Annotated in this window: 61 protein-coding genes (1 of these 61 running past the window's edge); 21 read left to right on the top strand and 40 right to left on the bottom strand. The window is 36.3% G+C overall.

All coding sequences use genetic code 11. The annotated features are described in order from the left end of the window. A protein-coding gene (locus Q0W25_RS03150; RefSeq protein ID WP_298518798.1) for an AarF/ABC1/UbiB kinase family protein crosses the window boundary here: on the top strand, positions 1-44 show its end. The gene continues 1549 nt to the left of window position 1, outside the view; 44 of the gene's 1593 nt are visible here — the last part of the coding sequence; its start codon lies beyond the left edge, outside the window; it ends in the stop codon at positions 42-44. An 81-nt stretch (positions 45-125) separates the two neighbouring features. Here the strand turns inward: Q0W25_RS03150 and Q0W25_RS03145 are convergent, their stop codons facing one another. The 4 genes from Q0W25_RS03145 to Q0W25_RS03130 all read right to left on the bottom strand — a co-directional run bounded on the left by Q0W25_RS03145 (position 126) and on the right by Q0W25_RS03130 (position 3945). Then, positions 126-1616: a glutamate synthase-related protein gene (locus Q0W25_RS03145; protein ID WP_298518795.1), complete on the bottom strand. Its 1491-nt coding sequence runs from the start codon at positions 1614-1616 to the stop codon at positions 126-128. A 12-nt stretch (positions 1617-1628) separates the two neighbouring features. After that, positions 1629-2297 (bottom strand): tributyrin esterase, encoded by a 669-nt coding sequence (locus tag Q0W25_RS03140; protein ID WP_298518791.1) that lies wholly within the window; start codon positions 2295-2297, stop codon positions 1629-1631. A gap of 8 nt (positions 2298-2305) precedes the next feature. Further along, a complete protein-coding gene (locus Q0W25_RS03135; protein ID WP_298518788.1) occupies positions 2306-3223 on the bottom strand; it encodes a glutamine amidotransferase family protein in 918 nt (305 codons plus the stop codon). Positions 3224-3480: 257 nt separating this feature from the next. Next, positions 3481-3945 (bottom strand): HEAT repeat domain-containing protein, encoded by a 465-nt coding sequence (locus Q0W25_RS03130; protein ID WP_298518785.1) that lies wholly within the window; start codon positions 3943-3945, stop codon positions 3481-3483. A 184-nt stretch (positions 3946-4129) separates the two neighbouring features. On the opposite strand from Q0W25_RS03130, the gene aksF reads away from it, so the two are divergent. Both aksF and Q0W25_RS03120 read left to right on the top strand, forming a co-directional pair. Continuing rightward, positions 4130-5119: a homoisocitrate dehydrogenase gene (aksF, locus tag Q0W25_RS03125; RefSeq protein ID WP_297826091.1), complete on the top strand. Its 990-nt coding sequence runs from the start codon at positions 4130-4132 to the stop codon at positions 5117-5119. Beyond that, positions 5120-6589, top strand: coding sequence for a class I adenylate-forming enzyme family protein (locus Q0W25_RS03120; protein ID WP_298518781.1), 1470 nt, complete (start codon positions 5120-5122; stop codon positions 6587-6589). It abuts the gene before it with no gap. A 56-nt stretch (positions 6590-6645) separates the two neighbouring features. Here the strand turns inward: Q0W25_RS03120 and argB are convergent, their stop codons facing one another. The 3 genes from argB to Q0W25_RS03105 all read right to left on the bottom strand — a co-directional run bounded on the left by argB (position 6646) and on the right by Q0W25_RS03105 (position 9306). Continuing rightward, on the bottom strand, positions 6646-7509 hold the full coding sequence (argB, locus tag Q0W25_RS03115; RefSeq protein ID WP_298518778.1) for an acetylglutamate kinase: 864 nt from the start codon (positions 7507-7509) through the stop codon (positions 6646-6648). Positions 7510-7584: 75 nt separating this feature from the next. Continuing rightward, the gene (locus Q0W25_RS03110; protein ID WP_297826100.1) at positions 7585-8679 is read right to left on the bottom strand and encodes a radical SAM/SPASM domain-containing protein; all 1095 of its coding nucleotides are present in this window, start codon (positions 8677-8679) and stop codon (positions 7585-7587) included. Next, entirely contained in the window at positions 8680-9306 is a 627-nt protein-coding gene (locus tag Q0W25_RS03105) for a TetR/AcrR family transcriptional regulator (protein WP_297826102.1), read from the bottom strand. Between the two features lie 99 nt (positions 9307-9405). On the opposite strand from Q0W25_RS03105, the gene Q0W25_RS03100 reads away from it, so the two are divergent. Further along, positions 9406-10083, top strand: a complete 678-nt coding sequence (locus Q0W25_RS03100) for a reductive dehalogenase domain-containing protein (protein ID WP_298518774.1) — start codon at positions 9406-9408, stop codon at positions 10081-10083. A gap of 9 nt (positions 10084-10092) precedes the next feature. Here Q0W25_RS03100 and Q0W25_RS03095 read toward each other — a convergent pair whose 3' ends face one another. The 4 genes from Q0W25_RS03095 to Q0W25_RS03080 form a co-directional block, all read right to left on the bottom strand. Then, positions 10093-10341, bottom strand: coding sequence for a hypothetical protein (locus tag Q0W25_RS03095; RefSeq protein WP_297826108.1), 249 nt, complete (start codon positions 10339-10341; stop codon positions 10093-10095). A 151-nt stretch (positions 10342-10492) separates the two neighbouring features. Next, complete coding sequence (locus tag Q0W25_RS03090) at positions 10493-11080, bottom strand: DUF998 domain-containing protein (RefSeq protein ID WP_298518771.1); 588 nt, start codon at positions 11078-11080, stop codon at positions 10493-10495. A gap of 3 nt (positions 11081-11083) precedes the next feature. Further along, positions 11084-12019, bottom strand: coding sequence for an SAP domain-containing protein (locus Q0W25_RS03085; protein ID WP_297826113.1), 936 nt, complete (start codon positions 12017-12019; stop codon positions 11084-11086). Between the two features lie 165 nt (positions 12020-12184). Then, positions 12185-12442 carry a hypothetical protein gene (locus Q0W25_RS03080; protein WP_297826115.1) on the bottom strand — a complete coding sequence of 86 codons (258 nt, stop codon included), beginning with the start codon at positions 12440-12442 and terminating at the stop codon, positions 12185-12187. Between the two features lie 51 nt (positions 12443-12493). Here Q0W25_RS03080 and Q0W25_RS03075 point away from each other — a divergent pair, with 51 nt between their 5' ends. Then, positions 12494-12664: a hypothetical protein gene (locus Q0W25_RS03075; RefSeq protein ID WP_298518768.1), complete on the top strand. Its 171-nt coding sequence runs from the start codon at positions 12494-12496 to the stop codon at positions 12662-12664. A 127-nt stretch (positions 12665-12791) separates the two neighbouring features. Here Q0W25_RS03075 and Q0W25_RS03070 read toward each other — a convergent pair whose 3' ends face one another. Next, positions 12792-13523: a hypothetical protein gene (locus Q0W25_RS03070; RefSeq protein WP_298518765.1), complete on the bottom strand. Its 732-nt coding sequence runs from the start codon at positions 13521-13523 to the stop codon at positions 12792-12794. Between the two features lie 513 nt (positions 13524-14036). Further along, positions 14037-14363, bottom strand: coding sequence for a hypothetical protein (locus tag Q0W25_RS03065; protein ID WP_298518762.1), 327 nt, complete (start codon positions 14361-14363; stop codon positions 14037-14039). Between the two features lie 136 nt (positions 14364-14499). Between Q0W25_RS03065 and Q0W25_RS03060 the strand changes: the two genes are divergently transcribed. From Q0W25_RS03060 to Q0W25_RS03050, 3 genes are all read left to right on the top strand, one after another. After that, positions 14500-14952, top strand: a complete 453-nt coding sequence (locus Q0W25_RS03060) for a MarR family winged helix-turn-helix transcriptional regulator (RefSeq protein WP_298518759.1) — start codon at positions 14500-14502, stop codon at positions 14950-14952. Between the two features lie 2 nt (positions 14953-14954). After that, entirely contained in the window at positions 14955-16319 is a 1365-nt protein-coding gene (locus tag Q0W25_RS03055) for an MATE family efflux transporter (protein ID WP_298518757.1), read from the top strand. Between the two features lie 147 nt (positions 16320-16466). After that, positions 16467-16988: a hypothetical protein gene (locus Q0W25_RS03050; protein WP_298518754.1), complete on the top strand. Its 522-nt coding sequence runs from the start codon at positions 16467-16469 to the stop codon at positions 16986-16988. Positions 16989-16991: 3 nt separating this feature from the next. Here the strand turns inward: Q0W25_RS03050 and Q0W25_RS03045 are convergent, their stop codons facing one another. From Q0W25_RS03045 to Q0W25_RS02995, 11 genes are all read right to left on the bottom strand, one after another. After that, on the bottom strand, positions 16992-18011 hold the full coding sequence (locus Q0W25_RS03045) for an alcohol dehydrogenase catalytic domain-containing protein (protein ID WP_367270519.1): 1020 nt from the start codon (positions 18009-18011) through the stop codon (positions 16992-16994). Then, on the bottom strand, positions 17998-18708 hold the full coding sequence (locus Q0W25_RS03040; RefSeq protein ID WP_367269921.1) for a 2-C-methyl-D-erythritol 4-phosphate cytidylyltransferase: 711 nt from the start codon (positions 18706-18708) through the stop codon (positions 17998-18000). The genes Q0W25_RS03045 and Q0W25_RS03040 overlap by 14 nt, the downstream gene beginning before the upstream one ends. 4 nt (positions 18709-18712) lie before the next feature. Next, the gene (locus Q0W25_RS03035) at positions 18713-19300 is read right to left on the bottom strand and encodes a class I SAM-dependent methyltransferase (RefSeq protein WP_298518747.1); all 588 of its coding nucleotides are present in this window, start codon (positions 19298-19300) and stop codon (positions 18713-18715) included. 98 nt (positions 19301-19398) lie between these two features. Further along, entirely contained in the window at positions 19399-19989 is a 591-nt protein-coding gene (locus Q0W25_RS03030; protein ID WP_298518744.1) for a class I SAM-dependent methyltransferase, read from the bottom strand. 307 nt (positions 19990-20296) lie between these two features. After that, positions 20297-21520, bottom strand: coding sequence for a bifunctional ornithine acetyltransferase/N-acetylglutamate synthase (gene argJ / locus Q0W25_RS03025; RefSeq protein ID WP_298518741.1), 1224 nt, complete (start codon positions 21518-21520; stop codon positions 20297-20299). Between the two features lie 18 nt (positions 21521-21538). After that, complete coding sequence (locus tag Q0W25_RS03020) at positions 21539-21991, bottom strand: hypothetical protein (RefSeq protein ID WP_298518738.1); 453 nt, start codon at positions 21989-21991, stop codon at positions 21539-21541. Between the two features lie 17 nt (positions 21992-22008). Further along, a complete protein-coding gene (locus Q0W25_RS03015) occupies positions 22009-23211 on the bottom strand; it encodes a hypothetical protein (RefSeq protein WP_297826148.1) in 1203 nt (400 codons plus the stop codon). After that, complete coding sequence (locus Q0W25_RS03010) at positions 23204-24229, bottom strand: Zc3h12a-like ribonuclease (protein ID WP_297826151.1); 1026 nt, start codon at positions 24227-24229, stop codon at positions 23204-23206. Before Q0W25_RS03010 ends, Q0W25_RS03015 begins: the two co-directional genes overlap by 8 nt. Positions 24230-24322: 93 nt before the next feature. Further along, positions 24323-25066 carry a metallophosphoesterase gene (locus Q0W25_RS03005; protein WP_298518800.1) on the bottom strand — a complete coding sequence of 248 codons (744 nt, stop codon included), beginning with the start codon at positions 25064-25066 and terminating at the stop codon, positions 24323-24325. Between the two features lie 5 nt (positions 25067-25071). Beyond that, positions 25072-25422 (bottom strand): nascent polypeptide-associated complex protein, encoded by a 351-nt coding sequence (locus Q0W25_RS03000; protein ID WP_298518735.1) that lies wholly within the window; start codon positions 25420-25422, stop codon positions 25072-25074. Between the two features lie 86 nt (positions 25423-25508). Beyond that, complete coding sequence (locus tag Q0W25_RS02995) at positions 25509-26648, bottom strand: aldo/keto reductase (protein ID WP_298518733.1); 1140 nt, start codon at positions 26646-26648, stop codon at positions 25509-25511. A gap of 228 nt (positions 26649-26876) precedes the next feature. Here Q0W25_RS02995 and Q0W25_RS02990 point away from each other — a divergent pair, with 228 nt between their 5' ends. Continuing rightward, positions 26877-27413, top strand: a complete 537-nt coding sequence (locus Q0W25_RS02990) for a DNA-3-methyladenine glycosylase I (protein ID WP_297826162.1) — start codon at positions 26877-26879, stop codon at positions 27411-27413. A 29-nt stretch (positions 27414-27442) separates the two neighbouring features. Here Q0W25_RS02990 and Q0W25_RS02985 read toward each other — a convergent pair whose 3' ends face one another. From Q0W25_RS02985 to modA, 4 genes are all read right to left on the bottom strand, one after another. Next, positions 27443-28018 carry a TMEM175 family protein gene (locus Q0W25_RS02985; RefSeq protein ID WP_298518728.1) on the bottom strand — a complete coding sequence of 192 codons (576 nt, stop codon included), beginning with the start codon at positions 28016-28018 and terminating at the stop codon, positions 27443-27445. Positions 28019-28274: 256 nt separating this feature from the next. Next, a complete protein-coding gene (locus Q0W25_RS02980; RefSeq protein WP_298518725.1) occupies positions 28275-29312 on the bottom strand; it encodes a sulfate/molybdate ABC transporter ATP-binding protein in 1038 nt (345 codons plus the stop codon). Between the two features lie 51 nt (positions 29313-29363). Next, positions 29364-30041, bottom strand: coding sequence for a molybdate ABC transporter permease subunit (modB, locus tag Q0W25_RS02975; protein ID WP_298518721.1), 678 nt, complete (start codon positions 30039-30041; stop codon positions 29364-29366). A 51-nt stretch (positions 30042-30092) separates the two neighbouring features. Then, positions 30093-30920, bottom strand: a complete 828-nt coding sequence (modA, locus tag Q0W25_RS02970; RefSeq protein WP_298518718.1) for a molybdate ABC transporter substrate-binding protein — start codon at positions 30918-30920, stop codon at positions 30093-30095. A gap of 293 nt (positions 30921-31213) precedes the next feature. Between modA and Q0W25_RS02965 the strand changes: the two genes are divergently transcribed. Further along, positions 31214-31621 (top strand): pyridoxamine 5'-phosphate oxidase family protein, encoded by a 408-nt coding sequence (locus tag Q0W25_RS02965; protein ID WP_297828330.1) that lies wholly within the window; start codon positions 31214-31216, stop codon positions 31619-31621. A gap of 28 nt (positions 31622-31649) precedes the next feature. Here the strand turns inward: Q0W25_RS02965 and Q0W25_RS02960 are convergent, their stop codons facing one another. The 3 genes from Q0W25_RS02960 to Q0W25_RS02955 all read right to left on the bottom strand — a co-directional run bounded on the left by Q0W25_RS02960 (position 31650) and on the right by Q0W25_RS02955 (position 34157). After that, complete coding sequence (locus Q0W25_RS02960) at positions 31650-32369, bottom strand: carboxymuconolactone decarboxylase family protein (protein WP_298518713.1); 720 nt, start codon at positions 32367-32369, stop codon at positions 31650-31652. A gap of 64 nt (positions 32370-32433) precedes the next feature. Beyond that, positions 32434-32547 (bottom strand): symporter small accessory protein, encoded by a 114-nt coding sequence (locus Q0W25_RS09010; protein ID WP_367269939.1) that lies wholly within the window; start codon positions 32545-32547, stop codon positions 32434-32436. Beyond that, positions 32547-34157 carry a sodium:solute symporter gene (locus tag Q0W25_RS02955; protein ID WP_298518710.1) on the bottom strand — a complete coding sequence of 537 codons (1611 nt, stop codon included), beginning with the start codon at positions 34155-34157 and terminating at the stop codon, positions 32547-32549. The genes Q0W25_RS09010 and Q0W25_RS02955 overlap by 1 nt, the downstream gene beginning before the upstream one ends. A gap of 252 nt (positions 34158-34409) precedes the next feature. Between Q0W25_RS02955 and Q0W25_RS02950 the strand changes: the two genes are divergently transcribed. Next, on the top strand, positions 34410-35708 hold the full coding sequence (locus Q0W25_RS02950; protein ID WP_298518707.1) for a phenylacetate--CoA ligase family protein: 1299 nt from the start codon (positions 34410-34412) through the stop codon (positions 35706-35708). Between the two features lie 12 nt (positions 35709-35720). Continuing rightward, a complete protein-coding gene (locus tag Q0W25_RS02945; protein WP_298518704.1) occupies positions 35721-36152 on the top strand; it encodes an amino acid-binding protein in 432 nt (143 codons plus the stop codon). 96 nt (positions 36153-36248) lie between these two features. On the opposite strand, the gene Q0W25_RS02940 is transcribed toward Q0W25_RS02945, so the two are convergent. The 3 genes from Q0W25_RS02940 to iorA are packed head-to-tail and all read right to left on the bottom strand — an operon-like array spanning position 36249 to position 39069. Beyond that, positions 36249-36527: a hypothetical protein gene (locus Q0W25_RS02940; protein ID WP_297827508.1), complete on the bottom strand. Its 279-nt coding sequence runs from the start codon at positions 36525-36527 to the stop codon at positions 36249-36251. A 57-nt stretch (positions 36528-36584) separates the two neighbouring features. Next, positions 36585-37169 (bottom strand): indolepyruvate oxidoreductase subunit beta, encoded by a 585-nt coding sequence (locus Q0W25_RS02935; RefSeq protein WP_298518701.1) that lies wholly within the window; start codon positions 37167-37169, stop codon positions 36585-36587. 4 nt (positions 37170-37173) lie between these two features. Next, positions 37174-39069 (bottom strand): indolepyruvate ferredoxin oxidoreductase subunit alpha, encoded by a 1896-nt coding sequence (gene iorA / locus Q0W25_RS02930; RefSeq protein WP_297827512.1) that lies wholly within the window; start codon positions 39067-39069, stop codon positions 37174-37176. A 109-nt stretch (positions 39070-39178) separates the two neighbouring features. Between iorA and tfrB the strand changes: the two genes are divergently transcribed. Genes tfrB through glyS form a run of 5 tightly spaced genes read left to right on the top strand, consistent with a single transcriptional unit; the run spans position 39179 to position 44713 of the window. Continuing rightward, positions 39179-40651: a fumarate reductase (CoM/CoB) subunit TfrB gene (gene tfrB, locus Q0W25_RS02925; protein ID WP_298518698.1), complete on the top strand. Its 1473-nt coding sequence runs from the start codon at positions 39179-39181 to the stop codon at positions 40649-40651. Between the two features lie 13 nt (positions 40652-40664). After that, positions 40665-41573 (top strand): TrmJ/YjtD family RNA methyltransferase, encoded by a 909-nt coding sequence (locus tag Q0W25_RS02920; protein ID WP_298518696.1) that lies wholly within the window; start codon positions 40665-40667, stop codon positions 41571-41573. Then, positions 41570-42400 (top strand): DUF362 domain-containing protein, encoded by an 831-nt coding sequence (locus Q0W25_RS02915; protein ID WP_298518693.1) that lies wholly within the window; start codon positions 41570-41572, stop codon positions 42398-42400. The genes Q0W25_RS02920 and Q0W25_RS02915 overlap by 4 nt, the downstream gene beginning before the upstream one ends. A gap of 18 nt (positions 42401-42418) precedes the next feature. After that, positions 42419-43006, top strand: coding sequence for a dCTP deaminase (dcd, locus tag Q0W25_RS02910; protein ID WP_297827518.1), 588 nt, complete (start codon positions 42419-42421; stop codon positions 43004-43006). A 12-nt stretch (positions 43007-43018) separates the two neighbouring features. Next, positions 43019-44713 carry a glycine--tRNA ligase gene (gene glyS, locus Q0W25_RS02905; RefSeq protein ID WP_298518690.1) on the top strand — a complete coding sequence of 565 codons (1695 nt, stop codon included), beginning with the start codon at positions 43019-43021 and terminating at the stop codon, positions 44711-44713. A gap of 39 nt (positions 44714-44752) precedes the next feature. On the opposite strand, the gene Q0W25_RS02900 is transcribed toward glyS, so the two are convergent. Next, entirely contained in the window at positions 44753-45508 is a 756-nt protein-coding gene (locus Q0W25_RS02900) for a winged helix-turn-helix domain-containing protein (protein ID WP_298518688.1), read from the bottom strand. 172 nt (positions 45509-45680) lie between these two features. Here Q0W25_RS02900 and Q0W25_RS02895 point away from each other — a divergent pair, with 172 nt between their 5' ends. Together Q0W25_RS02895 and Q0W25_RS02890 are read left to right on the top strand one after the other, a co-directional pair. Further along, entirely contained in the window at positions 45681-46436 is a 756-nt protein-coding gene (locus Q0W25_RS02895) for a TatD family hydrolase (RefSeq protein ID WP_298518685.1), read from the top strand. 12 nt (positions 46437-46448) lie between these two features. Next, on the top strand, positions 46449-47348 hold the full coding sequence (locus Q0W25_RS02890; protein ID WP_298518683.1) for a TDT family transporter: 900 nt from the start codon (positions 46449-46451) through the stop codon (positions 47346-47348). A gap of 9 nt (positions 47349-47357) precedes the next feature. Here the strand turns inward: Q0W25_RS02890 and Q0W25_RS02885 are convergent, their stop codons facing one another. Further along, complete coding sequence (locus Q0W25_RS02885; RefSeq protein ID WP_298518681.1) at positions 47358-47900, bottom strand: cell division protein SepF; 543 nt, start codon at positions 47898-47900, stop codon at positions 47358-47360. Between the two features lie 5 nt (positions 47901-47905). Then, positions 47906-48958, bottom strand: a complete 1053-nt coding sequence (locus Q0W25_RS02880; RefSeq protein WP_297827536.1) for a DUF1611 domain-containing protein — start codon at positions 48956-48958, stop codon at positions 47906-47908. A 190-nt stretch (positions 48959-49148) separates the two neighbouring features. Here Q0W25_RS02880 and Q0W25_RS02875 point away from each other — a divergent pair, with 190 nt between their 5' ends. Beyond that, positions 49149-50093 carry a 3H domain-containing protein gene (locus Q0W25_RS02875; protein WP_298518679.1) on the top strand — a complete coding sequence of 315 codons (945 nt, stop codon included), beginning with the start codon at positions 49149-49151 and terminating at the stop codon, positions 50091-50093. Beyond that, the gene (locus Q0W25_RS02870; protein WP_297827541.1) at positions 50086-50667 is read left to right on the top strand and encodes a ZPR1 zinc finger domain-containing protein; all 582 of its coding nucleotides are present in this window, start codon (positions 50086-50088) and stop codon (positions 50665-50667) included. Before Q0W25_RS02875 ends, Q0W25_RS02870 begins: the two co-directional genes overlap by 8 nt. Before the next feature lie 8 nt (positions 50668-50675). Here Q0W25_RS02870 and Q0W25_RS02865 read toward each other — a convergent pair whose 3' ends face one another. The 3 genes from Q0W25_RS02865 to Q0W25_RS02855 all read right to left on the bottom strand — a co-directional run. Next, positions 50676-51104 (bottom strand): hypothetical protein, encoded by a 429-nt coding sequence (locus Q0W25_RS02865; RefSeq protein WP_298518677.1) that lies wholly within the window; start codon positions 51102-51104, stop codon positions 50676-50678. Positions 51105-51372: 268 nt separating this feature from the next. Next, complete coding sequence (locus Q0W25_RS02860; RefSeq protein WP_298518675.1) at positions 51373-55632, bottom strand: hypothetical protein; 4260 nt, start codon at positions 55630-55632, stop codon at positions 51373-51375. Positions 55633-56191: 559 nt separating this feature from the next. Then, positions 56192-57671, bottom strand: a 1480-nt coding sequence (locus Q0W25_RS02855; RefSeq protein WP_298518673.1) for a hypothetical protein, incomplete at its 5' end; no start/stop codon positions are given.

Raw genomic sequence — 57671 nt, 5'->3', positions numbered from 1 at the left:
CAATTCTCGGAGCATATTTAATTATAAAATACATTAGAAATTAAATATTTAAGTTAATATTGTCACCTAGACAATATTTCCTAACTTTTTTTTAAAAAAATAGAATAATTTAGAGAACTCAATCCCTAAATTCTACCTACACCAGCCATAGGAACGCCAGTCAATGCTGATGCCTCCAGGCTAAGTGACCTTAAATTCTCTTTTTCCAATTTGGTTATGTGTGTGTTTCCAGCTTGCTGAACCAGCATGCATGCCTCATCAGTCATTGTATTGATGTAATTGGCTACGTTTTTGCCCATTTCCTTATAGTCAAGCCTGTGTCTTAGGGACAAGTCCTGTGTAGCTATTCCTTTTCTGCATGTTCCGGTATAACACATTTGACAAACCCTGCAGCCGATTGAAATCAATGCTGCAGTTGCAATATAAACCGCATCCGCTCCAAGTGCAATGGCTTTTGCCAGGTCGGCACCTGAACGAACACCCCCAGCTGCAACCAGACTCACTTGGTCCCTCAAGCCGATTTCCTTAAGTGCCATATCAGCTTCCACGATTGATGCGATGGATGGGACTCCTGAATGTTCCATAATAACTTCAGGTCCTGCACCGGTACCGCCCTGCATACCGTCGACAACGATTATGTCAGCGCCACCTTTCGCTGCAATTTTTACATCTGATGCAACTTTTCCTGATGCGAATTTGACCATGATAGGAACTTTCCAATCAGTTATTTCACGTAATTGTGATATTTTCATGCTTAAATCTTCAGGCCCTACTATATCCATGTGCCTTGCAGGTGAAAGAGCATCTGAACCTTCAGGAATGTTTCTGATTCTTGACACTTCTGCTGTTACTTTCTCACCTAGGAGGTGTCCTCCCATTCCGGATTTTGCCCCTTGACCTATCTTGATTTCAATTGCATCCCCTTTTTTGAGATAGTCTGCAGAAACACCGAATCTTCCTGATGCGTATTGGGCGATCAACTTATCTGCCAATTCCCTCTCTTCAGGAAGCATTCCGCCTTCACCAGTGTTTGTGACTGTTCCTGCCAGAGATGACCCAATAGCCAGAGCCATTTTTGCCTCTTTTGAAAGAGCCCCGAATGACATTGCCCCAATCATGATTGGAGTATCGATTTTTATAGGATTTTCCGCAAATCTGTCCCCCAAAACAACATCTGTTCCGCAAGGTTCCCGATATTTGTCAATAGGAGGTCTTGAAACCTGAGCCGGAATGACCACCAAATCATCGAAGTCAGGTATTTTCCTTAAGGCACCGGTACTTCTGAGCTTATATGAAGCTGTCTGTGCCTGCCTTACAATTTCAACAATGTCCGGGAATCCCCATCCTTGTCTTGCATCTTCCGGAATCGCGTTCACTTCAATTGCACGGTTCGGACACATTTCAAGGCAGATTCTGCACCCTACACATTTTTCCTGATTCAATGGATACGGATCACCCTGAATGATTTCATAAACTCCATGAGGGCAATTGTTAAAGCATGAAAAACATCTTCCACATATTTTTTCATCCCTGTCATCACATAAATACCAGCAACATCCTGGACGGCCAAAATTTTTTTTGCATAATTCAGGATTTCTTTCTACTCTATATGGCATATCTAAACACTCCTAATGACCGTAAAATGGCCTTGTACTTTCTGGAACAATTTTCTTAAACTCTGAATAATCATCAACATCCATGCCATATTTGGTTAAAGTCTCTTCCAGCTCCAATGTATCTTCAAATGTTAGTTCCTCTAGCTTTGCATTGTAACCTAAACTTTTGATTTCTCCTTTGACATAGATTACACCACGTATGATGGATTCTGCGACATCATCGCCGACATCACCCAATATTATGATGCGCCCACCCATCATGAAAATTCCTGTCATGAATCCGGAGTTTCCTCCAATGATTATTGTACCGTTTTTCATGATTTCTCCGGTTCTTGAACCGACTGACTCTTTTACAATGACTGTGCCGCCGTATATTCCCTGACCTGCACCGTCACCACCTGAGCCTTCGACTATTATTTCTCCATCGGTGATATTGTCTCCGACAAACCAACCTGCATTTCCGTTGATTTTGATTTTCGGCTTGTCGCACATGCTTCCTGCAAAATATCCTACTGAGCCGTCAAGCTCAATTTCAACATCTTCTGTAACTCCGGCAATGAGGTAATGTTTAGCGTTAGGATTTTTAATGATAATCTTGTCATATTCGCAGGCAGCAGCTTTTACCTGTGAGTTTATTTCACGAGGGCTTAACAATTCTGCATCTATTTCCATTACATTCATCCAATCACCTACATCTCATATACCATTACTTCACCAGGAGAGATTTGCTCAACATGGTGTGTGTCTACTACTTCCCTTAGGGATACCTCTTCTGATGCGATTGCAAATATATCATCAGTTTCGGCCATTACTCCCGGCCTTAAGCCTAACTTGTCTTTAGCTATCCCTATTCCGTTTGGGGTTCCAATAATGTATGAAAAAGGCCCGTCCATGTCCTCTACAGACTGTTCCAGTGCTTCTTCCAGGCTGTATCCTGTATCAAGCTTGTCGGCAATGTAGTGAACAAGGCATTCAGTATCGTTGAATGTTTCAAATACATGGCCTTTCCTTTCTAAAGGATCTCTGATTTTCCAATAGTTTGTGATTTGACCGTTATGAACTACAGATATGTCACGGACAATATAAGTCTGGAAAGGGTGTGCATGGTATCTGTCAACACCACTTTCGGTTGAAAAACGGGTGTGGCCTATCGCATGTGTTCCTTTTACAGTTCTTACATCATACCTGTCTGCAATTTCAAGTACGGAACCTACGTCCTTTATCATTTCAAAATCATGACTTCCATTAATGACTATCACATCGTCAATCAAGTCGACTTTTGTAATTAACGGTTTCAGCTCGGAAAAGTCATTTAAAGATATTTTACATTTGTAAATGAATGAATCTCCAACAGAAGGCAAAATGGCATCGTTTTTGATTGGAGTTAAAAAATTAATTGTGTCTTTAACTTTTTTGAGTAGCTTTTCATTTTCTTTTACTTGAATTTTTAGGATATACTCGTTTTCTTCAAGTCCTGTTCCACCATAAATAGAGTATCCTGCTGAATCAGGGCCTCTATGCTGCAGTTGGTGGAGCATGTTGGTCATATCATTTCCAATGTCGTGTAATTTCTTATCTTTATAAACTATTCCTGCGATTCCGCACAAATCAAACCCTCCTTGAAATAAAAATTTTAGTCGGAATATGGTTTCCGTATTATAGTATAATTATAGTAGTATATAAAGTTGTTGGAAAATACCTTCCGACTCAAAAAAATTCTGAAAAAATCCATTAATATTTTAAATATAATATACAATGTTCAGAAAAAATAATAAAATAAGTAAAAAAATTGAGTGATTATTCAAAAAGCTTTCATAATGTCAATTTAAATGAGAATAAAAGAAAGAAATGTAAGAAATAATATTTATTTCTTAATTGAATCTATAGCGCTTTGTGCACCCTGCCTTACATAACCTGATTCGTCATCAAGCAATTTTTCAAGAGCTGGAATAGCGCTTTCATCATTCAAGTTACCTAAAGACCAGGCTGCAGCACCTCTTACTCTCCAGTCTTCATCCTCCAAAGTAGCGATTAAAGGTTCAACTGCAGGTTCGCCCATACGGCTTAATGAGGTAGAAGCTTCCCTTCTAACTAATTTGTTGTTGTCTTTAAGAGTTTCAATTAATGGATTAATAGCTTTCTCATCACCGATTGCTCCTAAAAGGGTAGCTGCATGCATTCTGATATTTTTCTTTCTGCTTGATAATGCATCAATTAAAGGGTCAAGTGCTTCAGCACCTTTCAATTCCAATTGTCCCATTGCATCTTCAACAACAAAGTCATCTTTATCGTTTAATAATTCAATTAATTCATTGATAGTCTCTTCCATTTTAATCCCTCACAAATTCAATAAGGAAATCTGCACTTATTTATGTACTTAATATATTATTATAACTTTAGTAATATAAAAGTATTTCGATAGTATACGAACAAATTTTTTGGACAGTAAACCTAACATTAAATACAATAAAATAAATATTATTAATATACGAAAAAATTGTTAAGTGAATAGAATGTATGATATTGCGATAATTAGTGGAGACGGAATAGGCCTTGAAGTAATGGATGCCTGTGAGTTTTTACTCGATAAACTGGATTTGGAATTCTCTTTTAAATATGGTGAAGCAGGTTTTGACTGCTTCAACAAAAATGGAACAACATTGCCTCAAGAAACAATAGACATGGCCAACAAAAGTGATGCAGTGCTGTTTGGAGCATCCACATCAACCCCCGGCCAGCCTAGCCCAATTATCAACTTAAGAAAGGCATTGAACGTTTATGCCAACATCAGACCGATCAAATCATACAGGGGAGTCAACTGCATTCGTGACGACATTGATTTTGTAATCGTTCGTGAAAACACAGAAGGCCTTTATTCTCAGGTGGAATACGGTGATGAGAATAAAATGATTGCCGAAAGGCACATCACAAGAAAGGCATCAGAAAGGATTTCAAAGGCCGCATTCAATCTTTGCATCAAAAGGGAACAGAGCAAGGTGACTTGCGTTCACAAAAGCAATGTATTGAAAAAGACCGACGGCGTCTTTAAGGAAAGTTTCTATAAAATCGCCAGCCAATATCCTCAAATAAAATCTGAAGATTATTACGTTGATGCAATGGCAATGTATCTGCTTACACAACCCCAAAATTTTGATGTAATCGTTTCAAGCAACCTGTTCGGAGACATACTTTCAGATGAAAGTGCCGGGCTTGTGGGCGGACTTGGACTTGCACCATCCGGAAACATCGGAGACCATAACGGATTATTTGAACCCGTGCATGGTTCAGCACCGGACATTGCGGGAAAACACATTGCAAACCCATGTTCAATGATACTGTCCGCTTCAATGATGCTTGACTATCTGGGAGAATGGGAAATATCAAACGACATCAAAAATGCAGTTGAAAAGGTAATGGCAGACTGCAAGATAAGGACTCCTGATTTGGGAGGGGACGCTTGTACAATGGATGTAACAAAAGCTATTGTTAAGGAGTTAATTTAAATGTTAAATATCACTACTTTTTTAGATGCAAATTCAAAACGTTTGGATAAGGACGTTTTATACAACCCAACAACAGGCAACAAATATAATTCAGGAGAAATATTATCAATAGTTTCAGAAATCGGGCGTGACTTAAAAGAATTGGGAATCGAAAAAAGTGACAGAGTTCTGATTTATCTGAAAAACTCAGAGGAATACCTGTTTTCACTTTTTGCCATATGGAGAATAGGCGCAATAGCCATCCCAACAAATAGGGTCTTTACTGCATCAGAACTTGAATACATAGTTGACGATTCACAAGCAAAATTAATGATTACAGATATAGAAGCGAAGAATATAATCGATATCCCCACTTACATCCCTGAAAATATTTCCAGTCTTAAAGATTGTGAAGTCCTGGAAGCTGAAAACACAGATTGGGATGATTTATGTCAATTGCAGTACACTTCAGGAACAACAGGCAAACCTAAAGGAGCAATGCTTACTCATGGAAATTACTTTACTGCAATCCACAATGAATGCGACGTTTTGACACTAAAGCAAGATGACGTGTTTTTAGGAATTTACCCTATGGCCCATGTTGGCCTTTCTTGGGCAATTTCAGCCCTAAGGGCAGCCGCTTATTACATCTTAATCGAACAGTTCAATATTGATGAATATCTCGAGCTGTGCGAGACCGAAAAGGTTACAGTCCTAAGCGGAATGCCTCCTGTAATCCATTCCCTAACTACAATGGATGCAAGAAAACACCTGAAAACCGTTCGTGAAATCATTTCCGGAGGAGGTCCGTTGCACAAAAAGATATGGAAAGACTTCCACCAGACTTACCAGATACCAATCATAAATGCTTATGGTCTTTCAGAAACAATCGTTATAGGAACCGGAACAGTTATCAGACCGGAAGACTACTGGGAAGCCGACAGATTTGAAAGTGTAGGCCATCCAGTTTGTTTTTCAGAAGTCAAAATTGTTGATGAACATGACCCTACAAAGACAATACCTCACTATGAGCAGGGCGAAATTGCACTTAGGGGTCCTGCAGTTGCTAAAGGCTACTGGGGAAATGAAGAAAAAACAAAAGCATCATTTTTAGATGACGGATGGTTCTTGACCGGAGATGTAGGCTACCTTGATGAGGACAATCGTTTGTTCATTACCGACAGGAAAAAGGATATGATTGTAATGAGCGGATGGAAAATCTATCCAACAGAAGTGGAGGAAGTGCTAATAAAATATCCTGCTGTTAAGGAAATAGCTATTTTTAGTATAAATGATTGTCATAGGGGAGAAATACCTGTTGCAGCCGTTGTTTGGGAAAATGAAGCTGATGAAGAAGGACTAATCGAATACGCACGTGAAAACCTGTCAAGATACAAAGTTCCAAAGAAGATATTTACTTTAGATGAACTTCCAAGAGTAAACGGATGGAAACTTCTCAGAAGAGAACTTCGTGAAATGTATAAATCTTAAAAAAAAAGTATATTGATTAAACCGATAGAAAAATAAAAAGAAAAAAAAGACTATGATTATTTTACAATCATAGTTCCGATACCGTCAGTGGTAAATACTTCTAAAAGCAAGGAGTGCTTTTTACGTCCGTCAATGATATGGCAGGATATGACTCCATTTTCAATTGCTTTAACGCAGGTTTCTATTTTTGGAATCATTCCACCAGATATGATGCCATCTTCAATTAAAGCAGGAACTTCGTCCACTTTTATTTTTTGAATCAAAGAACTTGGGTCTTTAGGATCTCTTAAAACACCAGGAACATCAGTCAGGATAATCAATTTTTCAGCACCGACTGCACTTGCAACTTCACCTGCTGCAGTATCTGCATTCAAGTTTAAACTGGTTCCATCTTCTGCGATACCTACTGGAGATATGACTGGAATATAATCATTTTCCAAGAACATGTCAAGCAAATCTGTATTAACGCAGTCCACTTCACCAACAAGCCCTAAATCAACGATTTCCTCATCGATTTTGCTTGCTCCCTTTTTGTGGGCAAATATTAAGCTTGAATCTTTACCGGACAAGCTGATTGCCTGACCTTCATGCTTGATGAGTTCTGATACAATGTCTGTTGAGATTTTACCGACAAGAACCATTTCGATAATTTCCATAGTTTCTTCATCGGTTACCCTTAAACCTTTAATGAATTTAGGTTCCTTTCCAAGCTTATCCATTGATCTGGAAATGTCAGGACCTCCACCATGAACGATAAGTGGTTTCATTCCTACATATTTGAGTAAAACAGTATCGCGAGCTGTAGATGATTTTGCTTCATCATCCACCATTGCATGTCCACCATACTTTATTAAAATTTTTTCGCCATGAAACTTTTTGATATATGGTAAAGCTTCAATTAAAACATCAATATCTTTCATCTAATCACTACATTTAATATTTTATTTTCTCCTTTATAAAACCTATAGTTAAAATCAAAATAATAAACTCATCAATTAACCGTCATTCAATAATTTCTCAACTTTTTCCTTATTTTCAAATAGAACACAACCGCTTTCATGCTCATCCATAAGAATGCCCTCATCTCTAAGAGATTTAAATAATTTTGACTCCAAGACTTCAAGAAGTGATGCATTCCTTACATTCATATCAGAATAAGGCGAAGCCGGGCAAGGTTCCGCACCTCCATGGGAATTGATGTGGAAAAATCCTCTTCCGGCAGCCAGGCACCCGCCAGATGTCTTTTCATCTCCAGGAAATGACAAAAACAGCATGTCCGAATACTCTCGGCGCAGTTTGGTGATTTCGTTTAATAACAAATCCCTTTCATCATCTCCGGGTGCCAACCCCACAGTTTCCTCTTTAACAGGAACATATTCAATGAAAAATACCACCTTGCATCCGAAATCATGCAACTTATCAATGAACTCCCTTGAAACGAGAGAAGATATGTTTCCCTTTGTAAATGTAAGCGAAGCACCAAAAATGACATTGTTCATTCTCATCAATTCCATTGAATCAACCAATTGCTTGTAAACACCTGCCCCCCTTCTTGAATCGGTTATTCTTTCATCCCCTTCAATGGACAATATCGGGACAAGATTTCTATTATCATCAAACAGTTTCAGATACTCATCGTTCAGCATTGTTCCATTTGTAAATATGGGGAACAGTATTTCAGGAAATTCGCTTGCCTTAACTATGACGTCCTCCCTAATCATCGGTTCTCCACCGGCAAGAACAATGAAGCTTACTCCAATTTCCTTCGCCTGCCTGAAGATATTTCCCCATTCATCACCGCTAAGCTGATTTGAAGGAACATCATCACTGCATGCATTATTGGCCCTTGAGTAACAGCCTGTGCAATGGAGGTTGCAGCTGCTTGTGATGCTTGCTATTAGGAAAACCGGAATATTTTTACCATTTTCACTGTACTTTTGCCGGATTTTAGTGGCCTTTTTTGCATATTTAGAAAATTTGACTAGAAATAGGCTTTCCTTTGGATTTTTCAGTGAAGCGCGAAAGGCGTCCTTTAAAATCAATTCGACACCTCCGGCCAGATAATCTTGAATATTGAAATTGTCTTCCATCTATTTCACCTTTATGGAGTCAAGTAGGAATTGGGCATGTTCTTCTGATTGCCTAAAGAAGTCATCCAATGAGCTTTTGGGAATGTCATCATATTTGGCGAAAAGCTCAATGAGCAGATATATCGGGAAACTGTAGTATTCCTTAGCCAATAATTCTGGATTGCACCCGGATTTGACAATTCCGTTTTCTTTTAGAATGGTGAAAAATTCTCTCCAGAACATCAGCGGCTTTTCAAGCATTTCTTCCTGAAAGAACAGCCGTATATTTTCGTTGTAATGAATCTGAATAAATATCAATTTGAAAATCTTGAGGTTTCTTTCCTGCAGTAACATTCCCCTTATGGCTTCAGATCCGTTATGATAAAATCGTTCAGGGTTTTCAAGAAGCAGCTTATTTTTGGAGGACAGTGAAAAATCATTACTGTTTAAAAGTTCATCATATTTGAAAAAGTCTGTAAAATATTCGAATATATCCATCAATATCGATTCTTTGGATGGATAGTGGCTATAAATTGAACTTTTTTTAATTCCCACTTCATCTGCAATTTCTCTAAGTGAAACGGAATCGTAACCTTTTTTTGAAAACAAATCCAAAGCCGCATCAAAAATCTTTTCCTTAGTGCCCATTTTACCTACCTACCGTTCGTTAGTATATTGTTTGATTTACCAGTATATAAAATTAACCCTGAATAAATCATTTATAAAACTTAAATCATATTAAATATCATGCCTGAGATGAACAACGTTAAAGATTATCTTCTAAATTTAGGCGCTAGCAAAGTTGGCTATGCAAATGTTGAAGGAATGGCCAGCGAATTTATTGATTTGCCCAATGGAATTAGTCTAGTTTTGAAACTGCCTAAAAAGGCAATGCATTACATCGAAGAGGAAGATTATCAGTCTTACTGGAAATGTTTCCACTCGAAGATAGCTGAATTGACTGAAATTTCCCTCAAAGGAGAAGAGTACATTAAAAATCTTGGATATGATGCCTTTGCCCTGACAATGCAGAGAAACGAATGTGACATGAAAAAGCTTTTGAGCATCCTGCCTTACAAGACAATAGCTACCAAATCAGGACTCGGATGGATTGGACGTTCAGCATTGTTTGTAACACCCGAATACGGATCAATGGTGGCATTGGGCGGAATATTGACCAACATGCCCCTTGATTTTGGAACACCAATTACAGATTCACAGTGCGACGACTGTACAAACTGCCAGGATGCATGTCCCGTAAACGCAATCAACCCACAAAAGTGGAACGACAGATTGAATAGGGAGGACATCATCGACATTGAAGCATGCAAGGAATATGTCATAGACCAATATATGAATGGATTGGGCTGTACAAAATGCATGTGCGAATGCAAGCTCACACAAAAATATCTAAAAAAAGAATAAAATGAGTGTTTAACAACCCATTTTAAATTTGAATCTGTATTCCTGATTTACGATTTCCATCCCTACAAAGGATCCGTCAAGAATATCTGCGACTTTAGCCAAGTCACTGGCAGTTATTTCGCTGCCGTTACCGATTGGTGAGAAAAATGTAATCTCATCATCAGTAATGAGATAGTTCAGAAGTTTTGTGTTCTCTTTTTGGTATTTTTCTACAATAGCCAAGATTTTTTCTTCGGTTTCTTTATCAAGGTTTGTCATAATATCACCTTTAAATATACTTAAATTAAGTAATACTTATAGCTATTGGTTAGAAAAAATTTAGTAGTATGTAATTCAATTAAAAATATTGAAGAATCAGTACATTAAATTGGGAAAAAACTGTTAAAAATTGAAATAAACCATCACAAAATTAATTATTCAATAGGAAAACTCCGTTTGAAAAACTCCATAGGATTAAAGTGTAAACTGAAAGCCTCTCAAAAACAGGCATGTAAACACTTCCCATATTGAAGAACATTACCCAAAATGAAATAAATCCGATGATTCCCAAAATCAGCGTGATTTTTTGATATCCGCCAAAATCACCCATCGATCTTGAAATGACCAGCAAAAGGACATTACCTCCCAAAATTGCCATCACAGCACCCAATGCATGATAACTTAAGGTCAGAGGATTTCCGCCATGAATCAAACCGACGATAATGACTCCAAGTCCAGTCACCATTGTTAAAATGTAAAAAATAATCCTATTCTTAATGATGAAATCCCTGAACTTATAGCAATTTCCGAAAATAAGGCTTAAACCAATAAGGATAAAAGCGGAATTCATCAGCCAGAAAAGTGGGGAATTTCCATTTGGAATTCCCAACTCTGAAATGGTATGAAAAATGTAAGTGTTAAAAATGGAAGCATTGAAAAAAGTTGCAGAAATAGCTTCCGCTATCAAATAGTACAAACTACCAACAATAAAGACAATTCCGGCAACTTTACTTCTCATAATCTAAATTCCAAATTTTTTATCAAAGTATTTCTGTCTTACGTCAAAGTTAAGCTCTTCAATGTCGGCGCCGTTAAGACCCTTTTGTAAAATCTTATAGCAAGTCTTTTTAGGCACGGTAATGTTGTGAATGTTGGAAATGTTCCATATTCTGTCAAACCTTTTCTTTAAGCTGCCCATATCCAATCTTTCAAGAACATTTCTTAAATTAAGGATATTTGCTTCGCTAATCACCTGATAGGTTGCATAGGTCTGCTTGTCCATTACAATAGGATTCAATCCTAAAATGTATCTTTGCAAATCATAATCCAGGAATGAATCGTAATCCTTATCATATGCATATACGTGAGCCTTTGCAGTCAATGCGTCAATAAATACCAAAAATTGGTTAGCGACGATTGACCTTGAAATGATTTCGTCACAGAATTTGAGTCCGGTTTCGATTTTGCCTAAAGAAGATCCGTTAACGTAAGTTTCATAATCTTCAAACCTGAATGCGACAAGTGCAAACATGTAGAGATCAATCCAATCGTTTTCCTTTAGGAACTCATGTGCCTTGTCAGTTAATTTCAAATCGGAATAGTCGTTTTCTTTTTTGACATCCACATTTAAACTGCGTGCATCCCTGGCCTCTTTCAATACAGGCAAAACCCTTTCTACCAATTCATGTTTTTTTCCAGAAACTTTCAAGCCGTTTTCTTTTAGGATTTCCTTTAATTCGGAAACTATGTATTTTTTAGATATTGCTTCAGCAGTTATTTCCACATCTGCAGTGACAGAAACATCCCCCTCAAGATATCCTTCATCGATTAGATGGTTGATGCATTCTTCAGCTGAAGCGAAAGTTCCGAATTGACCTTCCTTTAAAATATCTTCTATTTCATAACCATTGTCTAAAAAATTTAAAACATTGAAAACTTCTAATTTTTGTTCACTCACATAAACACCTTTATTATATTACAATCGAACTTCCTCTTTAAGAAAGTAAATAAATTTGATATTAGTATTTTATCTTTTTGTTAATTTAATGTTTTGCCTACAACAGGCAATTGATTTAGAAAAAATAAAAATAGTTTCAATAATTAATGAAAATATGAAAAAAAACTAAGGATTGCATGCCTCATCGGCAGCACCCATGACCACCTTGATTTCATCACCAATATTGATTTCGGAAATCTTTTTAGGAGACTGATATTTGGCATTGTAATATGCTTGAGCAAAATTCATAGTGATGAAGTAAACATCCTTAAAATCCAAAATGAAGTCATCACCATCAATCCTATTCAATATATCAATCAATTCAACAGCAATTTCACTAGTTTCCAAATCTTCACCAAACTCGGCGCCAACATTAATAAGCATCTTTACACCTACAATAATATTTAAAATTCATAGTTAATATAATTAGACAATATGAAGACATGTCCGAAATGTAGGAAAAAACTGATTAAAGTTTTCCATGGCGAGCCTGGTGATGAACTGGCTGTGGAATCTTTAAATAATGAAATTATTATCGGCAATTGCTGTGATTCTGAATACAGCTACTATTGCGAATATTGTGACGAATTCTTTAAAGATTGGTGAAAAAACTTAGCGCATAAGCTTTAAAAAAAAAATAAAAGATAGAATGTTATATTACAGTAACATTCTCAGTATATTTATTAATATTTGAATCCCCATCAGGTGCGAATTCAATTGAAATCACATGTTGTCAGACCAAATCATCAGTAATTCCCAATATAGGGGTTGATAAATCATCTGAAGTAATTTCATTAAATACTAATTTGCCGTCAACATAAACCAACAGGTGGCCTTTTGTGAAATCAGAGTCATATAACTTGTTAATACCGTCAAGCCTTAGAGTGTCTCCGTCGCTTACTATTTTATTATCCCTTGTCCTTTTTATAATATGTTGACTAATTTTTTCAACATTTGATGATGAGACAGGTTGATAATTAGCAGATGATACAACTGCAGGAACATCAGTTACTTTAGATTCAGGAGTGCTGTTGGTAGCGTTGGTACTATTGGAATCTCCACCACCTAACAATTTTGCAAGGATATCAGATATGTTAAAGTTGAAAGTGCTTCGGGATCTGTTACCTCCAGTCAGGTTACCGAAGTCAAAACTGCTTCCTCCGGATCTGTTACCTCCAGTCATGTTACCAAAATCGAAAGTTGTTTTACAGCTTGAACCGTTTCCATCAGCATTCTGGTTGTCACCGGTCTGAGTATCACCTTGATCATCACCAGTACCGTCACCGGTACCATCAGCAGCAGGAGTATCATCAGAAGGAGTATCATCTTCGCCTTCACCTTGACTATAATCAGCTTGAGTATCTATTTGAATCATATACTCCCCATTATCATTACCTACCATCCATACTGTATCCCCAGGCTGTAGTTGAATATCATCGAAGTCTATCGCACTAAAAGTATTCATGGATAGAGACAGGATGATAAACAATGTTAAAATATACATTATTTTCTTGTTTAATATTAAATTCCTCCGTTTTAATTAAAAATTTTATAACCCTAAAAAAATTGGATTTTTAGGTTATCACTTATATTTATTAAATAAAATAGGAATATTGAAAAAAAAAATAATTTTTTTTATATATTTTATAAAAAATCTATTTTATTTGAAAAATAATAATTTTTATTAATAATATACAAAAAATTCCTTTATTTATTTAAAAAAATATAATTGTCCAATAAAAAAATATTAATAATATACATTTATACAATATTTTTATAAAAAATAAACAAATTAATAATATTATATAAAAATTCTTTAAAATATTAAAATTCAAAAGAGAAATAAGATTAAGAAATCACAAATATCGATGAGATTATACTCCCAATTTACAAAAAAATATATGAACAAAAATTATAAAATTTATATTTTAACTAAACAAAATGGCAAAATGAATATAACAATATAACAAGTATCCATTTACAATCCCAAAACGTCCCTATCAGGATTGGAATTTTTAAACAGATTGATTTTTGTATCGCTTTTCCAGGTGAACTTTAAAAGGCCCGCATGAATTACCTTCATTTCCTCATCTGAAAATCCATCGAGATAATAGATTTTTCCTCTTTGACCTACATTCATCAGGAACCTGATCATATGCCTGTAGCACATCACATTATGAGGTTTATAAACGACAATGTCATCGGTGATGTACTCCACCAGCTTTTCCAGTTCAAAGACATCGGGAGTTATCACTTCAACTTCACACTTGGGAAATTTTTCGCGAATGATTGCTTCATAATCCACAATATCACCAATTAATATTATAAATCATAAACTATTTTAAGATAATTGTTTATCGATAAACAGTTTCCTAGGAAACATTTATATACTTTCCAGAAAAAATATACCTTTAAAGCAAAACTCAATTTAGATGAAACTTATGAAAAATGAAAAAGGAAATTCGGATAAATTTGATTCAATGCCCTTTTTTGCATTGATTCACCACATATCCAAAAACAGATTAAGATACACCATGAAAAATCCTAACCACATTGACATGGTGCATGAAGGTCGCTATTTGATGGAAATACATAAAAAGAAAAATTTATCCCAGGATGATTTAGCAGGCATATTCGGCCAAAGCAAAGGTACAATAGCTAAAGCGCTAAGGAAGTTAGAGGACAATGATTACGTTGAAAGAATAATCGATGAAAACAACAGAAGAAAGTACATGCTGAAAACAACAAAAAAAGGAGAAAAACTGGCTGTTTTATTAATTGAAGATTTAAATGAATGGGAAAGAAGTGTCGGAATTGATGAATTGGACGACAACACAAAAAACCAATTGAAGAAAATAGCTAGAAGAAGCGAAGAACTACTTAAAGAGGATTGAATATGGCAAACAAAAATGTGGCATTAATGAGAGGAGAACCTGAAAAGGCAGTAAAGAAATTGGCTATTCCAATTATGATTTCAATGATTCTAACGGCGCTGTACAATATTGTAGACGGCATTTGGGTAGCAGGACTTGGACCAACGGCAATTGCCGGAATAGGATTTGTAACACCTATCTTCATGATACTGAACGGAGCAAGTGTGGGGCTTGGAAACGGCGCTACAAGCAGCATTTCCAGATTCATTGGTGCAAAAAATCGCGAAATGGCCACCAAATCCGCAACACAAGCATTGTTCATCTTCTTGATAGCTTCAATCGTATTGACAATCATATTCCTCATAATACAGGAACCGTTGCTTAGAAGCTACGGTGCAACAGGACCGACATTGAAGGAAGCTGTTGCCTATGCGACACCTTTGTTTTTAGGTATGGTTGCTTTGATGTTTGGAAATGGATGCAGTGGAATCCTCCGTGGTGAAGGGGATATGAAACGTGCAATGTATGTTGTGGTTGCTTCAGTGATTCTGAATGCATCACTGGATCCGATATTCATTTACACAATGGGTTTCGGTTCAGCAGGCGCATCCCTTGCAACAGTCGTCAGTTCAGCCATATCCGCTACAATAATCCTGTACTGGATTTTGATTAAAAAAGACACATATATTGACGTCAGTCTTAAAAACTTCAAATTTGACTCCAAATTAACAAAGGACATTCTCAAAGTTGGAATTCCATCTGCACTGGACATGCTGATTATGGCAATCGCAATGTCAATTTATCTTATTGTGATTTCAATCGTCGGAGGAGATTATGGAATCGCAACATTCACTTCAGGCCAAAGGCTGTACCTCTTTGCCATAATGCCCCTTACATCCATCGGGTCTGCGGTGATTGCAGTATCTGGAAGTGCATTCGGTGCTAGAAATGGAGATTATCTTTCAAGAACCCACATATATGGTGTCAAATTAGGTTTAGGCTTAGGAACCGTAATCACACTGATTTTGATTATCTTTGCAACACCGCTAGCAACATTATTCGCATACACACCCGAAACAGCAAACCTTGTTCCGGGAATCGCAGAATATCTGCAACTGGTCTGCCCATGCCTGATTTTGACAGGTATCGGAATACCATCCAGCTTCCTGTATCAGGGAATCGGTAAAGGAATATACAGCCTGATGTTTACAATTTTAAGGGAAATAATATTTGTAGTTCCTTTAATCTATGCGCTCGTATTCATTTTCAATTTAGGCCTTGTAGGAATCTGGATTGGATTATGTGTCGGAAGGTCAATAGCTAGCGTTATCAACTTCCTATTCGCAAGATACGAAATCAGAAGAACCAGAGCAAAATTCGGAAATTAAGGGCAATATTGCTCTTAATCTTTTTTATTTTTATTACATGACTTTAAAATTGTTTAAAACTTGTTAAATTGCTTTAAAAAACAACTTACAAATTTATAAACTTGCAATTCATATATTAGTGTACAATAAAATGTACAGGCTAAAAATATGAATGAAAAAGATTTTAAAACAAGAATTGGAGTCATTAAAAATACTTTCAATGACAAAAGAAAAATACAATGCGAAGTAAAAAATGACATCGAAATTGACGAAGGCATCCACCAGGGAGGAGACCTCTTTAAAACAGAAGACGGAGACTTTATCGATTTGGAATTCCAGATGACCGATTTTGATGAAGATGAACTCATAAAATATGTTGAATTTGCAGAGCATCTCTACTGCAAATATGAAAAAGAGGTTTCGGTATACATCATCTGTCCTGATGACATCAAAGTGCTTGTAAAGGAATGTGAAATAAAATCAGAAGCTAATTTTACAATCAAATTAGCTAAAATAGGAGAAGATCCCTGCCATATAATCCTTGATGGAATAAAACAAAAGGTTTCATCTGGTGAAATGCTTGACGGCGATGATTTGCATGCGCTGTCCCTGCTTCCGGTAATGTGTAAAAAAGAAGAAAGGAATTACTTCAGAAAGGAATATTTCAAGATAATCAATCAGATAGGATAATGATTACTTGTTCCATTTCAGGATTGTCTTGCCGAATTTGGAAATGTAATCCCTGTCAAATGCTTCCTTTAAATCATCCAAAGAGGTTATTTCACAAATATTGGTAATCAGCTTTTCCAAATATTCGAATAGCTGAGGATTTCCTTTGAGAGTTTCAACAACTCCAATGAAATCTTCCCTTTCAGATCTGCTATTTCCCTGAATGGTCAATCCTTTTTCCAAAACCATACGGGTATTAATAGGTATTGGATATTCACTTACTCCAAACAGATTTATTGTGCCTTGAGGGTTTATCAAATCAATTATCTGGTCAATGGCAGTTTGGGATGCGCTTGAGCCAACGCATTCAAATGCATGGTCAATTGCAATGCCCTTAACATCATGAATCCTGTAGGTTTCATCAGCAAAGGAAAACAACTCCAGATTGTCCTGATGTTTTCCAAATACAATTACCTTTGAATCAGGAAACAGCTCTTTCAATAATAAAGCTGTGATGAATCCCAGATTACCGTCACCCCATATGCCTAAACAGTCTTTTGGAGTTATTGCAATCTCGCTGAACTTTGAAATTCCTTGATAAGCTACTGAAATCAATTCTATGAATGCTGATACGTTCAAATTGAATTCATCCGGAATTTTAACAACCCGGTCCTGCGGCAAGCAAATCAAATCAGAGGTGAACCCGTCAAATCCGCTTCCCCTGAATTTGGAATTATAAGAATAATTTGCTCTGCATACATCATCTCCACATGGAGTGTTTGGAATCATAACTACCTTGTCGCCGGCCTTGAACTCACCGGAATCATCAAACACGACTTCACCTATTCCTTCATGAATCAGTGCCATCGGCAGTTTCTTATCCAAAATCTCTGCTGGCCTAGAGCCCTGATAGTATCTTTGGTCCGCTTGACAAATTGAAAGATGGGTCGGCCTTACAACCACTCCTTCCAACTCAATTTCATCAATCGCTTCTTCAAAAAATTTAGGCCTCTGAAGCCTGTAAACAATGTTAATCATTTCCATCCTCAAGTATTGTATTGGCTAATTTCAAATCATACGGGTATGTAATCTTGATATTTGACACTTCACCATCGACTAGATATACATCTTCATCTTTAAGGGTGAATATTTTGCATGCATCTGTAAGTATGTTGGATTCCTCTTCAGTCAAACTGTTGATTAGGTTAAAAAGTTTCTTTATATTGAAGCTCTGTGGAGTTTGGCCTTGGTAATAATAATCCCTCACAGGGATGCTTTCAATGGTTGTCCCATTGATGCTTTCAACGATGGTGTCAGTAGCCGGAATGACTGTATCGCATGCGCCATATCTTTTTGCAGCTTCAATGTTGTCTTCAATGATTCTGTGGGTTACAAACGGCCTGACTGAATCATGGGTGAGAATTATTGAATCGTCATCTATTCCAAAATTCTCTTCAATATAAATTATACTGTTCATCAGAGTATCGTTTCTGGTTTCTCCACCCTCTATAACTATGATATTGTCGTTTTTTGGAATATGTTTCTCAATCAAATGAATTGTATGAGTTATATAGTTTTCAGGAGTTAAAACGATTATCTTGTCAATATTTGAATTTATTACAAACTTTTCAATTGTGTGGATTATGACAGGTTTGTCTCCAAGGGTCAGGAACTGCTTTGGAGTGTCTGTTCCACCCATTCTTGATCCAATTCCTCCTGCCAGTATCGCTGCAAAAATCATCATATTACCTCTTTTCAAAAATTATCACATAATGGGACTTGCCATTGGGGCCATCCTGGCCAATATTGTCATTCAAATAAACTTTATCGAAATCGAACCTATTGAAGATTCCTTCCAATTCATCTGGAGCATATTTTATTTCTATTGGCGGTCCGATTGGCCAATCAACAGGATTGAACTCGACAATGGCGATTTTGCCTCCCTTCTTAATAATCCTCATCAGACTTTCTATTACTTCTTCCATTTTGTCTGATGACTTGAATCCGTGGACAACATTGAACATGAACACCATATCTATTGAATCGTCCCCTATTTGAACAATGTCTGCGGTAATGTCCGCTTTAATGACTTCGAAATTTTCAAGCCCATTTTCCTTTTTATATGCCTGAAGTTCCTCAATTGAAGGATCATAATTGTCCACTGCATAAACAAAACCGTCAGGAAGATATTCCTCGATTGCTTTAATTGCAATGTGGCCGTCACCGCATCCGGCATCCATAAAAGCCTCATCGCCCTTAAGATTCAGTTCATCAAGAATTTCTTCAGAACCCATAAACATTAGACTTGATTTTGCATGATGCTTATGCTCCATAATATCACCAAATTTTCATTAATAATAATCTTTAAAAAATAGTATATAATAATTTTTAAAAAAAAGTTTAGGAAGCGTTGCAACTTCCACAATTGAAATTATTCTTTTTGAAATACTATGAAATAGTGAGATTTGCCTTGAGGAATATCTTCACCAATTTCTTCATTCAAATATGTCATTCTAAGGCTATGATTTGCAAAAATCTCCTCTAATTCCTGAGGAGTGCTTCTGAAAGCTGTTGGCGGTCCCTTTGGAACTTCCCATGCCTTGTAATCCATGATGGCTATTTTACCATCGGATTTGATAATTCTTGCAAATTCATCAATAGCTTCATCCATTGTTCTTGATGCCTTGAATCCGTGAAATACGTTTACCATCAAAACAACATCGATGGATTCGTCCTCAACGCCAGGAATGCCTTTTGTAATGTCCGCTTCAATATTGAACAGGTTTTCAATATTGTTTTCTTTTTTATATGTTTCCATATCTTCAATGGAAGCATCATAAGCATCTACAGCATAGACAGCACCATTCGGAAGGTATTCTTCTACGACCTTGATTGCAATGTGACCGTCACCGCATCCGGCATCCATAAAAACTTCATTGCCCTTAAGGTTTAGCTCGGATATGATTTCATCGGAATCCAAAAAATGCACGCTAGAAAAACCGTGAGCCCTGTGCCCGTTCATAATTATCACCTAGATAATTATCTTTAAAAAATAGTATATAATGATTTTCAATATGATGCCTAATTCACAACATCAAAAAAACAGCTAAAATAAATAAAAAAAAGTTATAAGAGGATTATTTTTTCCAGGTTTGTTTTACTCCCCTTCCTCTTTTACTACCAGGTTTGGTATAACTTCTTTTTTGTCTGGTTCTTTTGTTAGTTCCTTTAACTTTTGCCATAATCTACCCTCCTAAAAATCAATCATCATAAAATCAGAATTATATATAACATAAAAATATTTGTTTTCAATATATTTAAAGGTTTCTTTAAGTAGTGTATTCAGCATTGATTTTAACATAATCGTAAGTCAAATCACAACCCCACGCAGTGGCTTCGCCATCGCCCAGACCCATGTCAATATTTACTGTGACATTTTTGGACTGCATGATCTTTTCAGCCCTTTCAAGATATGGAGTATTTTCAAATGCCAATATCTCTCCTTTTCTTACGAGGTCCACATCATCCTGGTCATCTGCAATAGCAATTGTGACTATATCCGGATTCAAATCACAGCCGGAATATCCGATAGCTGAGACTATTCTTCCCCAATTAGGGTCTCCTCCAAATACCGCTGACTTGAATAAGCTTGATGAAATGATGGATTTTGCTGCGAGTTTTGCATCCTCAAAACTGGAAGCGCCACATACATTTGCTTCAATGAACTTTGTTGCGCCTTCACCATCACGAGCCATCTTTTTAGCCAAATCAATACATAGGTAATTCAATGCTTCCTGGAAGTTTGGGTCGATATTTCCATCCTTCACGACTTCAACGCCTGATGCGCCGTTGGCCATCATAAGACAGGTATCGTTTGTACTTTCATCGCCGTCAACGACAATCATGTTGAAACTGATGTCAGCAGCCTTCTTCAAAGCCTTATTGATGTCTTCTGAAGGAATAACAGCATCACTAACTATGAAAGACAGCATTGTACCCATATTAGGAGCAATCATACCGCTTCCTTTAGTAATTCCAGCTATTCTGACAGTTTCTCCGGTTGTCAGTGTAACTTCACATGCACATTCCTTTGGAAATGTATCTGTTGTCATTATGGCTTTTGCGGCCGCAAGTGAGTTTTCAGGCTTGTTTCCAAGTTTGGAAATTGATTCATATGCAACCTTGGAAATGATGTCAATAGGCATTTCACGGCCAATTACGCCAGTTGAAGAAATAGCTATCTCATCCTTAGGTATTTTCAAATCGCGGGAAACCAATTCAACCAAAGTTTCGCAGTCTTTGAATCCTTGTTCGCCTGTAAAACAGTTTGCATTTCCACTGTTTACAAAAACAGCAGATATGATTCCATTTTTTATAGCATTTTTTGTATATTTTACAGGAGCCGCAACTACCTTATTTGAAGTAAAGACTGCAGAGGCTGTACTGTTTTTGGAAACAATGATTGTTACTCCAAATTTTCCTTCACGTGCTCCGGACACTTTCACATTTTCTATGACTGAAAATCCGCCATCAAGATCTCTAATAAAATTCATAAATTTCACTTAAATACATTAATAAGATAAAGAATAATTAGTCAGGTTATTCTGCCTAATATAATTAGCATCATTAAAATCTATACTGTCATTGCTGTCGAAATATACCTCATCAACATCGCTTAAGTTGGAGGTCATTTCCACAGTGACGTTTTCGAACTGAGGGGCATGTTCATCCCCACCACCAAGAGCCAATGAAATGCCGGCACCCGCACCGACTACAAATGCAATCAAAGCGATGACCATGATAATCAAAGTAGTTTTACTAGCTTTCTTTTGTTTTCTAGGAGCATTAGGAGCATTCCTCATTCTGATTCTTTCATTATTGCGAGGATTGCTGTTTCTCACAAACCTTTGATTATTTTGAGGAGGACGGTTACTGTTTCTCCGCCTTATCCTTTTATTGTTTCGAGTATTCGCACTTCTCGGCGATTTCAATACTCTCTTGTCTTTTTTCTTACGTAATTTCATACTATTTTCTCTTTAAATTAAACTACAAATGCATAAACCAGAGCCAAAATAACTCCAACAAATCCAAATACTCCAAGTCCCAGTATATGCATCAAATAAACGAAGATAAACACGAATGCGAAAACACCAATGAGCTTTGGCTTTTCGTTTTCGACCAAATTAATTAAAGTTCTTGTAAACTCAGATGGAATGTTATATGCATACAATCCATTAGCAAGTTCAAATACCACCAATGATAATGGAACAGCTGACTGAATGTCATCAACCAATTGGGCCCTTTCACCGGCTTCACGTCTGCTTCTGCCGACACCTGCCCTTATTTTAGCACCGTTATCAAGTGCAAACCATGCTGCATCAAGTCCTGCCCTGATGGCCAAATCTTTAGATGGGAACCTTGCAATGAAATCATCACCGCCTTCCCTGTAACCTTCAAATTCCCCGTCACATTCAGTTTCGATGAAATTCTTAATTCCAGTCATGAGGTCCACCAGCTGATTTCTACCATGCTTATTGATGAATTTGGTTGAATCGATAAGATCAATGAACAGGTAATTTTCCAGATTAACCGGCCTAGATTCCTTCAATAAAAATGGTGAATCAAATACCAGCGCATATTCTCCGCCAAGTTTGGTGAATGCGATTCCAGGAAAGCTTCCGACACTTTGAGTGTAATGGATTGCTCTTTCTATAGCGGCTGCACCAGTCATTCCAACTGCTGAGATAACTTCGATACCTTCAGACAATCCAATTCCGATAAGTTCAATAGCTACTCTTATTGCATCATTTTTGCTCAACATCTTAGCAACAAGTTCTGTAGCTGTTTTTTCGACAATTTCTCCAGCTTCATTTTCGATGATTTTGACGAAAATGTTGATTAGATTAGATGGATGGGGGAGTTCAATGTAGAAATAACGGTCACTTCCCATAATGATGTTACTTACCAGTGCATATTCCTCAATCCTGTTTTCTGCAGGCTTCAATTCATGAAAAGTGTAATCTGTAGGAATGTTTTCTGCACCGACATCACGAATGAGATTGTCTAAAATTGATTGTGATGTGATTTCTGCTTTTTCCAATTCAAATAAGATGGTCTGTGTATAATTGAATAACTCCACATATTCCGTTTCAAGAGAATTTGTTGGATAAAATTTGGTTCCAACAGCAATAGGATTAAGCTTGGTTGTAAGCTTAATGAAAGACTTAGTCAAGCCATTAGCCATCTAAGCCCCCTCCTTTTTCAAGTTCTATTTCGAAATCTCCCGGTTTTTCCAAAAGCATATCCGGTTTTACGGAAACAAATGGGAATTTCCAAGAACCTAACCTGCCCGCAATGGTACTGGCTATGTTTCTAGAATTTTTCTTAATGAATACTTCATCATGAGCACTTACACGAATTAAAACATTATATGGTGCGGTTTCAGTTACTTCATCAGCCAATAATATATTCAATTCGAATGTGCCTGGTTTTGTGAATAAGTCATTACGAACAGCTATTAAAGGTTTCTTTTCAAGACCTAATCTGTCTGCGACAGTAACTGAGATGTTACCTGCATTTTTAACTGCTAATTTATAATCTTTAGGATGCACTAACACGAAAATAACATACGGTGCTGCAATTTCAACATCATCAACCATTTCCACAATCTTATTGAACATTGGGATTTTTGAGAAAATGTTTTCCAATTTGGAATCAGCGTTGTTTTCGTTGTCAATACGGATAATAGCCTGCTTGGCTATATTTAATGGAGATATTTCCAAACCTTCCTTTCCTGTATATATCTCCCATTTCTTGAAGTTTAATTCCTTGATAATTTCATCACAAATGTGCTGTAAAATGTTCTTATCTTTTTTAGGTTTTTTAGGTTTTCCAAAGGTAAGTCTGCCATTATCAATGATGAATGGGATTCTCATTGAAGCAATGTTTCTGAATTCAGCAGCATAATCTCTGAATTTATCATTGGACAATACTTTGGCTTTTTCTCTAGTGGCAATATCAAGGATAAAGTGATCTGCATCATTTCCTGCTGGAACTTCTTCAACATTGTCGCTTTCCAGCAATTTTAAAAATTTCTCCTTATCATCAATATCATGGCGAAGTGATGCGTCAGCGATGATTACAAACTCATCTTCACTTTCTTCCAATGCTTTTACAGCTGCAAGAATATTAGACATTTTAGGTTGTCCGTTTTCATTTTTTACATAATGAGCTACATTTGAAGCATCTACAACTACTTTCACAATATCACCTAAAAATAATCCATTATATTAAATTTTATATCAATTTATTATATTTGTACCATCCACATATTTAAACTTAATTTAATAAAAAAATTAATTTTTATTTCTCGGATATTTTCCAAATAAAAATTTCTCTCCACCAATATTATTCAAATATATTTCGATTTCATCATCAGAGATGTTATAAACATTATAAGAGTTAAAATTTTTCCCCCTAAGCTTATCTGAACATAAAGATCCTGCATTGACAATGATGGTCTTGTTCAATTTCCAGATATTCGGAACATGCTTGTGTCCTGACAATATCAGGTCAACTTCATGGGTTGTTAATGTAGATAGGATATCTCCCGCATCAGCCAATACGTTACGTTCACGGCCAGTATTTGGAATTGAGACAACATGGTGATGCAAAGCAACGATTGAAAAGTTTTCATTTATCACACATTCATCCAATTGATGTTCGAGCCACATGTGTTGTGGGCGTCCGATTTGGCCTCCATTCTCATCAGGAGTGCTACTGTCAAGCCCAATTACAGTAAACTCATCACCTAATGTTAATTTCCAGCTTCTTTCACCTATTAATTCTTCAAAAGTTTGATATCCTAAATTACGGGCATCATGATTTCCTGGAACTGCAAACAAAGGTGCTTCAAACAACTCCAAATATCTGGTGGCTTGCTTGAATTCTTTATAGTAACCGTTTTCAGTGATGTCCCCAGTTAAAATAATCATGTCCGGGTTTAACTGATTTATCTCAGTCACTGCCTGCATAAAAATGTCTTCATCAAAATCTGAATTGGACACGTGTAAATCTGAAATATGGGCTATTAATGTCATGTTATCTATTGGCTTAATTTCATAATGGCTTCTGCAAGGTCGCCTTTGCATTCTTCCAGTGCGGCTCTTGCTTCATCTTCAGAAACATTAGCGCTATTGGCTACCATTTCAACGTCTTCATCTGGAATTTCTATTTCATACTCAAGCTCTACTTCACGGGCTTTACCATCGATTTGGTAAGTTTCTTGACCCATTACATTCATCAAACTTACGCTAGGGTTGTCTATGATTAATTCCTTTTCATCGAAACGGATACTAACTTCACGAACTCCTTCAAGTTCTTCCATTTTCATACCCATCTTTTTCATCTGTCTTTCCATTTGCTTCATTTGCTTTTTATTCATACCAGGTATCATAAATAAACCTCAATAAAATAACTATTTATAAATTTGTTATTAATTACTATTAAATAATTTGCTAAATTAAAAAAAAAGAATATGGATTAATCTGTAAATCCATAAATTTCTGTTTCAAAAGTTTTGGCGACATCCTTTAAAACTTCAGGAATGTTAATCTGTTGAGGGCATTCCTCAATGCAGGTTTCGCATTCGCTGCAATCAGAAGCTATGCCTACTCCTGAAAGCTTGGAGTAATTCAGATAGGCATTACCGAATTGTGTCCAGTCGTCCTTTTCCAGAAGCTTATGCTTATTGTACAAATCAAAGAGTTTAGAAATGTCAATTTCCTCAGGGCATGAATCAACGCAATATCTGCACTTGGTGCAGTCTACAGTAATGTTGCTGTTGATGATTTCGGAAACAGTTTCGAGGATTTCAAGCTCCTCATCATTCAAAGGATCGGCATTATTATATTCCTGAATGTTACTTTCAAGCTGTTCCAAGGTGCTTGCCCCTGTCAAAACAACATCCGCATCCAGGTTGGCTACAAATCTCATTGCCCAGGAAACTACTGATCTGTCAGGATTATACTCTTTCATGATTTTTTCGGCTTCTTCAGGAACATCAGCCAAAAATCCACCTTTATAAGGCTCCATAATCATTACCTGCTTGCCATATTTTTTGGCAACTTCAAAACATTTTTTGGATTCTATAGATTCATCTTCCCAGTCAATATAATTGATTTGAAGCAAGACAAACTCCAATTCAGGATGTTCAAATAAGATTTCTTCTAAAAATTCGGCATTCCCGTGGGTTGAAATACCAATGTGTCTGATAAATCCTTCTTCTTTTTTCTTTTGGATAAATGAATATAAGTCAACATTTTTCCATGCGTTTTCAGTAAATCCGCTTACGTTATGCAGCATATAATAATCAAAGTAATCAACACCGCAATTCTTAAGCTGTTCTGCGAATATCGGTTCCAGCTGTGATTCTTCTGTAATGACAAATAATGGTAATTTGGTTGCTATTTTAAATGAATCTCTAGGATACCTGTCTACAACACATTTCTTAAATGCAGGTTCGCCTGCACCCTCATGATATACAAATGCGGTGTCAAAATGATTAAATCCCGCATCCATATAGGCATCGACCATCTGATTAACCTGTTCATAATCTATGTTTGTGAAATCATCTTCCTTTAAAAGCGGAAGCCTCATCATTCCAAAACCTAACTGTTTCATAATAAAAACCTCTAGTAATACTATTTGTTCCTAATAATATAAAAAGTATTAATTGAAAAAAATTCAATTATTTTGGTTTTATCACTTTATTGATATAATAAATCCTGCTTAAACTATTATAACTAAACCGCCCAACAATATAGTCCCATATGGAACTGAAGTGAATTGAATAGCAATGCCCTCAAATTTAAAAAATATATTTAAATAAAGCACATAATATCTATTCATATGAACAAGAAACGTTGCAGCTGGGTTAGCGAAGAGGAAGTCTACATCAGATACCATGACGATGAATGGGGGGTCCCAACACATGATGACCGCGAACTTTTTGAAATGCTTGTTTTAGAATCATTTCAGGCAGGGCTTTCCTGGATTACCATACTCAAAAAGCGTGAAAACTTCAAAAGGGCATTTGATGATTTTGATGTGGAAAAAGTGGCGGGATACGGCGAAGATAAGATTAACGAATTAAGGGAAAACAAGGAAATTATCCGCCATAAAGGAAAAATCACCTCCGCAATCACCAATGCAAAGGTATTCATTGAAATACAAGAGGAATTCGGAAGCTTTGATGAATACATATGGTCGTTTACCGACGGTAACATCATAAAAGCTGAATATCTGACCGAATCCGATTTGTCCAAAGCCATTTCTAAAGATTTGAAGAAGCGCGGAATGAAATTCGTGGGTCCGACAATAATATACTCCTATCTGGAATCCATCGGAATTATAGACAACCATGAAAAAGAATGCTTTAAGTTCTAAGTACTTGAAATAAGCTATTCAAAGCCAATTTAATAATTAATTGAAAAAATAATGGACCGTACAACGGTTATTAAGCAACAAAGGATGATTGCAAAAGGATAGCCTAAAATAGCAATTACCAAACCAACAATAAAAAGTATTAACGGAATAACCAATGCATCCCTTACAGCCAAAACCTTTGATAAATGTTCCTGGTCCGGATTGACCCCAAGCAAGGATTTTGCCATCCATAACAGTATGATGTTGACTATAATGAAGTCTAATCCATATAATACTTCGGCAAGCAAGGAAAATGGATTATTGGCGACGAATGTTGTCAAGTAAGGAAGCAATGAAATGATCAATAACAGCAGTATATTCTGCCAGATTATCTTTGCATTTATGCGTTCAACATGGTTATAGATTACATGATGGTACTGCCAAAGATTAGTGCAAACTAAAAAACTTACCAAATAAGCAAAATAAGAAGTTTTAAGGGTTAATATTGATTGAATGGATGCAGTGGCAGGTTGAGGCAATTCCAAAACTAAAACAGTCACAATAATCGCAATGATAGCATCATAAAATGCTTCCAACCTGTTTGTAGAAATAAACCCTTCATCCATAAATATCACCCAAATTCTAACTAGATATTTATTGAAATTTCTATTTATTACTTTTGCACAATATCCTCCAACATTTCATGACCAAAGCTAATTGATTTTATGACTAATTAAACAAAAATAAATATATAATTTTTATTTAATTCACCACCATTCAAATTTACTGAAAGGTTCTCTCAAATCAGTTTTGTTTTAAAACTGTGACATACATGAGATGTTTTGAAAATAAGTTTTCGATAGATTAATGAAATCCGCTAAGCTACTCTTCCAACAAGATTATGTCCTTAGGATCCACTTTCAAATACTCCGGAATCGTAAATTCATGGTCATGAATCCTTTTATCATATTTCCACCACAAACCATTTGCCAAGGTTATTTCCCATTCAAAAGGCATTTCCAACTTTGTGGAATTTACAGTATCCAACACATTAACATCATCCTTTTCAGCAGGAGAAAAATCATGTGCCCTTATTCCAATATGGGTAATGTTAGGTGAAATCTTTTCAGACACTTCAAATGTGACTCCCCAATCCAATGATTTGAGATGGTAATCATCAATGACTTCTATTTTAGAAATATTTTTGCATCCTGTAAGCCTTGCAACCTGAACTTTTTTAGGATTTTCAAATATTTCATAAGTTGTCCCTTTTGCTATGATTTTACCTTCATCCAGTATCAGAAGCTCATCGCAAAACTGGAATGCCTCATCACGATTATGAGTAACCAAAATGGAGAATCCATCAAAATCCTTTAGAGAATTAGAAAGTTCAATACGTAACTGCTCTTTTAGGTAAGTATCCATAGCGCTAAACGGCTCATCCAACAATATGACATCCGGACCGTAAGCTAAAATACGGGCTAAAGCCACTCTTTGCTGCTGGCCTCCGGACAACTGTCTTGGATATCTTTTTTCCAAACCTTCCAAGTGAAAACGCTTAATCATTTCAGATACTCTTTTCTCATTATGGTTCTTTGAAAGTCCACATGCAATATTCTCTTCAACAGTCATGTTGGGAAACAGGGCATAATTCTGAAATAAGTAACCTACATTTCTCTGTTGAGGTTTTAGATTAATTTTCTTATTAGAATCATAATAAATAGTTTCTTCATCGGTAGTTAAACTTACAACACCTTTATCAGGGTCCACAATGCCTGCAATGGATTTAAGTGTCATACTTTTACCGCAACCAGAAGGACCGAGAATACCTAAACACCCTTTTTTCAACTCAAAATCCACTTCCAAGTCAAATTCTTTAAGTTCCTTTTGGATATTCACCTTTAACAATTTATTGGTCATAATTGGTCCTCATTACTTGTAAAAATATATTTAATTAACATCAATAATAAATCATTTCCATTGCTTTTCCTTACGTATAGTGACATAATCCATGATAAAAATAGCTATGAAAGATATGATGATTATGACTATTACATAATTGAAAGCTTCCCCCATATTACCGGCTGCCACTTCTGAGTAAACTGCCATAGGGAGAGTTCTGGTTTGTCCTGCAATATTACCTGCAAGCATAGCTGTAGCACCAAATTCGCCTAAACCCCTTGCATAGGCAAGAATTCCACCACTAATAATTCCAGGTAAGGCATTTGCAAATAAAACTTTCCAAAAAATTCTCCACTCGGACATTCCCAATGTACGGCCTGCATCCAATAAGTTGGAATCGACCTGTTCAAATGCGCCCCGAGCGGAACGATACATCAAAGGGAAAGACATGACAACTGCCGCAATGACAGTTGCAGGCCATGAAAAAACAATTTTTATAGCAAAAAAGTCTATAAAAAAGCTGCCTATAGGTCCTCTAACACCAAAAATATACAATAAGAAGAACCCTACTACTGTAGGGGGCAATACGATTGGTAACGTGAAAATACCGTCCAACACAATCTTTATTGAATCATTTTTGATCTTAACTAATCCCCATGCAACAATCAACCCTGCAAAGAAAGTTATGAGAATTGATAAACTTGCAGTTTTCATTGAAATGAAAATCGGGGACCAATCTACAGCCATGCCTTTATCTCCTTTAATATTATCGTTTATTCATATGATACTATACCAAATCTATTTGTGGATAGTGAAACCATATTCAACAAATACATCTTGAGCTTCCGGAGTTTGTAAGAACTCTACGAATTTGTTTGCAGCATCAGGGTTTGTTGAATTTTTAAGTACTGCTACAGGGTAAATAACAGGAGTTTTTAAAGCAGAATCTGGAGCTTCACAAATCACTTTAACATTATCATTTGATTTAGCATCGGTAGCGTATACGATACCGCAGTCAGCAGATCCTTGTGCCACTTGGTTCAATACAGCAGTTACATCAGTACCTAAAGATAATTTAGGTTCTACAGTAGCCCAAAGGCCTGTGTTGTTTAACACTTCTTGAGCGTATTGACCTGCAGGTACGGATGCAGGATCACCAATAGCAATAGTACCGTTTACATTTTTCAAATCATCGAATGAAGAGATGTTAGCCTTTGAGTCTTTTGGTACAATCAAAACAACTTTATTTTCTAAAAATTGAACATTGGTCTTATTGTCGACTAATCCTTCATCAGCTAAAGCGTTCATTTGTTTGTTTGCAGCAGACATGAATACATCCGCATCTAAACCGTTTTCAATTTGAGATTGTAAATCCCCACTTGAAGCGTAAGTTGGAGTAACTTTTGCTCCAGGATATTTTTCTTCAAACATCGGAATTAATTTATCATCATATGCATTTTTTAAACTAGCAGCCGCAGCTAATTTAATATCTGTTCCATTTAAGCTAGTGTCGCCAGAAGAATCTCCGCCGAGGAAATCAAAAAAGCCAGCAGAACATGCGCTTATACTAACAGCAGCTATCAATACTATAGCCGCAACAATTAACAATTTCTTCATAGATTTCATGTTATCCTCCTTAAAATATACATTTTTAAAACACGATGTGAATACTACTTCACTATTGTTATTATCTTTAATGCTGTGTATATAAAAGTTTTGTTATGAAACCACAATACATAAAAACATATCGAAAAATAAAAAATTGATAATTGATTTTTATTTATCCAAAAACAACCGAATATACATAATTACGAATTGTCATAATCTTATCATCAAAAATGAAAATTACGAAAATAACAATCATTAACATTGAATCTTTATATAAGACTTAACAAAATATAAAATTGGAGGTATAAAAAATGTCAGATATTCAAAAAGTCGATGAATTGTTAACAAAAGCAGAAGTATTCTACCTTGCAACAGTAAATGGTGACAAGCCAAAAGTAAGGCCTTTAGGATTCCATTTGCTCTTTGAAGACAAAATATACTTCGGTGTTGGAACACATAAAGAAGTTTACAAACAAATGGAAGCAAACCCGAATGTGGAAATAGCTGCATGGGATGGAGAACACTTCTTAAGATATTACGGTACTGCAGACTTAACTAAAAATGAAGCAGTCATCGAAAAGGCATTTGAATTAATGCCAGAAATAGCTGAAGCTTACAAAGCAAACAACTGGGAAATGGGAGTATTCTTCCTTGATGACGCAACTGCAGAATTCAGAAACATGTTTGCTGTTGAAGAATCATATGAATTCAAATATTAATGTTGAAACAACATTAATATTCTTTTTTTTATTCACAAATTTCATTTACAATGCCTAATGCATTTAATGTTCTTGGAAATCCAATATAAGGCATGATAACCGTGATTGCGGATATCAACTTTTCTTTATCGTTGCCCACACTCAAATTACCTTGAACATGACCCCTCAACTGATTTTCACAACCACCCAATGTTGCAATGAACACAAAAGTAATCAATTCCCTTTGCTGGTCATTCAAACCATCCCTAGTGTAGAAATCGCCAAAGCAGAACCCTTCCAAAAACCGGTTGAAGTGTTTCTGGCCTTCAGGTGAGGAATCGTTCATCATCTGAATCATGTCGGCGCCGAAATATCTGTCTTGAATTTCACGGCCCTTTTCATATCTGTTTTCAGGATTTGTATTTGATCTTGAATCCAAAGGCATTTCAATTCCTTTCTTATCAAATACCTTTATTACAACTCCAAAGAAGTTGTGGGCACGTCCGAATCCTACATAGGGAACGGATTGATACAGTAACTCCTTAACCTCTTCGGGAGTTATGTCCTTATCAAGGGCAGAGATTAAAATCTTTTTAAATGCCTTTGGTGATTGACAGGCTATCAATGATGCCAATATTGCCAAGATAGAGTCCTTTTCACTTAAAGGGGAATATTCAAACACCTCATTAAAAGCGAAGTTCTTAAAAATCTCATGAAATTCAGGGTCATTTTTTTGGATTCTTCCAAAATTGTCAAATAAACTATTCATGAATATGAATCTGAAAAATAGAGTATAAATAAGTTATTAAAAAAAATAAGAAAATAAAAGAGATTTAATCTCCTTTATTCCAGTTTACAATACCATAAACAACACATAAAAGTGTGGATAAGATAATTCCCACATATACTCCCCAAATCAATGGGTCTTCAATTCCCAAAATCATCATTATGCATCACTTCCTTTTGTGTCTATGCTTTCAAATGCCTTATCGATTACCTCTTGTGCAGGAGGTTTGGTAAGTAAACTTACTACAATTGTAAATATTGCTGATACAGGAACTGCTATCAACATTACGTCAATAAACGGCCATGGTACGGCCGGCAATAATGTTTCTACTCCAAAGATGAATTTGCATATTCCAAGTCCAACGGCAGTTTTCTTGAATACGAATGCCAACCAGAAAAGACTTACGATTGTTCCTGAAACGATTCCTGCAATAGCTCCCGGACGGGTAATTCCTTTCCAGTAAAGCGCTCCCAAGAACACCGGCAGGAATGCTGCTGCACAGATTTCAAAGAAGAGACTTGTTCCGAGTGCAACTACACTTCCAGGAAGTGAATATGCCATCACTAAAGCCAATATGATAGCTATAAGAATACCCACTCTTGAAATGCTTACCTGATCGAGTTTCTGTTTGGATTTGTCTCTGATTGTACTGTAAATGTCTACACCGAATGCAGTACCTTGTGTGTGCAGTTGTGAAGATATTGTTGACATAGCCGCTGCAATCAATGACAGAAGGAAAATGTATACGAACCATTCAGGCAAAGCCATTGTAATGAATGTCGGAATAACCTTGTCAATGTTTCCTCCAACCACATCGACTGCGATTTTTCCTAACTTGTCATAGAAATATACGTTGGAAAGTGATCCTACGATATATGCTGTTGTAGGCATGATTGCAATGAATATACCTCCAATCAAGACAGACCTGTTCAATTCCTTGTCTGATTTGACTGTCATGAACCTTACAATCAATGAAGGCTGTGCGAGCACCCCGATACCTACCCCGATTAAGGTAGATGATACAAGTGACCACCAGAATGGTGTTCCAAACTGAGGAAATGCCGTCCAACCTGTTCCACCCGTTGCAATGGCATCAGCAGGATACAAATTAACCATATTGGTAAGTGCAGTGTTTGCTGTGTCGATTCCACCAAGCAACCAATATACATAAACAAGTAAAAATACCATTGCAACAACCATGATTGTTCCTTGCAAAGCATCTGTATACATTACTCCACGAATTCCACCGAACAATACATAGAATGTAATAATTATTGACAATATTAAAAGGGCAATACCGAAATCAATCAATAATGAGGATTCCAAGAATCTTGCAGCTCCAATCAATACCACTGCTGCATAAAGCGGCATTGCGCAAAAAATTATTAAACCTGAAAAGTAATGAATAAATTTACTGTCAAAACGTTTTCCTAAAAACTCCGGGAAAGTCAATGAGCCTAAAGAGTGGCCCATCCTACGGGTTCTTTTACCTAAAAATACGAATGCAATGAATACACCTATGATGATGTTTAAAAATGCCAACCATAAAACACTCATACCATATTCACTAGCGACCCCTCCAAAACCGACAATAGCTGCTGTCGAAATAAAAGTAGCACCATAACTCATTGCCATAATAAATGGATGTGTATCTTTTCCAGCAATCATAAAGTCTTCAGAGGAATTAGTTTTCTTGTATGCGTAATAACCTACAAAAACCAGTGCAAAGATGTAGATTATAAACACAATTGCCAAAATCATAACGTTCATAATTAATTACCTCTAAAAAAAATATTAAAAACTTTAATATTACATAATATTATATAATGGTAAAAATATATAAATATTACTAATAATATACATTAATGAACATAAATGTACATTTTATTTTGAACATTCGTTTCCAAAAAATAAATCAAAAAAATGAAGAAAATTACAAATTACAATTAATAAAATAATAAGTTTTAAATTTATCAAATAATAAATTTAAACATGTTAAAAAAATCATGAAATAGGGATACTATGTATTGGGATGAAAAAGCAGAATGTATGAGTAAAGAAGAAAAGGAAAAGATCCAACTGGAAAGACTGCAAAAAACCGTGAAGCTTGCATATGAAAACGTGGAATTCTACAAGAAAAGATTTGATGAAATCGGATTGAAACCTGAAGACATCAAAACTTTGAAAGATATCGAAAAAATTCCATTTACCACTAAAAGTGATTTGAGAGAAGCATACCCTCTCGGACTGTTGGCTGTCCCTCGTGAAGAAATTGTTGAAGTGCACGCATCTTCAGGAACTACCGGAAAACCAACCGTAACAGCATATACCCAAAATGATTTGGACATTTGGGGAGAATGTATTGCCCGTGGTCTTAAAATGGCAGGAGCTGAGAAAAAATACATTATCCAAAACGCATACGGATACGGATTATTTACCGGAGGATTCGGTATTCACCACGGAGGAAATAAAATGGGTGCAATCACAATACCTATTTCAGCGGGAAATACAAAAAGACAGCTTGACACAATGGTTGATTTCCAAAGTGACATCCTAACTTGCACACCGTCCTATGCAATGTATCTTGGAGAATCAAGAGAAAAAGCAGGAATTCCTCTTGAAGACATAAACCTAAAAGCTGGAATTCACGGAGCTGAAATGTGGACTGACGAGATGAGAAAAAGAATTGAAGCATCTCTTGGAATTAAAACCTTCAACATCTATGGTTTGACTGAAGTTATGGGTCCGGGTGTTGCTCAGGAATGCGAATATCAAAACGGAATGCATATCCAAGATGACCAGTTCTATCCCGAAATCATCAATTCAGAAACTGGTGAAACCCTTGATTATGGTGAAAAAGGAGAACTTGTATTAACATCCCTTACAAAAACAGGAATGCCTATCTTAAGATTTAGAACCAAAGACTTGACTTCCCTCATTGCCGATAAATGTGAATGCGGAAGAACAACCGTAAGAATGACCAGAATCACCGGAAGAAGTGACGACATGCTTAAAATCAAAGGTGTTATGGTATTCCCATCACAAATTGAAAAGGCTTTGCTTAAAATCAAAGGAATTAGCCCTAACTACATGATTCATGTAACAAGGCCGGACATTTTGGATGAAGTGGAAGTTAAGGTGGAAGCTTCAAAAGAGCTGTTCTCCGATGAAATGAAGGAAATGGAAAAAGTGGAAAAACAAATACAGGCATCAATCAGATCAGAAACAGGTATTAGAGTTGATGTAACTTTATGTGAACCAGAATCACTTCCAAGAAGTGAAGGTAAAGCTGTTCGTGTAATCGATGAGAGGAATTTATAAAAAGGTGAAACAATGGTAGTAAAACAAATTTCAATTTTTGTAGAAAACAAAGAAGGAAGGATTAAAAAAGCTATTGACACATTAGCTAAAGAAAACATCAACATCCGCGCACTTTCAATAGCTGATACAACAAAATACGGAATTTTAAGATTGATTGTTTCAGACAATGAAAAGGCAATAAAAGCTCTTGAAAAAGACGGATTTATCGTAAAGGAAAATGATGTCCTTATCGTTGCCGTTCCAGATGAACCTAACGGATTGAATTCTACATTAGCCATCTTTGAAAATCAGGACATTAACCTGGAATACTTATATGCATTCGTAAGCAGCAAAACCGATGAAGCAATTGTAGTAATGAGACTGGAAAATATGGAAAAGGCAATTGAAGTGCTTGAAAACAGCAACGCCAAACTTCTAGATAGCGAAGACATTAAAGAAATATAGAAAAGATTCATTCTTTTCTAAACTTATTTTATTTTAAATTTTTGAAAAAAAAGATATTATTTATAGAATTAATTAAAAAATAAAAAAGAAAAATAGCTAGAACTCTTTTATCATGGTAGCTATATCTTCTTTGGAATAACCTAAACGAACAAATAGGCTTTTGAGCGGTTCGGTTTCAGGGATTTTTCCTAGTTCTCTCCAACTTTTGAAATCGTTATTGATAATACCGTTGATTAAAAGTTGAATAGTGATTAAATCATCACTTTTAATTGCAATGAATGCATCTTCATCAGCAAAAACATTCTCCGGATCAATTAATGTAATTTTTCCATTAACATCTTTTTTTATAATAGCATTGTCAATTTTATAAGTCATAATACCCCAACTTCATTTATCTAATTAATTATTTTATTATAAATAATATTTAAACATTTAACCTTTAATTGAATTGTATCCACTTTCAATAGCTTTTAAATTCATATCATGGAATTTAGGTTTCAAATTATTTTTCATCGCTTCTATGACAGATTCTTTAGAAAGTGGGAAATTATCATCAGCAGTTACGGCACCCAACAACACCATATTCAAAGCCAATACGCTTCCGGCATCAATAGCCAATTTGGTTCCATCAATAGGCAAAACATATTTGAAATTCTCTTTTAATGTTTTGGTTATCTCATCCACATTAGGATATGGCTTATTGGAAGAAGACGGAACAATTGGATGAGTATTATAAACAATTTTGGTTTCACTGTTTACCTTGTCCAATCCCCTAATTGTCTCAATAGGTTCAAAAGAAAGAAGCATGTCTGCACCGTTATTTGGAATAATTGAAGAGTTGTAACCTCCAATCTTTAATTCTGTTGAAACGGAACCTCCCCTTTGGGACATACCGTGAATTTCACTCATCACTACTTCCAAACCCTGATTCATTGCGGCCTCACCAATGATTGTAGAGGTTTTAATAATCCCTTGACCTCCAACACCGCAGATATAAATATTATAATGATTATCCATATTATCACTCCTTACCTGCCTGCAAAGCACCATACTTACAAACCTGAATACAAACATTACATCCGTCACATTGTGATTTATCAATGACTATGCTGCCATCGATTTTTGAAATGGCGGGACATGCAAGTTCATTTACACATTTGTCGCATTTGTTACAATTTGATTCAATCATGTCAACTGGAGGCTTTTTGGTTAATCCTTTGATTAATGTACATGGAGCTTTTGATATGATTACTGCTGTATCATCCCTTTCAAATGCTTCCCTGTATGTTTTAACGACCTGTTCCAAATTGAACGGATTTATTACTCTCACATAATCACATCCGCAAGCCAAAGCCAATTTACGGATAGATACTTCAGGAGCCTCATCGCCCATACCATCGACCGGAATTCCCGGATTTGGCTGGCCTCCTGTCATTGCAGTGATTCTATTGTCCAAAACTGTTAAAACAAAGTTATGCTTGTTGTGGACAGCATTGATTAATGGGGAAATTCCGCTGTGGAAAAATGTTGAATCCCCAATGAAGCTTGCGACTTTTTGGTCTGTGGAAACTGAAAATCCGCAACCGTCACCGACACTGGAACCCATTGACAAGAGGTAGTCCGCAGCATTGTACGGAGGATTGATTCCCAAGGTGTAACATCCAATATCTGATGCAAATATTACATCTTTTGGTTTGAGTCCGAGCTCTTCAATTGCTATATTGATTCCATAATACATTGCCCTGTGAGGGCATCCTGCACATAGAACCGGAGCCCTGGACGGAATGTCTTCCTGAAGTTTTTCCAAACTAGAAGAATAACTGGTGGAGCTATCTTCCTTGAAGTTCAGGACCTTATTCAATCCGTCAGCGACAACATCGGAGTTGAATTCATGATATAATGGGAAAGTTCCATCCAGCTTACCATGAACTACTACATTCAGATTTTTAGCGCCGATGGTTGTTAATGTGTCCTTTTCAATGATTGGATCGACTTCCTCAACAACAAAAACTTCATCCAAATCCTTTAAGAATTCAGCTACTTTTTCCTGTGGGAACGGATATGAAAATCCTAATTTTAATATGTCAACATCCAATCCGTTGAATTTGACAACGTCATAAGCATAATTGTAAGCGCTGCTTGAAGCGATTAATCCATATTTCTTATCATTTGCAAAGTTAAATTCATTATTCAAATCGCTTTTATTGGTGATTTCTTCAATCTTATGTATCTTATCCCATAACCTTACATGCATTTCGCCGGCAAAAGCAGGCACCGGAACGAATTTTGACGGGTCCTTATCAAAGTGACCTCTCTTCCAGTGGTTATCGCTGTTTGAAGAGTTATCCCTTACATCACCGAATTCGACAACGCCCCTCATGTGGGATACACGGGTAGTTGTTCTTACAATGACCGGAATATTGAATTGTTCTGACAAATCAAATGCATATTTGACCATGTCCTTTACTTCTTGACAGTTTGACGGTTCCAAAATAGGAACGTTAGCTAATCTTGCATAATTACGTGTGTCCTGCTCGTTTTGAGATGAAAAAAGTGAAGGGTCATCAGCGGATAGAATTACCATACCACCTTTAACACCGGAATATGCTGTTGTCATAAATGAATCGCTAGCAACATTCATACCTACATGCTTCATAAAAGTAAATGAACGTAATCCGGAAGCAGCAGCGGTAGCTGCGACCTCCATTGCTACTTTTTCATTTGTGGAAAATTCAAAATAAATATTTGCATCTTTAGCTAAAACAGATAATACATTTCCAATTTCTGATGAAGGAGTGCCGGGATAAGTCGCTGCAATAGAAACTCCCGCTTCTATTACTCCTCTGACTGCAGCTTCGTTACCAAGCAAAAATTGTTTTTCACCCGCAGCTCCTGTAACTAATTCTTTTAAATTCATTATATTTTCCTCAAAATAATCATTAATACAATATTATTATATAATACTTTAAGATATAAATATTATATTATAATATTTTATAAGCTTTTAGTAAAATTGGAGGGAAATGATGATTAAAGTTTATGTTTCTAGATTTAATGGTGAAACTGACACCGAACCTCACTTAGAATGTTATGAACTTGAAGAACAACCCCATATGAAGGTTCTGGATGCGCTTCAGGCCATTAATGAAAAATATGATGCTGATATTAGTTTCAGAAGCTCATGCAGAGCAGGACAATGCGGTTCCTGCGGAATAATGTTTAATGGAAATGGAGCTCTTGCATGTCAAAAGGACATAAAGGACGATGCAATAATTGAGCCGCTCAGATTCCCTGTCATCGAGGACTTGATTGTTGATAAAAGCAGCATCGAAGCTAAAGTCAAAGATTTAGAATTGTCCCTTCAATGCGATCATAAATGCGAATTTGACGACAGCATGACCAAAGATGAAACTGCAGATACTAAAAAGCTTAGAAGTTGCATTGAATGTTATTCTTGTCTTTCAACCTGTCCGGTTGTCAATATTGCAACAGAAGAGTTCGGCGGACCATATCTTATGAGATACATATCAAAATTTGATTTTGACCCTAGAGACAAGTTCGATAGATTAAAAGAGGCTATAGATGAAGGATTATACAGCTGCACCAGCTGCGGCAAGTGTATGGCTGTTTGCCCTAAAAACATCAATACATTCGGAGACGCAATCGAGAAGCTGAGAGCTATTGCCGTTGCAAACGGTTCAGGTCCTCTTCCGGAACATGTGGCATTTAAAGAAAACATATTGGAAAGCGGAAGGTCCATAAAAACCGACAAGACTCCTTTTGTCGAGCAAGCAGAGAACTACACTGGCTCAAAAATAGCTTTCTTTACCGGATGTATGGTCGATTACAAATTCCCTGAAATCGGGCAAATGCTAGTGGATGTCCTAAAAGAGAATGGAATAGACATTGATGTTCCCGAAGGCCAGGTTTGCTGTGGATCCCCTCTGTTAAGGACTGGGCAAACCGATATCGTTCAGGACCTTGTTGACAAGAATAAGGAAGTCTTTAAAGATTATGACACAATTATTACAATCTGTTCTGGTTGTGGGGCTACATTAAAGAACAACCACCCGGAATTTGGTTCCAAACTGCATGTAATGGACATCAGCGAATTTTTAGTGGACAAACTAGATGAAAGCAAACTAAAAGAAGTGAATATGACCGTTACATACCACGACCCATGCCATTTAGGCAGAGGCCAAGGCATTAAGGATGCGCCACGTGAAATCATAGAAAAGATTCCTGGTGTTGAATTCAAGGAGATGAAATATCCATGCCAATGCTGTGGAGCGGGAGGAGGAATAAAATCCGGAAAACCAGAAATCGCACTGGAACTGTCCAAATCAAAAGCTGAAATGATAAAAGAAACCGGTGCTGAAGCAGTCATAACAATCTGTCCGTTTTGTGAACTGAATTTGCAGGACGGATTGAATGCAATAGGATGTGAAGACGTGAAATGCATGCACATTCTTGAATTGCTGAAAAAAGCTTACGAATAAAATTAAATTGGAGTTGGTTGAAATAGGCGACACTGCTGTAAGCGAACAAAAAGTGGTTGAAACCACATCAATGAGTTCCCCTGAAAAAAAAGAGGAAAGTAAAGCCGAAAAGAAATCAACTTCTACAAAAAAAGCAACATCAACTAAACAGTCCAGAGGAACTGCAAGATCAAAAATTGTAAGAAAACAGGAAGACAAAGAAACCAATCTTTTTAAAGACAACATCTACATTGTCTTCGTTGAATGTGAAACTCCTGGAAACATCGGTTTTCTTGCAAGAACAATGGCGAACTTCGGATTGAAAAATTTGGTGTTGATAAACCCTCCAACATTGACAAATGAAGCATTCTATCAAGCTACACACGGAAAATACATTGTTGAAAATGCAAAGATATTTCCTACCCTCGATGAATTCTATCAGGCACAAAGAATTGATTTCAAGGTCGCTTCAACAGGGATGGCTGGAGGAAGTTACAATTTATCAAGGATTCCTCTCAGGCCGGAAGAGCTTGGAAAATCAATGAACGTTTCAAATAAAATCGCAATTCTGTTCGGACGAGAAGGAAACGGGCTTACAAATAAGGAAATTGAGGATTGCGACATTTGCGTTTCCATTCCAACAGACCCAACATATCCGATAATGAATATTTCACATGCTGCAGCCATAATATTCTACGAGTTATTCAAAAATAAGCATGACTATGGCGTTCAGGGACTTGAAGAAAGCAGCGACTTGGAAAAGGAGTATTTGTTGAATGATATGAGAGATTTGATTGACAGCTTAGACATTCCAGAGCATAAAAAAAGAAATGGGCTTAAGACATTCAACAACATCATTTCAAGAGCATTCATTACAGCAAGAGAAGCACATACCTTCAAAGGCATATTAAGACGATTGAAAAATAAACTTGGTGAACAATGAGAAAAATTAGCTTTGCAGACATTAGCATATTTGTCCTTAAATACATTTTCAACTGGAGATTTTGGATAGCTGAAATAACCAAAAAATCAAAAATCTACAAAAGGATAGTTGATAAAATGCTTTTTGAGGATGATGAGATTCTTGTTGTGCCAAATACTATCAATATTAACAAGAAAATTGAATCTGAAGGCTCTGAATTTTTACCAACTGACGTCATTAAGGAAGTAATAAAAAGAACCGATGACATTGTAATAATGAACAGCTGCCTTTGCAGAACATCCAATGACTGCCAGGATTATCCTCAGGATATCGGATGCATATTCCTTGGTCCAACCGCAAGAAAGATTCCAAAAAACATTGGAAAACTGTCAACTGTTGAAGAAGCACTGGCCCAAGTTGATAAGGCTGATGAAGCCGGATTAAGCCACATCATTGGAAGAAATAAAATTGATACGGTCTGGATGAATGTAAGACCTGGAAAGGGGCTTTTAACAATTTGCCACTGCTGTCCATGCTGCTGCCTGTGGAAAGTTTATCCGAATTTGGATGATGACATCAGCGATAAGCTGGAAAGGCTTGAAGGTGTGAATGTGAAACTTCATGAAGATAACTGCAGAATGTGTAAAAAATGCTTAAATGAAGTTTGCATGTTTGACGCTATCCATTTAAAAGATAATAAAATTACTATTGATACCGATAATTGCAAAGGCTGCGGTCTTTGCGTTAATACATGTAAATTTGATGCCATTACAATTGACTACACAGAAAAGACCATTGAAAATGTAGTCAATAGAATGGATAATCTGCTTGAGATAAAAGAATTATAAAATTATTTGTGTGAAAAAATGGCTATATTAAGTGATAAGACTATAAAAGAGTATTTAAAAGAAGGCAAACTTGCTATAGACCCTCTTTTAGATCAAAAACAAATACAACCGTCTTCTGTTGATATGAGATTGGGGGACGAATTTAAAGTATTTAAAGTTATTAGAAAACCGTATATTGATCCGAAGGATGAAGAAGACATTGCATCCTACATGGAATCAACTACCGTTAAAGAAGGTGATGCATTCATTATCCACCCTAACGAATTTGCCCTTGCCACAACATTGGAGTACGTAAAAATACCTGATGATTTGGTTGCAAGAGTTGAAGGTCGTTCAAGTATGGGAAGGCTGGGTGTGACAATGCACGTTACAGCAGGATTTATTGACCCTGGTTTTGAAGGGAAAATTACCTTAGAGATATCAAACATCGGTGCAATGCCTGTTGCACTCTATCCTGGCCAAAGAGTATGTCAAATAGTATTTGAAACCATGACAACACCTTCAGAAATTCCTTATGGCCACCCATCAAGAAAAAGCAAATATATGGGACAAACCCGTCCTGAAAGCAGTAGAGTTAAATTAGATTATGAATTAAAAGAAGATTAGAAGGTTATATTTATGAATCATGACAAAATGACAAATATCAGTGCTAAAAGAGGATTTTTATGGCCATCATTTGAAATCTACTCCGGAGTTTCCGGTTTTACCGACTATGGTCCCTTAGGTGCTGGTTTGAAAAATAACATTATGCAAAAATGGAGAAAACAATATGTCTCCGGAGAAGGCTTTTACGAAATCGAAGGCCCTACCGTAATGCCTAAAGAAGTTTTAAAAGCATCAGGACACGTTGACAATTTCACTGACCCTATGTGCAAATGTGAAGCATGCGGAGAAGTGTTCAGAGCAGACCATATCATTGAAGAGGTCATCGGCGAGGATGTGGAAAGCCTTGAAAATGAGGAGCTTGACCAAATCGTGATTGACAATAACATAGTATGTCCGGAATGTGGAGGAAAACTGTCAAACATCTGGAATTACAATTTGATGTTTAAAACAGAAATCGGTGCAAAAGGAGATAAAGTAGGGTACATGAGGCCTGAAACCGCTCAAGGAATCTTCATTTTATTCAAACGTCTGGAAAGGTTCTTCAGAGGAAAACTCCCATTTGGAGTTGTTCAACTTGGAAAAGCTTACAGAAATGAAATATCTCCAAGACAAGGAGTCATCAGGCTCAGGGAATTCACACAAGCTGAAGCCGAAATATTCCTGAACCCTAAAGACAAGACCCATCCGAAATTCGCACAGATTGAAAATGAAGTTTTGCGCTTAAATTCACAGGAAGTTCAGGAAAACAATACCGAACCGTTGGTAATTACCGCCCGTGAAGCCTTGGACAAAGGAATAGTTGCAAACGAAATGCTTATCTATCAATTGTATTTGGCACGCAAATTCCTGATGGAAATCGGAATTCCTGAAGAAGTCCTGAGATTCAGACAACACCTTAAAGGAGAAATGGCTCACTACGCACTTGACTGCTGGGATGTTGAAGTCAAAACCGACAAGTACGGTTGGGTTGAAATCATAGGTATTGCTGACAGGGGCGACTATGACCTGTCTTCCCACTCAGAATACAGTAATGACGAGTTGAATGTATTCGTCGAATATGACGAACCTAAAAAAGTTCAAAAAACCGTTGTCAAACCTAACTTATCCAAATTCGGACCAATATTCAAAGGGGATTCCCCTAAAGTAAAACAGGCCATCGAAAATAGTGATTCTGCAGACATTAAAGCGACTCTTGAAAAAGACGGAAAATTCACTGTTGAACTGGATAAAGTCTATGAAGTTGATGAAGATTTGCTCATATTCGAAGATGTTGAAGAGGAAGTTACCGGTGAAAAAATAACACCTCACGTAATCGAACCTTCATTTGGAATTGACCGTATAGTCTATTCAGTATTGTTACACTCATTTACTGAAACTGAAGGAAAAGACTACTTCAAATTCGATAAATCAGTAGCTCCAGTGCAAGTTGGAGTTTTCCCACTTGTAAATAAGGAAGGCCCACGTGAAATCGCACAAAAATTAACTGAAGAATTGAGAATGAACGGATTCAGAGTGGAATACGATGCAACTGGAACCATCGGGAAAAGATATGCAAGAGCTGATGAAATCGGAATTCCTCTTGCAGTGACTGTTGACTTTGATACCCTTGAAGACAATCAGGTAACCGTAAGGGACAGAGACACAGAAGCTCAAGAAAGAATAGCTATCGACGATTTGAACGAATATCTTGAAAAATACTATAAATGAGTTTGAAACTCATTTATTTTCCTTTTTAAAGTTTTCAAATTAATCATCACCCCATTTAATGGAATCCTCATTTTTAGAAGTCAATAATCTGTTTTGGTCAAAACTGCCGTCATCCTTAAACAAGCCCAATATCATCACCTTATCTGTAGAAATCAATAAAAAATTATTATTTTGACTGAAAGATGATAATTTTTTAACTTTAGACTTTTTTTGAAAAACATGGAGAATATCCTTGAAGACAATAGCTTCAACGCTTTTATTGCTTTCCACCAAAGAATTCAACAAATCATTGAAGTTCTCATAATAGAAGGGTAGGACGCACTTGACATGCTCTGCTTGCCTTAATGCATTTTCAATGTAATTGTAAGTCCTATATGCATCGACATCATTGGATTCAATCAGGCTCGCCTTTCCAAGAAGATATAACTCGGCAATTGACTGATTTGGAATCATTTCCACCAAATGCTTATCCAGTATGTTAAAAAACTGATTCAATATCTCAACAATCATTTCAAACTCCAATATGCCTTCAATCTGCAATTTCATGGAGTTTGACAAGAAGTATCTGTTGGATTCACGGTATACGTAATCCTTTAATTCCAATTCATGCATGTTACTGGATATTGAACTATAACTCAATCCGGTATCAACCGTCAAATCCTTCATGTTTTTAGGCCCCTCATGCAATGCTGCCAGTATCTTCAGCCTTGACAATGAGTTTGTTATATGCTTTACCTCTTCAGAAACGCTTTCATAATTTTTTAAATAATTTTTGTTTTCAACCAAATAGATCACCTATCAGTATTACTTATCCTATTATTTTTATTACTAAAAATATAAAATCTCTTGAAGTGAACAAAATCAGAAAGTAACACATGGAAAAAATATAAAAGCAAAAATAATTTTAGATATTTTTTTAAAATAGAATATACAAACAAAGAATTAAATACAAACGTGATGGGATAAAATGATTGACACACACATGCATGCTGATTCAAGAAGCGGAGAAGACTTCAGGGATATGTATCTTGCAGGAATTGATACTGCAATAACCTGCAGTTTTTATCCATACAAAATTGACAATGAACTGATTCTTTTAAACCATTTAAACAGGATTTTGGAACTTGATACAAAAAGAGCCGAAGAGCATGGACTCGATTTAAAGGTGGCACTGGGAATCCATCCCGCCAACTGCAATGTCAATCCGGGAATAATCTTTGAAAACATGTACTCCTGGATAGAAAACAGACAGATTGTCGCGATTGGAGAAATCGGCCTTGAGGATTTGACCGAAACTGAAATAGATATCTTCAAAAGGCAGCTGGATATAGCTGATGAGACATCGTCCAAAGTAATCATACACACGCCAAGAAAAAACAAGAAGGATGTTTTAAAAGTTATTCTGGACATAGTTCCCCAGCATCTGGATGAAAAACAGGCAGTTATAGATCACATCAATCCTGATGTCATAAAAGATGTGGCCAATACCGATTATATGCTGGGCTTGACCGTGCAGCCTCAAAAAATGGAAAAGGAAGATGCGATAGCTATTTTAGATGAATACGGTTTTGACAATTTCCTATTGAACAGCGACATCAGCAATAAGCCGTCAGACCCTCTTTCTGTTCCAAAGACAATTCGCGAACTGCAAAGGTTGGGATATGAAAACAGCGAAATCGAGAAAGTGTCACATAAAAACGCGATGAAATTCTTCAAAATATAAACGGAATTGTCTATGAACCTGATTAAGAAAATCCCAATACCTGTTTCAGGATTGATACTGGCATTGCTTTCATTGGGCAATCTATTGAATGACATCAACCCTATCCTGAAGATAGCCTGCGGACTGGCAGGGTCAATATTTCTTGCATTGATAGTCCTGAAACTGATTCTATATCCTGATGACATTAAAAGCGACTTCGGAAATCCTGTGATTGCAAGCAGTTCCGGTACTTTTTCCATGAGTTTGATGATTTTATCTACATATCTTGTTGGATTTATGCCAAGTATTGGATATGGCATATGGATTCTTGGAATTGCACTCCATATTCTTTTAATTATTTACTTTACCTATCGTTTTATCATGCATGATTTTGATATTTCTAATGTCTATCCGACTTACTGGATAGTCTATGTCGGAATTACAATGGGTGCGATTACTGCCCATGTCCACGGACTGGAGGAAATCGGATTCATGTTTTTCGTGTTTGGCTTCATCATGATGATTATAACCGTGCCGCTTATGATCTATAGATATTACAATTATGCAGACATTCCTGACATGAACAAACCTTTAATCTGCATTTCAACAGCAATCTTCAGCATACTGATTGTAGGATACATCAATTCAGCACAAAACATCTCAATCAGCTTTCTAACAGCACTCTACATAATCGCATGTTTATGTTACGTCTTTGCACTCTATAAGCTGGTCGAATACAGGACCCTGAAATTTTACCCAAGCTTTTCTGCATTTACATTTCCATTTGTAATCAGTGCCCTTGCAACAAAAGGAGGGATGAATTTCATTTCAAATCCAATCTTAAGCTATATACTGCCATTGGAAACTGCAATTACAACCATTATCGTGGCATATGTGCTAGTAAGATATGTTAATTTTTTAAAAATAGATTAAGTATGATAATTACCTACTTTTATTGATTAATTTAACCTTTTTAGGGGAAATGATGATAAGATTCTTATCTTCTAAACGTGCAAGCAGTAACGCCTGAGCCCCATATCTTGATCTCATCTGTTTAATTTTGTCTCCAGCCAATTTGAAATTAGCAGGACTTTCCCTTTCCAAGAAAGACAAGTCAACAATGACCGGATTTTTTTCCTCAATTACCTGATCAACAATGTAGTTGACATCATCGATTGATTTTGGCCTGATGAGAACAATCTCATAAAATGACTGTTCTGGAATAATCACATCAAAATCATCATAAATAGGAGTAGGCCTTGGCATTGTTTCCGGATTGATATCCTGATTCGGAATAGGATTTTGAACCTGATTTGGATTTGGAACATATTGTTGCTGGTTATATTCATGAGGACGGATATTTTCCTTGATGTTGTCACTCAACTCGCGAAGAATTTCCCTGAAACTTTGCTCGCTAGAATTTTTTTCTCCAGGTTCAGGTTCTTCAAAACCTAAACTTCTTTTTAATGTATCTGTAAAACTCATTTTAATTACTCCTCTAAATATTCAAAGATGGCATCCAACAATTTAGAAGCGCCGTTATTGTAAACATCTTCTGCAGGCAAATTGAATCTGGACTCGAAATACTCAGGACACATGTCCAAATCAGCATTTTTAAGGTTTACTGATAAACCAACAACTTTGGTAGGTTCAACAGCTTCAATAGCTCTAATCTCTTCTTCAATACCTGTTGGTTCTCTGTAAGGGTGATTAGGTCTGTGTCCAACAATGACCGCATCAGGAGCGGCACCGATTAGGATAGCTGCGGATAATCCTCTTGGATGAGGGTTTCCTTTTTCGGTTAAACTGGATTGACCTTCAATAAAAATGATGTCAGGGTTCTTGTTCTCTTCAACATACTTAATTGCAGACAGTATTGCGGACGGAACATCCATTGCGGATAAACTTCCTGCCCTAAAGTTAAAATCAGTAGGTTCCTCCAATCCCATTTCATCAGTGGATATGATTGCTGGAGTCAAACCTCTTTCAATAGCTGCCAAACCCAGATTTTTGGTTGTGGTTCTTTTTCCACATTCTTGGGAAGTACCTCCAACAAATATTACCGGAGCTTTTGGACTATAAGATATTTTTGGTAAAACTTCACATGATTTTTCAGGAGCTACACCAGCTATCATTTCAACAACATCTAATCTAGGACCGATATCCTTGATAACGACATTTTGCGCATCAGCAAACTTCTTCAAAGAGGAATTTTCGCTTATTGACAAAGATCTGAAGGAAGTAATTACGTTCAATCCTGCATCAATAGCCTGAACGGCATATTTCAAAGCAACTCCTTCAGCACCAATCGGCAACATTATCGCCATTGATTTCGCGCCTTCTGCCCCGTTTAAACATTCTTCCAAACTTCCGGTAACGGTGCAGCCACAGAACTGTTTTCCCTGTTTGTTAACATTATCGTCAATAAATCCTATTGCTTCAATTCCTTCAAGATTGGAGAATTTTTCTCCTCCACCTCCACAACCGACTACAATGAATGGATTTAAATCTTGAATTTCTTTTACTGATTTTACTGAATACAACAATTTCACCCCTATAACTTATAATTTATAATTATCCCCATAATTTATTATCCTACTATTTTTGAAAAAAATCATTAAAAATAATATTATATTATTAAATATAATTTTTCATATTAATAAATGTAAATGTTTTAAGTGGCAAAATTCATAAATATAACATGAAGAAAAACAATGCTTTGGAGATTTTAGCATGAAAAAACCTTATGTAATTTTGATTGGTAGTGCCTCAGGAATAGGAAAATCAACAATAGCTGCAGAACTTGCTAAGCAATTAAACATAAAACACTTGATTGAAAGCGATTTCATAAGGGCTGTTATTCGCGGAATAATAAGAAAAGAATATGCTCCCGCACTTCACTGCTCATCCTATGACGCATATAAACATTTGCGGAATAAGGCTCGCTACAAAGATTATGACGATTTGGTTTCAGCAGGTTTTGATGAACATGCTTCTTATGTAATTCCAGCCCTCGAAAAGGTAATCCAAAGGGCAATTACAGACTACGACGACATCATTATCGAAGGTGTTCATTTGGTTCCGGGACTGATTGATACGGAGCAGTTTGAGGAATATGCAAACATATTTTTCTTCATATTGAGCTCCGATGAGGAATCACACAAAGAGAGATTTGTAAAAAGAGCCGTCCAAATCCATAGAGGTGGAAAACAGCTTGATTTCTTTAAAGAAAACAGAATCATACATGATCACCTTTTGAAACAGGCTGAAAATAATGATGTGGATATTGTCAACACGCAAACAATAGATAAAACATTGGATATAATTCTGGCAAAAATCAACAAGGCATCAAGCTCCCTCAAACTGATTAACAGTGTGGATGAGCTTGAAGATGTGATAAACATTATCATTAATGAAAATAAAGGCACAATTGAAAAGATAACCTATAAAATTCCAGGTTTCAAGGAACCTCTTGTTAGAAACATCAATATTTCGGATATAAATTCCGCCGCGAAATTTATTGAAAAGATTAATGAAAATCAAGAGAAAAAAGAGCACCTGATCAAATTATATGAACTCTCAGATTATAGGGATACTGTTATCTGTGCTCCAAACCAAGAGAAATTAGACAATATTATTAAAGAATTGAACGAGAAAGGGTATGTTTTAAATGAATGAAGGAAAAATTGCTGAAATGATTATTAAATGTCCTGCATGTTCCATTGAAGGTGTAGCTAAATCAATAATGAATGAAATTGAAATACCGCACTTCGGTAAAGTTTTAGAAACAACAATACAGTGCCCTTCTTGCGGATTTAAGCACAGCGATGTCATAGCTTTGGAACAGAACGATCCTGCAAAATACACTATTGAAATCAACAAGAATAACTTGTCTGTAAGGGTTGTAAGATCCCAATCCGCAACAGTCATCATACCTGAAGTGGGCGTCAAGGTGGAGCCAGGACCAAAATCAGAAGGTTATGTGACAAATATCGAAGGGATTCTAACACGCTTTGAAGATGCGGTTAAAAAAGCATTGAATCTGTTCGAGGACGAGCAGTCCCAAGTCAATGCCAAAAAAGCACTTGAACATCTTCTAGAGTTAAAAAAAGGAAACGGCACCGCCACACTAATCATACTTGACCCGTTCGGACAAAGCAATGTGGTAAGTGAAAATGTAAAAATAAGCGAAATTCCTAAAGAGGAATTGCGTGAATTAAAAACAGGCTTCTATGAAATAGAAGATGATTAAGAAGAAGATTATTCTTCTTCTGGTTCTTCATCAAGACTTGCTGAAAAACTGGTGAATGTGTCTTCTTCAACAACGTCTTTTAATTTTAAGGTTTTTTGAACATCCATAGCTAATGCGTTACAGTCTGCTTTAATAGCTTCTAAATGCAATAAAATTCTTTCTTTTTCTTGATTAATCCTTTCGATGTTGGTGTATGGGTAAGTAGATTCCTTGAGCATTTCGTATTCGATGGTAGTGTAGGGATAATCGTTTAATTGTTTACATACATTTTTTAAAACGTCACCTAAGAACTTGTTCATTTCTACTTTTACTCTTTCCCTGATCATTTTGTCATCATCAAGATTTTCTTTCATGAGACGAACAACTTCAGCTTTAGCGAAAGGTAATTTTTCGTCATCTTCTTCATCAAATTCTTCAATCATTTCTTCTTCAGACATGAAATCACTCCTTTTGGTTAATTGAATAATATTGACTCTATCTGCAATTTTTTACAAAAAATTACCAATACATCAATATCTAAACAAATATTTGTTGGAAGTTCTATATAAAGGTATTGTTTATTTTAGAGAATTGAAGCATAATTTGAGTGTTTTTATATGCAAGTATTAAAATAATCATACGGAAAAGTAATAATTTTGATACTTGTAAAATTTTGAAAAATCGTTTTAAAAAAATAAAAAGAAGTAGCATGAAAGCTACTTAAAATCATCTTTTCTTTGAGATATTTGCCGCAAAAAACATCATTGAAAAAACCATTGATGAGAGTAAAATCGCTAAAGGATTGCCTGTACTTTCCTTTTTAGACAATGCATTACTGATTTTTATTAGTTCCTTGTTTTTAGTGAAACTTTTCTGAATTTTTGATTCAAACTCTTTTTTAACGGGTTTTTTGATGATTTTATCAATTTTGTCAACATCCACAACTACCTTATAGGCATTGTTGCTTTTGTTGAAATCAAAAGTATCTGAGACAACAGACACCATGTTTTTTACAGTTCCCGCACATAATGCCAATGCTTTAATGTACAATACGGCAAATTTACCATTATCCAATGAAGGAATGGACCAGACATGATTTGATCTGCTGTAACTGCCTTTAGTGGCTTTGACTGACTTCAAATCCAACAGATTTTCATCAAAAATTTCGGATACCCTGACATTTCTAGCGCTATTCGGACCATTGTTTGCAACTTTAACAGTGTATCTGATGATGTCTCCTACTGCATAATGATACCTGGAAACTGTTTTTGTAATTGACAAATCACAAGCAGGATTAACATTTATTGTACTTTCCGCATGGTTATTGTCCGGATTAGAATCTGGTTCATCGCATTTGACACTTGCAACATTTTTAAATGTGCCTGTTGAAACAACCTTACAGATAATCTCAATCTTTTTGGTTTGATTGGCCTGCAGCTTATCAATGCTGAAACATCCTCCCAAAAGCATTTCGCTGGATTTGACTAAATCCAATCCTTTTGGCAGAGTATCCTTAACAATTACATTTGTGGCGTTATTAGGACCGTTGTTTAAAACAATCAATGTCCATTTGACCAAATCCCCATAATTTGGATTAGAATTGTTTACCAATTTGAGTATTGACAGGTCAACTATTGGAACTGAACTAAGAGATTCGCTGTCCTTGTTATTTGACATGTTGATATCGAATTCAGAGGAATTTGCATATGCTTCATTGGAGATAATTCCAAGTTTGCTGACTTCGCATGAGATATTTAAATATTCAACATGACTGGAATCCAAATTCCCAATAATCCACTTATTGTTTAGATACTCACCAGTACTGCTCATGTAACTCTTGAATATCAACCCCTCATCCAAAACATCGTACAATACGACATTGGTTGCATCGTCAGGACCATTATTTTTAACAGATATGAGCCATGTTATGATTTCACCGAATGACGGATTTTTATCATTGACCCCCTTGATAACCTCTATATCCACTGTTAACGGAACCTGAATGGATTCATTGTCTTGGTTGTTGGTAAGGTTAGGGTCGACTTCACTGGCATTAATTGATGCGAAATTAGTGAAGTTACCTGTTTTAATTACTTTGCAGAGAATTTCCAAAGTTGCAACCTCACCATTTTTCAAACAGCAAAAAGCCCAAACTCCATTATCATAAACTCCTTTGCTTGCAGTAGAATTTAGTACCATTAATCCTTCCGGCATGCTGTCACGAATATAAATGTCTGTTGCATTATCAGGACCGTTGTTCTTAGCTATCAAGGTCCATTTAACTGTATCACCATAGTTCGGTTTTGTATTGTTGATCATCTTGATAATCAATACATCTGCTGTTTTTTCAACATACACGCTTTCGTTATCCTTGTTGTTTGACAAATCATAGTCAAATTCCTTGGATGTGACAGATGCATTGTTTTGTATTAGGCCAGTTACATTGACACGAGTGATGATTTGCAATTGAATTGAATCATTAGGATTCAATGCTCCTATTGTCCAATTGCCTGTATAATGGTCATATTTGCCCTTTCCTGTGTCATCAACCCAAATCAATCCTTTTGGAATGATATCTTCAAGGATTACCTCACTTGCAACATCAGGACCGTTATTTTTAACGACAATTGTCCAGGTTATCAAATCGGAAAATTTTGGATTTGAACTGTTGACTGATTTTATGACTTCCAAATCACATGCAGGAGGAACAGATATGTTTTCCTCATCATGGTTATTGGTCAAATTGTAATCAAACTCATTAGAAGTGATATTAACCTTGTTTACCAATTCTTCAGTCTTGTTAACAATAGTTATGATGTTTACAACTACGCTTTTTCCAATCTCCAAATCACCGATATATAAAATTCCGGTTTCAGGATCATATGTTCCATTGCTGTCATCATCAAACCAAACCAGTCCTTCCGGCAACACGTCAGTTACAACTACTCCTGTAGCATTGTTCGGACCGTTGTTAGTGATGTTTAAGGTCCAGACAACAATGTCCTCAAAATTGACTGATTTGGATTTGGTTGTTTTTAGAACTTTATTGTCAACTTTCGGACTGACAACAAACATTGTCCTATTGGTAATTCCTTTATAGTATGTGTCTTCGTAATGTCTGGCAGTTACATAGTATTTTCCAGGCTGCAAGTTATGGAATTCCTGTGAAATTTCACCCAAATAAGTTGAATTCATAGACCCGTTGTAGACTACAGTTCCATCATCCCTTTCAACTGTCAACAATATCTCAATATTATACTCGCAGTCATCCTGATATAAAACACCACTGTCTGTTGCCCCTCCAATAGGAGATTCTCCATCAATTTCAATGCTTGAACAATCAGCAGCATTATAAACTGCATTAGATACTGCCAAATCACCATATTTTGCTATATTGTTGCCTCCATGAATAATGACGGTAATCTTTTCACTGTCTTCATAATATATGTTGTCTGCAAAAATTGGCAATTGGTAAACCCATGCCTGATTCTGGTACAATGTATTGTTTTTCAATATCAGATTTTTACCTGATTTGTCATAATAGACTGCACTGCCGTTTCTTGCTGTGTTAAAGAAAAAAGTATTTGACTGAATAGTTGCATTTGTACTGTTTACATAAACTGCGCCTCCTAATCCTTCATCATATTTGTCGTAATCCGGAATTGCACTGTTATTCATGAATGATGAATGGGAAATGAGAGTATTTTCGCCATTTATAAAAACAGCACCCCCATCGACTTCTGCAATGTTTCCGTTTAAACTGCAGTCTGTTAAAACAACGGACAATGCTTCCATATTAGCTGCACCACCATTCTTGAATGCATGATTATCATTGAAACTGGATTTTTCAATTTTGATGTTTGTTCCGACCAGCTGGACTGCACCTCCTAAAGGAGCTTCATTTTCATTGAAAACACAATTTTTGATATTCAAATCCATTGTATTGTTATATAGAAATCCTGTGGATAATGCTCCCCCAAATTCCTTAGCGCAATTGCCGATGAAAACGCAATTTCTAATTGCGCCTGATCCATGATAGGTCAATGCACCGCCTTCATCAGCAACATTATTAATGAATTCACAGTCGATATATTGAATGCCATGCCTAATGCACCCTGCACCTCCATGGGAATGGCCTTTAGAAGTTGCGGAGTTGTTTACGAAACTACAATTCCTAACATAACCTATACAGTTTGGAACATCACTTCCTATTGAAATCGCACCTCCGAACGCTATCCCCTCATTATTTATTGCTCTGTTTGAAATGAAAGAGCAGTTAATTATTTTGGAATTGTTTCCCGGCAAACTCACAGCTCCTGCCGCCTCTTTAGCATAATTGTTTGTGAATTTGCAATTTTTGATAACAGTATTTATGCCAACAAGATAATCGCTTGGAGCCTTGATTGCTCCGCCGCCTTTTGTTACATGGTTTTTATCAAAAGTACAGTTATCTATTACAACATTGTCTGATTTAATGAGTACTGCACCCCCATAGTCTCCAAAACCATTTATGAATTTTATATTATGGATTGAAGAACCGGAAGATGCTGAATTAAGGGAAATGATTCTGCATTTATTCATTGCATCAAGAGTTGCGGATGATGTAGAAACAAACGTTAATTCTTTATTTACCGTAATCTCATCGGCAGTAGTTCTTGGGTAGAAATATCCGTTTAAGACAATTCTGCTTCCAGGTTCAGCATTATCGACAGCGTTTTGAATGTCGCCAAAAGTACCTCCATCCAGCACATAGGGTCCTGCTCTTAAAACTTCATCACTTTGACTTTCAACCTCCATCGCTTCGTTTTGAGAATTTTCCAGTTTATCTTCAATATCCAATCCCATTTCCTCATCATCACAACTTTCATTTAAATCCAAAGCGTAGGAATCATCAACGTTTATCCCAAATGCCAAAAAGATCAAAGTGATAAGAAGCGCTGAAGCAAAGAAATGTTTATTAATAGCTATCTTCTTAGTATTTTTCATTTTATCACCTAATGAGGACGATAATAACGACTATTAATTAACCAAAGCTATTAATCAGCAATTAAACTTTTTACCCTAGTTAAAACTTTAAAAAGAATAAATCACCAGATAAAATTTAAGAACAACCAAATAAATTAGCTGAAAAATCTATGAATTAGCAATCCATCACAGAATATTTTTGATAAATACCTGATTTAATTTACAGATTATTCCAATTTTACGTGTCAAAATAAACTTTTTTAAATTCGTCCAAAATTTAACTTAAAATAAAAGATAACCTCCTTAAATCCTCAAAAATTCTATTAAGCAACAATTTATTTAAATTTTATCTTATAAATGATTTCAATTCTATAAAATGAAAAAATAATTGATTGAACATGGAATTTAATATGGCTCCAGCAATTCCAAGGGCATATGAATCTGCAGGAATGGTGAAAGATTATTCCATTCAGAAATTGGTAATGAACTCAAATAAAAAAAGAGAATTTTGACTGTTTTGTTTTTAAAAAAAAATAAAAAAGGTAAAGTAACTGCCGAAGCGAGTTACTTACAATTTGTCTTATTTGAGTATTTGTATGCCCTGTGCTACGCTGTCCATTCTGTAGGTTGCTCTGATTTTATAGGTTTTGCCTGTAATGAGCTTTGAAACCATACTCTGGGTCACCTTGAATTGTGCGACACCGTTTTTGTCTGTTTTGATGGTATATTGCTTTTTCATGAATGTGACAATGACAGTTTTGCCTTTGATTGGACCGGTTCCTTTCAGTGTGATTTTTATGGTTGTGGCTTTTGCTGATTTGCTGACCTTTGAAAGTTTAGGCAAGCTCACAACACTTTTAAGGACAAGGTTGCCTAATTTGGTTGTTTTGTTGTCGTATTGAACGGATACAGAGTATGTTCCTGGCATGTAGGCCTTGGTGAACTCAGCCACACCGTCTGAACCTGTTTTGACTTTCAGCTTGTACATGTCTCCGAAAGTGATGGTCACAACACCATTTTTAATCGGATTGCCGTCGGCATCGACCACTTGGACTTTTGAGATTCCCTTTTCGGAATCAGAACCCATGTCATCATTGTAGTAGTAATAGGTGAAATTGTTGAGCTGTGTCACGTTAGTCGGTTTGACTGCAACATTAATGTTGTAATATCCTGAACCAGGATATAGTATTTCCGTGTTGTAGTCATTGGAGTAGACTTTATCGGATGTGAAGCTGGCAGTGCCGTTTATAGCTTCAACAGAATATTCCTTGCCGTTGAACCTGACAGTTAAATTATCGTTGATTGCAGGATCTGTGCTGACAGTGATATTGACGGAAAAGCCGTCATCCAAAGCGCTGACAGTGTAAGCGGCAGTAAGATTTACAGGCTTTATTGTTAAAGTTGCGGTGACCGGTTCCATGTCAAAATCTGTGGCCTTGCAGGACGCGATGTATCTGCCAGGGACAAGAGGAACAACCCAACCATCACTCAATGAATAATAAGTACCAAAATAATAGCCATCGGATGTGAAAATATCAATGGTAATATTCCTATTGGTCACCCTCATGCCGCTATGTGTTGATAGGTTAAATAGTAATTTATCACCGGAATTATAAAAAGAAGTGTAATCCTCAACAGACAATGAAGGACCATAGATAGTTACATAAGAAGCGTAATCATTAGGAGTGTTATCTTTGCAAACACAAGTATCCGCAGAATTACCATGCATAACACCATATCTAATTGCAGAGTTACCATAAAAATCACAGTTCACAGCAGAAGCACCACCTATAGCACCACCACGTTCTGCAGAATTATTAATAAAAGTACAGTTCACAGCAGAACCAGCACTCATAGCGCCACCAGAACTCTCCCTTCCATCTGCATGGTTACCAATAAAAGTACAGTTCACAGCGGAACCCTTAAACATAGCCCCACCCAGAGGTCCATCAGGTTCATTAATTACATAGTTATTAATAAAAGTACAGTCCATAATCAAACCATTCCATATAGCACCACCACCAGTATTAGCATGGTTACCAATAAAAGTACAGTTCACA

Origin of the sequence: uncultured Methanobrevibacter sp. (assembly GCF_947166415.1) — an archaeon.
GTDB lineage: Archaea > Methanobacteriota > Methanobacteria > Methanobacteriales > Methanobacteriaceae > Methanocatella.
Note: the sequence above shows the minus strand (reverse complement) of the source record. Positions and strands in the feature narration are given on the sequence as shown.

Coding starts and splice junctions, on each gene's coding strand:
- iorA (WP_297827512.1), bottom strand. CDS start 39,069: ATGAATTTAAAAGAATTAGTTACAGGAGCTGCGGGTGAAAAACAATTT.
- Q0W25_RS03095 (WP_297826108.1), bottom strand. CDS start 10,341: ATGACAAACCTTGATAAAGAAACCGAAGAAAAAATCTTGGCTATTGTA.
- Q0W25_RS02870 (WP_297827541.1), top strand. CDS start 50,086: ATGAATGAAGGAAAAATTGCTGAAATGATTATTAAATGTCCTGCATGT.
- Q0W25_RS03090 (WP_298518771.1), bottom strand. CDS start 11,080: ATGAGAAGTAAAGTTGCCGGAATTGTCTTTATTGTTGGTAGTTTGTAC.
- Q0W25_RS03030 (WP_298518744.1), bottom strand. CDS start 19,989: ATGAACGGGCACAGGGCTCACGGTTTTTCTAGCGTGCATTTTTTGGAT.
- Q0W25_RS02865 (WP_298518677.1), bottom strand. CDS start 51,104: ATGTCTGAAGAAGAAATGATTGAAGAATTTGATGAAGAAGATGACGAA.
- Q0W25_RS02955 (WP_298518710.1), bottom strand. CDS start 34,157: ATGAACGTTATGATTTTGGCAATTGTGTTTATAATCTACATCTTTGCA.
- Q0W25_RS03020 (WP_298518738.1), bottom strand. CDS start 21,991: ATGAAATTACGTAAGAAAAAAGACAAGAGAGTATTGAAATCGCCGAGA.
- Q0W25_RS02995 (WP_298518733.1), bottom strand. CDS start 26,648: ATGAAACAGTTAGGTTTTGGAATGATGAGGCTTCCGCTTTTAAAGGAA.
- Q0W25_RS02945 (WP_298518704.1), top strand. CDS start 35,721: ATGGTAGTAAAACAAATTTCAATTTTTGTAGAAAACAAAGAAGGAAGG.
- glyS (WP_298518690.1), top strand. CDS start 43,019: ATGAATCATGACAAAATGACAAATATCAGTGCTAAAAGAGGATTTTTA.
- Q0W25_RS03100 (WP_298518774.1), top strand. CDS start 9,406: ATGCCTGAGATGAACAACGTTAAAGATTATCTTCTAAATTTAGGCGCT.
- Q0W25_RS02985 (WP_298518728.1), bottom strand. CDS start 28,018: ATGGATGAAGGGTTTATTTCTACAAACAGGTTGGAAGCATTTTATGAT.
- Q0W25_RS02980 (WP_298518725.1), bottom strand. CDS start 29,312: ATGACCAATAAATTGTTAAAGGTGAATATCCAAAAGGAACTTAAAGAA.
- Q0W25_RS03080 (WP_297826115.1), bottom strand. CDS start 12,442: ATGCTTATTAATGTTGGCGCCGAGTTTGGTGAAGATTTGGAAACTAGT.
- Q0W25_RS02965 (WP_297828330.1), top strand. CDS start 31,214: ATGTCAGATATTCAAAAAGTCGATGAATTGTTAACAAAAGCAGAAGTA.
- Q0W25_RS02950 (WP_298518707.1), top strand. CDS start 34,410: ATGTATTGGGATGAAAAAGCAGAATGTATGAGTAAAGAAGAAAAGGAA.
- Q0W25_RS03120 (WP_298518781.1), top strand. CDS start 5,120: ATGTTAAATATCACTACTTTTTTAGATGCAAATTCAAAACGTTTGGAT.
- Q0W25_RS09010 (WP_367269939.1), bottom strand. CDS start 32,547: ATGATGATTTTGGGAATTGAAGACCCATTGATTTGGGGAGTATATGTG.
- Q0W25_RS03045 (WP_367270519.1), bottom strand. CDS start 18,011: ATGGAAATGATTAACATTGTTTACAGGCTTCAGAGGCCTAAATTTTTT.
- Q0W25_RS02935 (WP_298518701.1), bottom strand. CDS start 37,169: ATGGATAATCATTATAATATTTATATCTGCGGTGTTGGAGGTCAAGGG.
- Q0W25_RS02990 (WP_297826162.1), top strand. CDS start 26,877: ATGAACAAGAAACGTTGCAGCTGGGTTAGCGAAGAGGAAGTCTACATC.
- tfrB (WP_298518698.1), top strand. CDS start 39,179: ATGATTAAAGTTTATGTTTCTAGATTTAATGGTGAAACTGACACCGAA.
- Q0W25_RS03050 (WP_298518754.1), top strand. CDS start 16,467: ATGAATGAAAAAGATTTTAAAACAAGAATTGGAGTCATTAAAAATACT.
- Q0W25_RS03110 (WP_297826100.1), bottom strand. CDS start 8,679: ATGGAAGACAATTTCAATATTCAAGATTATCTGGCCGGAGGTGTCGAA.
- Q0W25_RS03140 (WP_298518791.1), bottom strand. CDS start 2,297: ATGAATGTAATGGAAATAGATGCAGAATTGTTAAGCCCTCGTGAAATA.
- Q0W25_RS02895 (WP_298518685.1), top strand. CDS start 45,681: ATGATTGACACACACATGCATGCTGATTCAAGAAGCGGAGAAGACTTC.
- Q0W25_RS03015 (WP_297826148.1), bottom strand. CDS start 23,211: ATGGCTAATGGCTTGACTAAGTCTTTCATTAAGCTTACAACCAAGCTT.
- Q0W25_RS03055 (WP_298518757.1), top strand. CDS start 14,955: ATGGCAAACAAAAATGTGGCATTAATGAGAGGAGAACCTGAAAAGGCA.
- aksF (WP_297826091.1), top strand. CDS start 4,130: ATGTATGATATTGCGATAATTAGTGGAGACGGAATAGGCCTTGAAGTA.
- Q0W25_RS03005 (WP_298518800.1), bottom strand. CDS start 25,066: ATGACATTAATAGCCCATATTTCAGATTTACACGTGTCCAATTCAGAT.
- Q0W25_RS03070 (WP_298518765.1), bottom strand. CDS start 13,523: ATGAATACTTTTAGTGCGATAGACTTCGATGATATTCAACTACAGCCT.
- Q0W25_RS03040 (WP_367269921.1), bottom strand. CDS start 18,708: ATGATTTTTGCAGCGATACTGGCAGGAGGAATTGGATCAAGAATGGGT.
- Q0W25_RS02890 (WP_298518683.1), top strand. CDS start 46,449: ATGAACCTGATTAAGAAAATCCCAATACCTGTTTCAGGATTGATACTG.
- argJ (WP_298518741.1), bottom strand. CDS start 21,520: ATGAATTTTATTAGAGATCTTGATGGCGGATTTTCAGTCATAGAAAAT.
- Q0W25_RS03075 (WP_298518768.1), top strand. CDS start 12,494: ATGAAGACATGTCCGAAATGTAGGAAAAAACTGATTAAAGTTTTCCAT.
- Q0W25_RS02875 (WP_298518679.1), top strand. CDS start 49,149: ATGAAAAAACCTTATGTAATTTTGATTGGTAGTGCCTCAGGAATAGGA.
- Q0W25_RS03035 (WP_298518747.1), bottom strand. CDS start 19,300: ATGGAGCATAAGCATCATGCAAAATCAAGTCTAATGTTTATGGGTTCT.
- argB (WP_298518778.1), bottom strand. CDS start 7,509: ATGAAAGATATTGATGTTTTAATTGAAGCTTTACCATATATCAAAAAG.
- Q0W25_RS03105 (WP_297826102.1), bottom strand. CDS start 9,306: ATGGGCACTAAGGAAAAGATTTTTGATGCGGCTTTGGATTTGTTTTCA.
- Q0W25_RS03145 (WP_298518795.1), bottom strand. CDS start 1,616: ATGCCATATAGAGTAGAAAGAAATCCTGAATTATGCAAAAAAAATTTT.
- Q0W25_RS02860 (WP_298518675.1), bottom strand. CDS start 55,632: ATGAAAAATACTAAGAAGATAGCTATTAATAAACATTTCTTTGCTTCA.
- Q0W25_RS03060 (WP_298518759.1), top strand. CDS start 14,500: ATGAAAAATGAAAAAGGAAATTCGGATAAATTTGATTCAATGCCCTTT.
- Q0W25_RS02915 (WP_298518693.1), top strand. CDS start 41,570: ATGAGAAAAATTAGCTTTGCAGACATTAGCATATTTGTCCTTAAATAC.
- modA (WP_298518718.1), bottom strand. CDS start 30,920: ATGAAATCTATGAAGAAATTGTTAATTGTTGCGGCTATAGTATTGATA.
- modB (WP_298518721.1), bottom strand. CDS start 30,041: ATGGCTGTAGATTGGTCCCCGATTTTCATTTCAATGAAAACTGCAAGT.
- Q0W25_RS02940 (WP_297827508.1), bottom strand. CDS start 36,527: ATGACTTATAAAATTGACAATGCTATTATAAAAAAAGATGTTAATGGA.
- Q0W25_RS02885 (WP_298518681.1), bottom strand. CDS start 47,900: ATGAGTTTTACAGATACATTAAAAAGAAGTTTAGGTTTTGAAGAACCT.
- Q0W25_RS03130 (WP_298518785.1), bottom strand. CDS start 3,945: ATGGAAGAGACTATCAATGAATTAATTGAATTATTAAACGATAAAGAT.
- Q0W25_RS02960 (WP_298518713.1), bottom strand. CDS start 32,369: ATGAATAGTTTATTTGACAATTTTGGAAGAATCCAAAAAAATGACCCT.
- Q0W25_RS03000 (WP_298518735.1), bottom strand. CDS start 25,422: ATGATACCTGGTATGAATAAAAAGCAAATGAAGCAAATGGAAAGACAG.
- dcd (WP_297827518.1), top strand. CDS start 42,419: ATGGCTATATTAAGTGATAAGACTATAAAAGAGTATTTAAAAGAAGGC.